Source organism: Clostridium sp. CTA-19 (genome assembly GCF_054767855.1).
Genome location: NZ_BAAABH010000004.1, coordinates 1 through 57,671, shown reverse-complemented (window position 1 = coordinate 57,671; position 57,671 = coordinate 1). Strand labels below are relative to the sequence as shown.

The 57,671-nt window shown below is 26.7% G+C and carries 69 protein-coding genes (1 of these 69 running past the window's edge); 4 read left to right on the top strand and 65 right to left on the bottom strand.

Features of this window, described 5'->3' with window-relative positions:
* The 22 genes from ACYUE0_RS03530 to ACYUE0_RS03425 form a co-directional block, all read right to left on the bottom strand.
* Positions 1 to 80: the start of a hypothetical protein gene (locus ACYUE0_RS03530; protein WP_460269509.1), read on the bottom strand. It extends 724 nt beyond the left edge of the window; only the first 80 of its 804 coding nucleotides appear in the window; the start codon lies at positions 78 to 80; the stop codon falls past the left edge of the window.
* A 101-nt stretch (positions 81 to 181) separates the two neighbouring features.
* A complete protein-coding gene (locus tag ACYUE0_RS03525; RefSeq protein WP_460269508.1) occupies positions 182 to 487 on the bottom strand; it encodes a hypothetical protein in 306 nt (101 codons plus the stop codon).
* 12 nt (positions 488 to 499) lie between these two features.
* Positions 500 to 664, bottom strand: a complete 165-nt coding sequence (locus ACYUE0_RS03520; protein WP_460269507.1) for a hypothetical protein — start codon at positions 662 to 664, stop codon at positions 500 to 502.
* A gap of 283 nt (positions 665 to 947) precedes the next feature.
* Complete coding sequence (locus tag ACYUE0_RS03515; RefSeq protein ID WP_460269506.1) at positions 948 to 1,145, bottom strand: hypothetical protein; 198 nt, start codon at positions 1,143 to 1,145, stop codon at positions 948 to 950.
* 13 nt (positions 1,146 to 1,158) lie between these two features.
* Positions 1,159 to 1,359, bottom strand: a complete 201-nt coding sequence (locus tag ACYUE0_RS03510) for a BhlA/UviB family holin-like peptide (protein WP_010292172.1) — start codon at positions 1,357 to 1,359, stop codon at positions 1,159 to 1,161.
* Between the two features lie 101 nt (positions 1,360 to 1,460).
* Positions 1,461 to 1,634, bottom strand: coding sequence for a hypothetical protein (locus tag ACYUE0_RS03505; RefSeq protein ID WP_460269505.1), 174 nt, complete (start codon positions 1,632 to 1,634; stop codon positions 1,461 to 1,463).
* Complete coding sequence (locus tag ACYUE0_RS03500) at positions 1,634 to 1,990, bottom strand: hypothetical protein (RefSeq protein WP_460269504.1); 357 nt, start codon at positions 1,988 to 1,990, stop codon at positions 1,634 to 1,636. Before ACYUE0_RS03500 ends, ACYUE0_RS03505 begins: the two co-directional genes overlap by 1 nt.
* 12 nt (positions 1,991 to 2,002) lie before the next feature.
* Positions 2,003 to 3,160 carry a phage tail protein gene (locus tag ACYUE0_RS03495; protein ID WP_460269503.1) on the bottom strand — a complete coding sequence of 386 codons (1,158 nt, stop codon included), beginning with the start codon at positions 3,158 to 3,160 and terminating at the stop codon, positions 2,003 to 2,005.
* A gap of 3 nt (positions 3,161 to 3,163) precedes the next feature.
* A complete protein-coding gene (locus ACYUE0_RS03490; protein WP_460269502.1) occupies positions 3,164 to 3,787 on the bottom strand; it encodes a putative phage tail protein in 624 nt (207 codons plus the stop codon).
* A complete protein-coding gene (locus ACYUE0_RS03485; protein ID WP_460269501.1) occupies positions 3,768 to 4,862 on the bottom strand; it encodes a baseplate J/gp47 family protein in 1,095 nt (364 codons plus the stop codon). Before ACYUE0_RS03485 ends, ACYUE0_RS03490 begins: the two co-directional genes overlap by 20 nt.
* On the bottom strand, positions 4,855 to 5,277 hold the full coding sequence (locus ACYUE0_RS03480) for a DUF2634 domain-containing protein (protein ID WP_460269500.1): 423 nt from the start codon (positions 5,275 to 5,277) through the stop codon (positions 4,855 to 4,857). Before ACYUE0_RS03480 ends, ACYUE0_RS03485 begins: the two co-directional genes overlap by 8 nt.
* Before the next feature lies 1 nt (position 5,278).
* Positions 5,279 to 5,611: a DUF2577 domain-containing protein gene (locus ACYUE0_RS03475; RefSeq protein ID WP_460269499.1), complete on the bottom strand. Its 333-nt coding sequence runs from the start codon at positions 5,609 to 5,611 to the stop codon at positions 5,279 to 5,281.
* 2 nt (positions 5,612 to 5,613) lie between these two features.
* A complete protein-coding gene (locus tag ACYUE0_RS03470) occupies positions 5,614 to 6,585 on the bottom strand; it encodes an XkdQ/YqbQ family protein (RefSeq protein WP_460269498.1) in 972 nt (323 codons plus the stop codon).
* 14 nt (positions 6,586 to 6,599) lie between these two features.
* Positions 6,600 to 7,259: a LysM peptidoglycan-binding domain-containing protein gene (locus ACYUE0_RS03465; RefSeq protein WP_460269497.1), complete on the bottom strand. Its 660-nt coding sequence runs from the start codon at positions 7,257 to 7,259 to the stop codon at positions 6,600 to 6,602.
* Positions 7,259 to 9,316 (bottom strand): tape measure protein, encoded by a 2,058-nt coding sequence (locus tag ACYUE0_RS03460; RefSeq protein WP_460269496.1) that lies wholly within the window; start codon positions 9,314 to 9,316, stop codon positions 7,259 to 7,261. Before ACYUE0_RS03460 ends, ACYUE0_RS03465 begins: the two co-directional genes overlap by 1 nt.
* Positions 9,317 to 9,575: 259 nt before the next feature.
* Entirely contained in the window at positions 9,576 to 9,989 is a 414-nt protein-coding gene (locus tag ACYUE0_RS03455) for a phage tail assembly chaperone (protein WP_010292203.1), read from the bottom strand.
* A gap of 17 nt (positions 9,990 to 10,006) precedes the next feature.
* On the bottom strand, positions 10,007 to 10,468 hold the full coding sequence (locus ACYUE0_RS03450; RefSeq protein ID WP_010292204.1) for a phage tail tube protein: 462 nt from the start codon (positions 10,466 to 10,468) through the stop codon (positions 10,007 to 10,009).
* Positions 10,469 to 10,474: 6 nt separating this feature from the next.
* Entirely contained in the window at positions 10,475 to 11,782 is a 1,308-nt protein-coding gene (locus ACYUE0_RS03445; RefSeq protein WP_460269495.1) for a phage tail sheath family protein, read from the bottom strand.
* A complete protein-coding gene (locus tag ACYUE0_RS03440) occupies positions 11,783 to 11,947 on the bottom strand; it encodes a hypothetical protein (RefSeq protein WP_010292206.1) in 165 nt (54 codons plus the stop codon).
* Positions 11,922 to 12,368 (bottom strand): phage tail terminator family protein, encoded by a 447-nt coding sequence (locus tag ACYUE0_RS03435; protein ID WP_460269494.1) that lies wholly within the window; start codon positions 12,366 to 12,368, stop codon positions 11,922 to 11,924. The genes ACYUE0_RS03440 and ACYUE0_RS03435 overlap by 26 nt, the downstream gene beginning before the upstream one ends.
* Before the next feature lie 284 nt (positions 12,369 to 12,652).
* A complete protein-coding gene (locus ACYUE0_RS03430) occupies positions 12,653 to 13,108 on the bottom strand; it encodes a siderophore-interacting protein (protein WP_460269493.1) in 456 nt (151 codons plus the stop codon).
* A gap of 73 nt (positions 13,109 to 13,181) precedes the next feature.
* A complete protein-coding gene (locus ACYUE0_RS03425; RefSeq protein ID WP_460269492.1) occupies positions 13,182 to 14,039 on the bottom strand; it encodes a hypothetical protein in 858 nt (285 codons plus the stop codon).
* 224 nt (positions 14,040 to 14,263) lie between these two features.
* Here ACYUE0_RS03425 and ACYUE0_RS03420 point away from each other — a divergent pair, with 224 nt between their 5' ends.
* Both ACYUE0_RS03420 and ACYUE0_RS03415 read left to right on the top strand, forming a co-directional pair.
* Positions 14,264 to 14,704, top strand: coding sequence for a helix-turn-helix domain-containing protein (locus ACYUE0_RS03420; RefSeq protein WP_010292214.1), 441 nt, complete (start codon positions 14,264 to 14,266; stop codon positions 14,702 to 14,704).
* A gap of 23 nt (positions 14,705 to 14,727) precedes the next feature.
* Complete coding sequence (locus ACYUE0_RS03415; protein ID WP_460269491.1) at positions 14,728 to 15,165, top strand: ImmA/IrrE family metallo-endopeptidase; 438 nt, start codon at positions 14,728 to 14,730, stop codon at positions 15,163 to 15,165.
* Positions 15,166 to 15,259: 94 nt separating this feature from the next.
* Here the strand turns inward: ACYUE0_RS03415 and ACYUE0_RS03410 are convergent, their stop codons facing one another.
* The 10 genes from ACYUE0_RS03410 to ACYUE0_RS03365 all read right to left on the bottom strand — a co-directional run bounded on the left by ACYUE0_RS03410 (position 15,260) and on the right by ACYUE0_RS03365 (position 23,362).
* A complete protein-coding gene (locus tag ACYUE0_RS03410; RefSeq protein ID WP_460269490.1) occupies positions 15,260 to 15,850 on the bottom strand; it encodes a GNAT family N-acetyltransferase in 591 nt (196 codons plus the stop codon).
* Between the two features lie 255 nt (positions 15,851 to 16,105).
* Positions 16,106 to 16,732 carry a hypothetical protein gene (locus ACYUE0_RS03405; RefSeq protein ID WP_460269489.1) on the bottom strand — a complete coding sequence of 209 codons (627 nt, stop codon included), beginning with the start codon at positions 16,730 to 16,732 and terminating at the stop codon, positions 16,106 to 16,108.
* A 243-nt stretch (positions 16,733 to 16,975) separates the two neighbouring features.
* Positions 16,976 to 17,278 (bottom strand): hypothetical protein, encoded by a 303-nt coding sequence (locus ACYUE0_RS03400; protein ID WP_460269488.1) that lies wholly within the window; start codon positions 17,276 to 17,278, stop codon positions 16,976 to 16,978.
* A gap of 163 nt (positions 17,279 to 17,441) precedes the next feature.
* Positions 17,442 to 17,957, bottom strand: a complete 516-nt coding sequence (locus ACYUE0_RS03395) for a DUF1643 domain-containing protein (protein ID WP_460269487.1) — start codon at positions 17,955 to 17,957, stop codon at positions 17,442 to 17,444.
* Between the two features lie 70 nt (positions 17,958 to 18,027).
* Positions 18,028 to 18,513, bottom strand: a complete 486-nt coding sequence (locus ACYUE0_RS03390) for a GNAT family N-acetyltransferase (RefSeq protein WP_460269486.1) — start codon at positions 18,511 to 18,513, stop codon at positions 18,028 to 18,030.
* Positions 18,514 to 18,554: 41 nt separating this feature from the next.
* A complete protein-coding gene (locus tag ACYUE0_RS03385; protein WP_460269485.1) occupies positions 18,555 to 19,184 on the bottom strand; it encodes a GNAT family N-acetyltransferase in 630 nt (209 codons plus the stop codon).
* A gap of 110 nt (positions 19,185 to 19,294) precedes the next feature.
* Positions 19,295 to 19,669 carry a hypothetical protein gene (locus ACYUE0_RS03380; RefSeq protein WP_460269484.1) on the bottom strand — a complete coding sequence of 125 codons (375 nt, stop codon included), beginning with the start codon at positions 19,667 to 19,669 and terminating at the stop codon, positions 19,295 to 19,297.
* Between the two features lie 188 nt (positions 19,670 to 19,857).
* Positions 19,858 to 21,135, bottom strand: coding sequence for an FAD-dependent oxidoreductase (locus ACYUE0_RS03375; protein WP_061994803.1), 1,278 nt, complete (start codon positions 21,133 to 21,135; stop codon positions 19,858 to 19,860).
* Positions 21,132 to 22,127, bottom strand: coding sequence for a sulfide/dihydroorotate dehydrogenase-like FAD/NAD-binding protein (locus ACYUE0_RS03370; RefSeq protein ID WP_061994804.1), 996 nt, complete (start codon positions 22,125 to 22,127; stop codon positions 21,132 to 21,134). The genes ACYUE0_RS03375 and ACYUE0_RS03370 overlap by 4 nt, the downstream gene beginning before the upstream one ends.
* A gap of 119 nt (positions 22,128 to 22,246) precedes the next feature.
* Positions 22,247 to 23,362: a D-alanyl-D-alanine carboxypeptidase family protein gene (locus tag ACYUE0_RS03365; RefSeq protein WP_061994805.1), complete on the bottom strand. Its 1,116-nt coding sequence runs from the start codon at positions 23,360 to 23,362 to the stop codon at positions 22,247 to 22,249.
* 129 nt (positions 23,363 to 23,491) lie between these two features.
* Here ACYUE0_RS03365 and ACYUE0_RS03360 point away from each other — a divergent pair, with 129 nt between their 5' ends.
* Together ACYUE0_RS03360 and ytfJ are read left to right on the top strand one after the other, a co-directional pair.
* A complete protein-coding gene (locus tag ACYUE0_RS03360; protein ID WP_199868910.1) occupies positions 23,492 to 24,064 on the top strand; it encodes a DUF2953 domain-containing protein in 573 nt (190 codons plus the stop codon).
* A 58-nt stretch (positions 24,065 to 24,122) separates the two neighbouring features.
* Entirely contained in the window at positions 24,123 to 24,581 is a 459-nt protein-coding gene (gene ytfJ / locus ACYUE0_RS03355) for a GerW family sporulation protein (protein WP_061994807.1), read from the top strand.
* Positions 24,582 to 24,646: 65 nt separating this feature from the next.
* Here the strand turns inward: ytfJ and scpB are convergent, their stop codons facing one another.
* From scpB to spoIIIAA, 33 genes are all read right to left on the bottom strand, one after another.
* Positions 24,647 to 25,246 carry an SMC-Scp complex subunit ScpB gene (gene scpB / locus ACYUE0_RS03350; protein WP_199868909.1) on the bottom strand — a complete coding sequence of 200 codons (600 nt, stop codon included), beginning with the start codon at positions 25,244 to 25,246 and terminating at the stop codon, positions 24,647 to 24,649.
* Positions 25,239 to 26,009 (bottom strand): segregation/condensation protein A, encoded by a 771-nt coding sequence (locus ACYUE0_RS03345; RefSeq protein ID WP_061994809.1) that lies wholly within the window; start codon positions 26,007 to 26,009, stop codon positions 25,239 to 25,241. Before ACYUE0_RS03345 ends, scpB begins: the two co-directional genes overlap by 8 nt.
* Positions 26,010 to 26,236: 227 nt before the next feature.
* Complete coding sequence (locus ACYUE0_RS03340; RefSeq protein WP_460269483.1) at positions 26,237 to 27,478, bottom strand: S8 family serine peptidase; 1,242 nt, start codon at positions 27,476 to 27,478, stop codon at positions 26,237 to 26,239.
* A 237-nt stretch (positions 27,479 to 27,715) separates the two neighbouring features.
* A complete protein-coding gene (locus tag ACYUE0_RS03335) occupies positions 27,716 to 28,927 on the bottom strand; it encodes a D-alanyl-D-alanine carboxypeptidase family protein (protein WP_460269482.1) in 1,212 nt (403 codons plus the stop codon).
* A 131-nt stretch (positions 28,928 to 29,058) separates the two neighbouring features.
* Complete coding sequence (locus tag ACYUE0_RS03330; protein WP_061994812.1) at positions 29,059 to 30,363, bottom strand: pyrimidine-nucleoside phosphorylase; 1,305 nt, start codon at positions 30,361 to 30,363, stop codon at positions 29,059 to 29,061.
* A 268-nt stretch (positions 30,364 to 30,631) separates the two neighbouring features.
* Positions 30,632 to 31,447 carry a purine-nucleoside phosphorylase gene (locus ACYUE0_RS03325; protein WP_460269481.1) on the bottom strand — a complete coding sequence of 272 codons (816 nt, stop codon included), beginning with the start codon at positions 31,445 to 31,447 and terminating at the stop codon, positions 30,632 to 30,634.
* A gap of 107 nt (positions 31,448 to 31,554) precedes the next feature.
* Entirely contained in the window at positions 31,555 to 32,730 is a 1,176-nt protein-coding gene (locus ACYUE0_RS03320) for a phosphopentomutase (protein ID WP_460269480.1), read from the bottom strand.
* Between the two features lie 440 nt (positions 32,731 to 33,170).
* Positions 33,171 to 34,049, bottom strand: a complete 879-nt coding sequence (gene xerD / locus ACYUE0_RS03315; RefSeq protein WP_061994815.1) for a site-specific tyrosine recombinase XerD — start codon at positions 34,047 to 34,049, stop codon at positions 33,171 to 33,173.
* Positions 34,050 to 34,279: 230 nt separating this feature from the next.
* A complete protein-coding gene (locus ACYUE0_RS03310; protein WP_061994816.1) occupies positions 34,280 to 34,504 on the bottom strand; it encodes a hypothetical protein in 225 nt (74 codons plus the stop codon).
* Between the two features lie 13 nt (positions 34,505 to 34,517).
* Positions 34,518 to 35,132, bottom strand: coding sequence for a stage II sporulation protein M (gene spoIIM, locus ACYUE0_RS03305; protein WP_061994817.1), 615 nt, complete (start codon positions 35,130 to 35,132; stop codon positions 34,518 to 34,520).
* Positions 35,133 to 35,331: 199 nt separating this feature from the next.
* Positions 35,332 to 35,850, bottom strand: a complete 519-nt coding sequence (locus ACYUE0_RS03300) for an NUDIX hydrolase (RefSeq protein ID WP_460269479.1) — start codon at positions 35,848 to 35,850, stop codon at positions 35,332 to 35,334.
* A gap of 195 nt (positions 35,851 to 36,045) precedes the next feature.
* A complete protein-coding gene (locus ACYUE0_RS03295; protein WP_460269478.1) occupies positions 36,046 to 36,447 on the bottom strand; it encodes a DUF3139 domain-containing protein in 402 nt (133 codons plus the stop codon).
* Between the two features lie 689 nt (positions 36,448 to 37,136).
* Positions 37,137 to 37,952, bottom strand: a complete 816-nt coding sequence (gene spo0A, locus ACYUE0_RS03290; protein ID WP_061994820.1) for a sporulation transcription factor Spo0A — start codon at positions 37,950 to 37,952, stop codon at positions 37,137 to 37,139.
* Between the two features lie 201 nt (positions 37,953 to 38,153).
* The gene (spoIVB, locus tag ACYUE0_RS03285) at positions 38,154 to 39,341 is read right to left on the bottom strand and encodes a SpoIVB peptidase (RefSeq protein ID WP_199868899.1); all 1,188 of its coding nucleotides are present in this window, start codon (positions 39,339 to 39,341) and stop codon (positions 38,154 to 38,156) included.
* Positions 39,342 to 39,966: 625 nt separating this feature from the next.
* Positions 39,967 to 41,661, bottom strand: coding sequence for a DNA repair protein RecN (gene recN, locus ACYUE0_RS03280; protein ID WP_061994822.1), 1,695 nt, complete (start codon positions 41,659 to 41,661; stop codon positions 39,967 to 39,969).
* A gap of 12 nt (positions 41,662 to 41,673) precedes the next feature.
* On the bottom strand, positions 41,674 to 42,126 hold the full coding sequence (locus ACYUE0_RS03275) for an arginine repressor (RefSeq protein WP_061994823.1): 453 nt from the start codon (positions 42,124 to 42,126) through the stop codon (positions 41,674 to 41,676).
* Positions 42,126 to 42,977, bottom strand: a complete 852-nt coding sequence (locus ACYUE0_RS03270; protein WP_460269477.1) for an NAD(+)/NADH kinase — start codon at positions 42,975 to 42,977, stop codon at positions 42,126 to 42,128. Before ACYUE0_RS03270 ends, ACYUE0_RS03275 begins: the two co-directional genes overlap by 1 nt.
* Positions 42,974 to 43,798, bottom strand: a complete 825-nt coding sequence (locus tag ACYUE0_RS03265) for a TlyA family RNA methyltransferase (RefSeq protein ID WP_460269476.1) — start codon at positions 43,796 to 43,798, stop codon at positions 42,974 to 42,976. The genes ACYUE0_RS03270 and ACYUE0_RS03265 overlap by 4 nt, the downstream gene beginning before the upstream one ends.
* A gap of 10 nt (positions 43,799 to 43,808) precedes the next feature.
* Positions 43,809 to 45,680: a 1-deoxy-D-xylulose-5-phosphate synthase gene (gene dxs / locus ACYUE0_RS03260; RefSeq protein ID WP_061994826.1), complete on the bottom strand. Its 1,872-nt coding sequence runs from the start codon at positions 45,678 to 45,680 to the stop codon at positions 43,809 to 43,811.
* A 1,090-nt stretch (positions 45,681 to 46,770) separates the two neighbouring features.
* Entirely contained in the window at positions 46,771 to 47,637 is an 867-nt protein-coding gene (locus ACYUE0_RS03255; RefSeq protein ID WP_061994827.1) for a polyprenyl synthetase family protein, read from the bottom strand.
* Positions 47,638 to 47,664: 27 nt separating this feature from the next.
* Entirely contained in the window at positions 47,665 to 47,880 is a 216-nt protein-coding gene (locus ACYUE0_RS03250) for an exodeoxyribonuclease VII small subunit (protein ID WP_061994828.1), read from the bottom strand.
* A complete protein-coding gene (xseA, locus tag ACYUE0_RS03245) occupies positions 47,880 to 49,085 on the bottom strand; it encodes an exodeoxyribonuclease VII large subunit (protein ID WP_061994829.1) in 1,206 nt (401 codons plus the stop codon). The genes ACYUE0_RS03250 and xseA overlap by 1 nt, the downstream gene beginning before the upstream one ends.
* The gene (locus tag ACYUE0_RS03240; RefSeq protein WP_061994830.1) at positions 49,075 to 49,923 is read right to left on the bottom strand and encodes a bifunctional 5,10-methylenetetrahydrofolate dehydrogenase/5,10-methenyltetrahydrofolate cyclohydrolase; all 849 of its coding nucleotides are present in this window, start codon (positions 49,921 to 49,923) and stop codon (positions 49,075 to 49,077) included. Before ACYUE0_RS03240 ends, xseA begins: the two co-directional genes overlap by 11 nt.
* Before the next feature lie 1,051 nt (positions 49,924 to 50,974).
* Positions 50,975 to 51,376, bottom strand: a complete 402-nt coding sequence (gene nusB / locus ACYUE0_RS03235) for a transcription antitermination factor NusB (protein WP_061994831.1) — start codon at positions 51,374 to 51,376, stop codon at positions 50,975 to 50,977.
* 140 nt (positions 51,377 to 51,516) lie between these two features.
* On the bottom strand, positions 51,517 to 51,909 hold the full coding sequence (locus tag ACYUE0_RS03230) for an Asp23/Gls24 family envelope stress response protein (protein WP_010292270.1): 393 nt from the start codon (positions 51,907 to 51,909) through the stop codon (positions 51,517 to 51,519).
* 75 nt (positions 51,910 to 51,984) lie between these two features.
* Positions 51,985 to 52,506 carry a SpoIIIAH-like family protein gene (locus ACYUE0_RS03225; protein WP_199868892.1) on the bottom strand — a complete coding sequence of 174 codons (522 nt, stop codon included), beginning with the start codon at positions 52,504 to 52,506 and terminating at the stop codon, positions 51,985 to 51,987.
* A 41-nt stretch (positions 52,507 to 52,547) separates the two neighbouring features.
* Positions 52,548 to 53,243: a stage III sporulation protein AG gene (gene spoIIIAG / locus ACYUE0_RS03220; protein ID WP_082761147.1), complete on the bottom strand. Its 696-nt coding sequence runs from the start codon at positions 53,241 to 53,243 to the stop codon at positions 52,548 to 52,550.
* 56 nt (positions 53,244 to 53,299) lie between these two features.
* A complete protein-coding gene (gene spoIIIAF / locus ACYUE0_RS03215; RefSeq protein WP_061994833.1) occupies positions 53,300 to 53,890 on the bottom strand; it encodes a stage III sporulation protein AF in 591 nt (196 codons plus the stop codon).
* Positions 53,891 to 53,961: 71 nt separating this feature from the next.
* Complete coding sequence (spoIIIAE, locus tag ACYUE0_RS03210; protein ID WP_061994834.1) at positions 53,962 to 55,131, bottom strand: stage III sporulation protein AE; 1,170 nt, start codon at positions 55,129 to 55,131, stop codon at positions 53,962 to 53,964.
* Positions 55,132 to 55,143: 12 nt separating this feature from the next.
* On the bottom strand, positions 55,144 to 55,527 hold the full coding sequence (gene spoIIIAD / locus ACYUE0_RS03205; protein ID WP_010292278.1) for a stage III sporulation protein AD: 384 nt from the start codon (positions 55,525 to 55,527) through the stop codon (positions 55,144 to 55,146).
* Between the two features lie 19 nt (positions 55,528 to 55,546).
* The gene (gene spoIIIAC, locus ACYUE0_RS03200; RefSeq protein ID WP_010292279.1) at positions 55,547 to 55,744 is read right to left on the bottom strand and encodes a stage III sporulation protein AC; all 198 of its coding nucleotides are present in this window, start codon (positions 55,742 to 55,744) and stop codon (positions 55,547 to 55,549) included.
* Positions 55,745 to 55,755: 11 nt separating this feature from the next.
* Positions 55,756 to 56,274 carry a stage III sporulation protein SpoIIIAB gene (gene spoIIIAB, locus ACYUE0_RS03195; protein WP_061994835.1) on the bottom strand — a complete coding sequence of 173 codons (519 nt, stop codon included), beginning with the start codon at positions 56,272 to 56,274 and terminating at the stop codon, positions 55,756 to 55,758.
* Positions 56,267 to 57,190, bottom strand: coding sequence for a stage III sporulation protein AA (gene spoIIIAA, locus ACYUE0_RS03190; protein WP_061994836.1), 924 nt, complete (start codon positions 57,188 to 57,190; stop codon positions 56,267 to 56,269). Before spoIIIAA ends, spoIIIAB begins: the two co-directional genes overlap by 8 nt.
* Positions 57,191 to 57,671: the final 481 nt, after the last annotated feature.

Here is a 57,671-nt window from a genome sequence, read left to right as displayed (position 1 = left end):
TCTTCTTTTACTTCATCATATACTCTTCTAACAAAAAGCTCTTTTAATATTCTTTCTTCAATTTTTAATTTATTTTCCATTTAAACACCCTCCATGTAATATTTTACACTACTTGATGTTATTTTCATATTACTCATATAATTTGATTTTAATACATTATTTAATTTATTATTATATTTTTCTAAACTAAACTATCTGCATCATGCAAACTAGTGTATCTATCACTACCATCTGTACCACCTATTTGAATTATCTTTTCTGCTTTCAATCTACTAATATCAAAATCACATTTTTTCATCATAGGACATTGATGTTTTTGAGATACATATATAGCTGCATTTGAATCCATATCTCCAAAATAAAGTACAATTATTTTCATATCATACATTTCCTTTTTATTTATAACTTCTTTTTTTACTCTACTATCAATTCTATTTGCTATTGCAAAACCAATTGAATCTTCTCTTAATTTTTTATATAAATTCACATCACCTTTTGCTTAACAAAAGAAACATTCAATTATCATTGCTTCCATATTTGTTGAATTAAGTTCTGCTAATTCGTTATAGTATTTAATTCCACAATTAGTAAATCCTAACTGTTCAAGATTTTTAAGAATTGAATTAGCTTTATCTTTAGTCAATATACTTGCTAATGGATGCAATCATATTTCACCCCTATGGCACCATCATAACTTTTATAGGCTTTATTTAGATGCACTAAATAAAATAGCTCTACATTATTTGAATTTGCTTTATTTATACCCCACATTAATTCAGTGTTTGAATTATTCATATTACCAGGATAACAAACTATAAACTGATTTAATTTTTATAAATATTTTTTACTACCTAGAAATATTTTTCTATCCTCTATTGTTTCATCTACAATTCCACATGCTCCTGGAGCTAATGGATTATGACCACCATCAATTCCTATTTTCATATTTATTCACCGTCCCTATTATTTTCTTTTATAGCTTGTCTAGTGGAACTTTGTCCAAAATAAAATGCTATTATCATTGAAAATATAGTTAAAAATTCATTGTTACTTATTCCACCTTTAAGTGCCAATATACAAAATACTACAGTAGTTAATAATGCTCTTATCTTCTTAATCTGCAACATATTTTTTAATTGCTCCATCTGCACCACTTTCCTATTTAAATATTTTATTTTTTATATCCTCAACATCCTGTTTTATGTCTTCAACCACTCCAAATTTATCTGCAAGTTTATCAATTGTATTTTGATAGTTTTTTTCTCTATCACCTGTTGTTTTAAGTACATACAATAGTAGAAAAACAAATAGCCCATATCCCAATCCCTGACTTAATGCTGCTTTAATTAATTCATCCATATTACACAACCTTTTATATAAGAAAAAATAGGCAATAAAAAAGAACCTTTTTGGTTCCAATCTATTGCCTTAACTACTTATTTTTACTTCGTATTAATTATCTAAGCTGTAGTTTCTTCTATTACACCACTATGCACCAATATATAATCTTCTACTGCTTTTCTATACTCTACATTGGTCACATCATCTAACTGAAACTCCATATTCCTTAAAGGATTTATCCCCTTATTTATTATCCTTTCCGCTATTATTCTTACTATTATCTCATTCACCATTATAAAATGCCTCCTAAATCCTTATTTTCTTTTAATAATAATTGATTCTCTAATTCTTCTTTTTCTCTTCTTAATTTTTCTTTTTCTGTTTCTTGTCTTTTTATATATTTATCTATAATTATTAAATCTTTTAATTCTGTTTTATTTTTGTCCTTTGTTACATCTATATGATACTTTATAGCATCTCTAAAGTTATTTTCATTATAATCATAAGGTAAATCAACGAAATCTATTTCTCTAGGTCTTAGATCCCCAATCATCTCATCTGTTAATCCAGAATCGAATCTTTCTGAAAAAGTGCCATTTAATATAGTTCCAGTATTTTTATTATAAATTAATCTAAAATTTAAAAACATTTTAATCCTCCTTTAATTCCAAGCAACCCAATACATTTCCTTATTCCCCCAACCATAATCTGCAAATGTTGCAAACCTACTCCCCTCTATTGCTATAGTTGGAGAAATAACTGATTTAGAAATACCTTCTTCTTTTTTAATAAATGTACTTGCTGCAAACCATCCACTACTACAGCCACAAACAGCAATTATATTAGTTGGCTCAAAAGATAATGAAACTTCAAATTGATATATTTTATAACTAGATGAATATCCAGTTGCAAAACTTTTCATTTCTATATTAAATACTTTACTTATTAAATCATGTAATGATTCTGTACTACTTGCACTAACTTTTTTAATATTTAAATTACTTGCAAGATTACTTTTTAATGTCTGTATTTTACTTTGCATACTAGGAAAAGTATCTGTAGCCGATAATGGAGTTCCAATTATATTACTTATAGATTTTTTACCATTATCGGCATATTGAAAAAGTTCTTGCATGCCAGATTGTACATCTGTTGCATTCATTCCTGTGATTTTATTTAATTTAACTTTATTAGCTGATAAATCTATATTTTCTATTTCCTTCGTCATTTCATCCAAATGCGACTCAACTGACTTATCATCCTCACAATTTATATCCTCTGCTTTTAGAACTATATCTCCAGTTTTAGTGTTTACACTAGTAACTGGAACTTTAATATTTTTAATTTTTTGTTCTAATACTTCTATATCTTTTTTAGTAGCTAATATAACAGTAGGATCTACCCTAAGTGTTATAGAGTTAGCATTGCTTACTTCTAATATTGTTCTTATAAGTATGTCTTTGCTACTTCCATCCTTTGTTTGTGGTTTATATGTTTCTGGATATTTTGCCACAGCTATTACGTTATCTTCATCATCAAGTATTGCTGCTTCTCTTATCGTAAAACCACCAATTTCACTAGGAAGTATTACCTCTATAATTACCCAATTCGGATTTTTATCATCTATCCTAATATTATTTATATTTCCTTGCCATACCTTATGCTTAAGTTCTGTTTGCTCCTCTGTTGGATTATAGTATGCTCCATTACTATCCCCTACTTGAAATTTACAAAAGTTAACCTTTGTTCCAAGTGCAGTTGCATTTGCTATTTTAGCTTTTCCCACTTTTGTGAGTATTGTATAAAACTGTTCTGACATTAATTATCCCTCCTTTGGATATATAGTTATATTCTCTACACCAGTGTTACTTCCAAGTGCAAATTTAACAGTTCCCTTGCTTTCAATACTTTTAGGACTCCAAGGATAAACCGTTAATTCTTCACCTATAGTTGTACAAGCTCCAAAATATATATTTGATTTAATTTTTTGTACTAATGATGATTTTAATATCATATTACAAGGAATTATATTTCTAAAGTTATCAGTTATTTCATTAAAGGCATTCCAGTCGAAAGTATTTATAAACACTTTAACAAGATAATCATCATTTTGTACTTCAACTTTATAATTATCTTCACCAAATAAAGTCTCCAACTTTTGTTCGAGAGCTCTGTGGGTTATAGGCATTTTATCCATTTTTCTATTTTTAAGTCTAAGCTTTCTAAAATCTAAACTTTCATTTTTCTTGTCTGGTTTTATTTTATATAAGCTTTCTCTTTTACTGATTCCATAATCAGTAGCTGTATCTATAAAGTTTTCTTTTAAAATCTTAAGATGCATACTTTCTATTGAATCAAACTCTATATCTTCAGCATTCATAATTTCTTTAAACTCTGCTATATTTGCTATTTTTGATGGTAAAAAATCAATTAATTTCTTTTTCACTTAGTACCACCTCTTTAAATTTAGGAATAGATTCTTCATCTAAAGTTAAGTTCTCTTCTTTTCCATTTATTTTTGTATTAAATAAATCTGCAACACCATCTATATTTAATATTTTAGCTTCTATTTGATTGATTCTAATTATTATATTTTCTTCATCTTCCCATTGTTTCTTTAATTGTAGAAAGTAATCTTTTATAGTAGTCTTTATTTCTTCCTCTACTTGTCCTATATTAACATCCCTTTTAAGTAATAATTTTGTTTCAATCGTTATCTCTACATCTTTGCTGCCTAAAACTTTTACTACATGTCCAACTGGGGCAATTCCTAATCCTTTTCCCTGATTTTCTGTTGGATCTAAAGTAGTTTGAACTGTATCTATTAATTCAACAGTTGGTGTATTATAAGCACTATCTAAAAACACTATTTTTACAGTACCCCCACCATTCCAGACTGGAAAAACTTTAACTGGTCCAACACCTTCAATTGATTTAACTTTAACCTTATAATCTGCTATATTTCCACCAAAAGCTTTTTCATTTAAATGTGTAATATATCTTTTAAATAATTTTTCATTTGTTTCAACATTCTCTCCTGGAATGATTAATTCACCTAAACTACATATAGCTAGATTTTCTATATATTCTATTGGTAACATTGTTCCACATATAGAATTGCTATCTTCCCCTGTACTTTCGCATTTCATTTTATAAGTTCCAGTAGATATTTTTTCTGTAGCAATAAAAATAAAATCATCTATAAAAAACCTACTATTTAAAGGTATATCTATTAAAATATTTTCATCATTATAAAAATACCCCTTCTTTATAGAGCATGTTGCTACTTCTCTTTTCATTCCCTCTTCTGCAACCCTTAAATCTAAAAACTCTATTGGCATATCTACACTTGCAAATGTATAGTCTAAAAATCTATCCATATCTGAATACATTCTTCCTAATTCTTGAGCTGCAGGAGCTAATGCATTATATATTATTGAGCCTTCTCTCTTATCAAAATCGTCTGGTATTTTATTTAACATATTGTTTAATATAATCTCTTCTGTATTCTCTTCAAACAATTGGTTTTTTCACCACACTTTCTATAAACTCTCCATAAATAGAAAAGACAGTGAACTTTATTAAAGCACTGTCTTTGTCATAGTTAAATTTAAAATTATCTACATTTTTTATTCTATCGTCTTCAAGTAAAGCTTCTTTTATTCTACGTTTAAATTCGCTTTCTATTATTAATTTATCCTGTCCAATAATTTCTTTAAGCTCACTTCCATAATTCCAACTATAGATTGTGTATTCATACCTCTCAGTATTTAATATTAATTCTATAGCTTGTTTCAATGCCTCTATTCCATCACAAAAACCAACTATTCTTTCATCTTTTATTTTATATGTTTTTGTTGATATACTATTTTCATCTTCTATATTAATAAAATCATATATAATTGATTCCTGTGGTAATATACTTACTTCACTCATATTACACCACCTTATCTAATATTAAATATTGAGTTCCCTGCTTTATTCTAAGTAATATAACTTTATCTCCATTTTTTAATCCTTCTCTTATTACTACTTTCTCTAGACTATTAGATGTTGTACCATTACTATATGTGTGGTTATGATTTAAATTTATCTCATATCTTTGTAAGTTTTCTGGAACTATAAAAAATTCTTTAGATAAAGTCTTTTTCTGTTCTACTTTTATGATTAAATTATCAGAATCTAGTATTACGCCAAACTCAATATTAAGAGGATTACTTGCATTTATTGCATCTACTCCAGCTTTTTTTATGGTTTGTATCATTCCCATAATTACACCACCTTTAAATCAAAATCCATTATATGACCATCCTTTGAAAATTTATGAGTTGCTTCTTCAATTAAGTAGTATTGTTTTATATCTCTTTTTTTAATATCTACATATACACCTGATCCTCCTCTAAGTTTCAAATCTAAAGTTGTATCAGTACCTATTACATCTTTAAGGCTTAATTTTTTAGTTTCTTTATTTTTAAGCTTTAAATTTCCATTAACCATTTCTTCTATTTGTGCTTTATTTAACTTATCATCAACTTTTTTAAATAATTGTAATCTTCCCCATTTAGCTATATTATTGCTATCTTGCGCAATGTAAACATCTCTTCCACCTTTTTTTTCATTATCTTTTACAAACTTTATTCTGTTGTAGCTCTCTTCAATAGAACTCTCCCAATCGTAATCTCCAAGATTACTATCATCACTAATAACAAGCTTTTGTTTCACATTATTTATATCCTTTAAGTTTAAGGTTCCAAATTCATCATATAATACAAATGTCTTAGTATTAGCTGTAACCGTCTTATCCAATGCACTATAAATAACATCTAAATATTTTTTATCATCTTCTTGAATAGTTGGTATTATATATCCTGTATCCTCAATAGTCCCAACCTTTAGGTTAAGATTTTTAAATATTTCTTTTGCTATATCACTAGCTTTTTTATTTACTCCAACATATATATCATTGTACATTAAATATTTAATTTGATCATAAGCTGTTATTTTTATTTCAGGGCTACTATTTCCTTTACTTTTAAATATATAACCATAAAATACATTGTTATTATCTACTTTAAATCTTACAACATCACCATTGGATATTTTAAACAAACTATCTTCTATAAATTCTATGTCTAAACTTGATGGCCCGTCTTTTCGCTTAGTCTTCCATATAACTTCTTTAACAAGTTCAGATATATCAAATATATTTCCTTTTTTATCATCAATTAATAGTTGTATTTGCATATCAATTTTGCCTCCTATGGAAGTTTTAAAACTTGTCCAACATATATTAAATTAGGGTTGGAGATGTTATTTAATTTTGCTATTTCTTTATATCTATTACCATCACCTAAAAATTTTTTAGATATATGCCATAGTGTATCTCCATTAACTACTGTGTATGTTTTTACTTTTTTATTATCTGTATTTCTAATAGACTTTGTTTTAACTTTATTTGATTTAGCTTTAGATAAATTATTATTTACTATTACTACTTTTCTAGCTACATGATTTTTATATCTTTTAAGCTCTATTGAATAATAAATATCTCCAATTTCTCCACCATGTTCTTCATATTTAAAATTTTCTATTGTAAATAAATCATTTATTTCTAACTGTCCACCAACTAAAATAAATCTTAACTTTTGTTTTTTCTCTCTCCAATCTTTAATTTTGGTAATATAAAAACTCGGTTCAAATACTTGTTCCGAGCTTACATATGGTCCATTATTTAATGGAAAATAACTTTCAAAATTTATTTCTGTCAATTTAGGACTATTAACTTTACTTACTTCTCCTAGGTTTATCACATCATATGTTTTGTTGTCACCATCTTCATTTATTTCTATTTTTTCTGGGAGCACTGGAATTATAAAGCCTTCTTCTCCATTTTGAATTCCAATATACATTTTATACATTATGCATACAACCCTTCTGCACTATTTTCTAATTCTTGTTCCATATAATTTTCTATTGCTGAAATTATTTTATTTATATCAGCTTGCTCTTTTACATCCCCAGTAGTTACTTGAACTGTAGGTGTTAATGTAACAAAATTAGAAATACTTTTTTCTTCTGCTAAATCTCTCATCATTTCTAAATACTCATTAGAAATATCTATTTTATCATCAATATTCTTAAGATGATCATTTGCTTGATTTATACCTTTTCCTGCATTATCATTTAATCCACTAACTGGTGATTGGGCTATTGGGGAAATTTGTGGCATAGTTGCACCGTCTAAAAAATCTTTTCCTAAAACATTTGGCATCTTTCCTATTTCTCCTAATCCATTAAATTTATCAGAAATACTAGATTCAAATTTTTCTCCTGCATTATATCCAGCATTAAAAAACTGTTTATATTCAAATCTATCTAAATGCATTGATTGTGAATCCATTCTAGAAACTTTAACCTTAGGATCTCCTACAAATTTATTAACTACATTACTAAGTCCACTTCTCCAACCATTTACAGCACTAGCAAGATTAGACCCAAATATTGTATCAATTGCCGATGCAATTCCGCTAAGTATACCTAGCACAGTATCTGCCATTCCTGCAAATAGTCTAATTATGGAACCTATTGGATCATTAAATACATTAGCAAAGAACTCTGCAAATACCGCTAATTGGTTACAGATTAAAACTATTATATCTATAACTAAATTATAAAATGTTACAAATAAGTTTCCTATAAATGCGATTGCAACCATAAATGCTCCTGCAATCAAACCTGTAGCACTTATTGAAGTACCTGCAAAATGATTAATAGCTGCTATTGCTACATAAAAAAGGGTTATTAATATTATTATACATATAATAATCCATGTGATAGGACATGCTGCTATTGCTGCATTTAAACCATCTTGTGCAATTATAAGTGCGATTATAGCTGCTGTTTCTATCCCAGAGGCTATTGCTCTCATAATTTTTACAGCCACATCTTTTAGTGTTGTTAACCAGGCAATACCCATAGTTGCATTATAAACAAGTAGAGCTGCTATTACACCTAAAATAATAGGTACTATCATGCTCCAATTTTCTATAAAAAATGTTGCAAATGCAATAACCAAATCAATTGCTCCACTAAGTATGACGGATAATATACCTATTGCATTGACTATTCCATCAACTATCCCTATTCCAACATCACTGTTAATAAATTGACTAACTTTATTCATTATGTCTCCAAATTGTGTTATAGCTTTGTTTTTTATACTATTCCATATATCATCAAATGTCTGTGGCATAGTTTGAAACTTAGCATTAATATCATCTGATGCATTAAATAATGCATTTTTTATAATGTCTGCTGTTAAAGTTCCACTTGATGCCATCTTGCTTAATTCAGTTATAGATGTACCTGTATACTCTTCAATTGCTTTAGCTGCTATGGGATTATTTTGAGCTATTGCATCAAAATCACTTCCTTGTAAATTTCCTTTAGCCATTATCTCTGTAATTTTATCCATGCTACTATTAGATTCTGATGAAGTTGCACCACTCATTCTTAATGATTTATTCATTAGTTCTGCAAAAGTTATTGCTTCTGTATTATTTGAAAATGTATCTTTTGGTAATGAATCCAACTTTGAAACTGAAGATGCCATTTCACCATAAGATACCCTAGAACGTTGAGCTGCTTGATATACATTATCTTGAAGTTTAGCTTGACTTTGCAGTCCATCATTAGCAAATCCTAATTTTGAATTTTCATTTATATAATCATCAGTAATTCGCATTCCTTGTTTAACAGTTTCAAAGCTAAAGAAACTTTTAATAAGTCCTTTAACTTTTTCAGTTAATGCAGTAATTATATTTGAACTTTTCTTAAAAGAAATAGTTAAACTAGTTCCTATAATATTAGATAAATTATCCATCACTAATATAGTTAAATTTAATTCTTCTATTATAGATTGAATTGGTTGGCTCATCTGATCAAAGATTTTCAAAGTAACTGCTATTGTTTCCATTAAATCACCTCTTTTCACCAATAATAAAAGCACCTACATTAAAGTAAGTGCTTTTAATTATTTAATATATTTATCTAATATTACTTTTATTTTTTCTTAATTTTCTTGGCTTCCTTTGCTTCTTTCTCAACAACTATATCTATTGAAGCATAAATGAAAGCTTTTTCTTGTCTTGGTAAACTCATTAATTTATGAGGAAGAATTTTTAGTTTATGGAGAGCATAATGAGCATAATTTGCTTCACCGTCACCCTCCTTAATTAGTTTTTTGCTTCTTCTACTAATTCTTGTAAGCCTTTATTGTATCCATTTATTTCACTCACAATGGTAGACCATTCAGCATACTCACCATCAGTCATTTTTAATTTCATAGCTTTAAGTAACTCTTCTGCACCAACTACTCCCCAAGATGATTGTAATTCAGCATTTTTTAAATCTGGATAAGTTGTAGTTTCAATTATCAAATTTGATATAAACTTATCTTGATCTGTTTCAAATATTTTTTGACCCTTAATAAAAGTAATTTTTCTACATTTCCTTCTAATCTCATCTCCCAATGGTGCAGTTATTGGTTTAAATTTCATTTTTCTTAGTCTACCACCCATTGTTATTTCCTTTTCAACCTCTAATGTCTCCTCAAAACTTTCCATTAAAAAGTCTTCAAAATTTTTCATGTTTTATATTCCTCCTCTTATTTTAATACTGGCTTATTAAATTTGCTTAATAAATCTACATCATCAAAAGTAAATGCAACTTCTTCCTCTAAGGAATCTGAGTCTACATCTAATAATGCCATAGGACATTCATCTAAATTGCAGTTTTTTAGCACAACTGTTTGTTTTCCAACAGAACTTGTTGGATCTTCATTAATAACTGTTATATCAAAATAAGTATCTATACCCTCTTTCATGTATTTAAGCATAAGTTCCCTAAATAAAGAAGTTACATAATAAATTGTTAATGTACCTGTACCTTTGTACCCCTTAGCCTTAGTTTGAGTTCCTCTCTTACCTAATGTCTTCCCTTCACTTTTTTCTTTTTCAATTTTAGAGTCAAGCTTTTTTATATAAAATAAATCTTCATTTCTTCCATCTATAGTTGCATATGCCCTTGCTTCTTGTCCACTTATTGTATCTTTAAAATCTAAAAACATATTTTATTACACCTCCACGTCCATATATAATTTCTCCATAGCATCTATCGGTTGTACTTTAACCTTTGCTATTATAGAATCCTTATCTTCTCCTCTTTTAATCTCTACATCTTCTGATTCTACATTTTCTATAGCATTAATTTTTTCCAATTGTTCTAATGTTTTAATTACATCTTTTTTAAATAATGACCTACCATCCTCATTGTTATTGCCTTTTCCTATATAGTTTTTATCCCATAACACTTTAATTCCATTATTTACTTCAAACAATGTTCTTATAACTCTATTTTTTCTATAATCTTTTTTCTTATCTTCAGTAAATGTTTTTAATGTATTTATATCTTGTTCTATAACAACAGTACCATTATTAATAGTAAAAACTATTTCACCATTTAATAAAGCTGCTTCTATTTCTCTGTCAGTATACTTAATATCTACATCAATAGCATCACTGTATTTAAGATAAGTGTTTGATTGATTTACATTTGCTCCTGCAGTAGCACCTGTAATAAAAGCTACTGCTTTTTCTGAATGGACTTCTCTCCCATCATTTAGAATTACTCCATTTTTTACACTAAGTACATTTTCACAATCTGCTTCTGGATAATTCTCTAATACTAATTGCACTTGTCTACCTTCACTTTTTAATCGTTTAATAAATGTTGTAGCTACTGCCTTTATAGTAGAATCTTTAGTACTTATTCCCATAGCATGAAAATCATATGGCTCTACAGAAGATAGATAACCTACATAATCTTCATTAGTAACAGTACCATCAGTACCACCTTTTAATGATAATCCTGCTGTAGTTTTTAACTTACCAGTTCCTTTAAAACATATATAATCATTTGATTTTAACTCACTAATGTCTGTTACTATTTGTCTATCAACTTTATTTCCTTCAAATATAGTTATTAACTCAAATTTAGATACGTTATCTATATTATTTTGAATTACTATATTAATATCATTTCCTTTAGTTCCACTATATTTAGCTGTAACTGTTAATTCTTCTAATGTCGCAGTAGCTTTTTCACCTTCATTAAGCCTATATAATAAAAGTATTTTAGCTCTTTTAAATATTTCTCTAATAAGTAATGCATTTTCATCATTTATATTGATTCCTATTTTTTTATATAAATCATCATCACTATGAATTTCAAGCACTTGTCTTTCCATCCCCCAAGGCAATGTTAGAGGCATTGTTGCTACCCCTCTTTCACCAATTGAATTTACATCATTTTTTTTAGATTTAAAATTAATATATGCTCCTGGTCTAATTTTGTTTTGTTTTGTCCATGTTCCTCCTGCCATTTATCTCACCTCTTCATTTCTAAATTTATTTAAAATTTTATTTGCTTCCTCTAAACTATATTGTTTATCTTCTAATACAACTTTCAATATATCTTTTTCTATAGTTTTAAATTTGTTTGACCCTATTATTTGATCTTTATTAAATTTCATTGTGACTTTTTCCATTTAAATATATCTCCTTTTTTAAATTATTCATTTTAGAAACTTCTTCGATTTCTTTTATAATGTGATAATTAATTTTAAAATAAAAATGCAATTGTCCATCTATAAATTCATGTTTCATATCAGTTGCCCTATACAAACTCTCATCAACCTTTAAGTAATGAAATATTTCATATAGTTTATCAACTATATATGCGTAATCTAAATTTACATTTCCTTCATCATTAAAATAATTAATATCAAAGGAAATACTTTTTTTATATCGTCTGTTAATTTCTTTAACCTGTGATGAACTTAAAACTTTAATAAAAAAACAAGGTTTATCAAAACCTTGCTTTAAATCTTTATCATATATATTTATATTAGGAAATTCTTTTTTTAACATTTGATTTATTGCAACCTTAAATTCATTTATACCGGTCATATTATCACCTCCTTTAACATTTATTTAAGGTTTCATTATAAATAAAATTACTTATTTTATTACTTTTTTAATTATGATTACAATGAAAACTTATATTATTAATATTGAACATAAAAAAAGCACTTAAATTCTAAATAAGTGCTTTTACTAAAGTTATGTTTTTATTAATTATTGTTTATTTTTTCTATGATACTATCATAACACATGGATATATAACTTTTCACGTCACCTTTATGACTTTAATAAGTTATTTTTCCGTTATTTTTATTTTTAAAATTTTGTTATTAAATATATTGTTCTTTTACCCATATTTTATTTGAAATTTTATTTATTGCTTTTTTCTTGATTTTACCACAATAATCATTATTAATATTTAATAATGTACTAACTTTTATCCAACTATATCCTTTTATAAGCCTGTATTCTATTACCTTTCTTTCAGTTTCATCTAAAACCTCTAATGAATTATCTATTTTAGTTATTAACCTTATTTTACTTGCCTTTTCTCTTTTAAGCTTATTTATCAATTTTTCTTTTTTTAATATTTCATTTTCCACATTAGAATTGAATTTATTTGTTTTTCCTGTCTTTTCCTCAAAAGAAACTGCTGATACACCTTCATACTCTGACTCAATTTCTTCTATATCTAATTCAATATTTTTTATTTCAGCTTTTATGGAATTGTAGTTAGCTAACACTTCTTCAGTTAATTTACATATATTATTTTTACTTATACTCATCTTTTATACCCCACCTTAAATCCATTTATATAAAAAATTTAAAATTACATATTCATTTTATTTTTTAATTACATTAATTATTATCTATATTTCCAAATGATAAGCCCAATAATTCTTTTTCTAATTGTTCAAAGTCATATTTTCTTTGTTCAAAGTTATTAAATGCATCTGCCTTTACATCTTTTTTGACAAAACCACTTTTATTTTTAACATTGCTATATTTTTCTTTTATGAACTTCTCAACTTGATTTAAAAATTCTGGTCCTGTAGTTATTCCCATATCTATATACTTATCTATCGTTTTTTTAAAGTACGCAAAACTTTTACCTTTACATCTTACACAATAAAGAATTACTGCTTTCACAAAATTATAATCATATTCAAATAAATATCTGTTAAATTGAATTTCTGTAGTCTTTTTTAACAAGCATATATTACTTTCAAAAATACTTTTTAAATCATTACTATTAGTAGTACTAATTTTAGTATTTATATTAAAATCAGTATTTATATTTGTATTAGTATTTAATAGTTTCTGATTTTTCTTATTAGGTAAGTTCCCTATTAAGTACTTTTCCACTTTCGGGTTTTCTCCATTTGGAATTTCTTTTATTTCGGATTTTTTCCCTTTAATATTCGGAGCTTCTTCTATTACATAATCATATCCACCCAATAATTTTCCTAGAGAATCTCTTCTAAGTTTTCTTGTAATATATCCCCACTTTTCTAATTCTTTAAGTGCACTTCCCATACTGTCTTTTCCATCCTTACAACACTCAATTAGCTCTGATAAATAAAAAATCCAATTATCTGGTCTTCTTAAAAACATAACCATTAACCCCTTTGCTTTAAGACTTAGTCTTGAATCATCTATAAAGCAGTTATCAACAACTGTATAATTACTTTTTTTATTAACTCTAAATGTTGTCACATCACATCCCCCTTAGTATTTAATAATCTCACCTATGCACTTATAGTACCTTTTTATCGGACATTTTTCAATACAGAATATAGTTGTTTTCCGGACAAATACAGTGCTTATTCTCCGTTTAATCGGACTTTCTTTTATTTTCTTTAATTTATGTTTACTTTACCGTACAAAATGTTATAATATATGTACGGTATATCGTACACTGCAAAATGAGGTGATTAATTTTGAGTATTGGCAAAAATCTTAAATTCATTAGAAAAGAACAAAACTTAACTATTCGTGATTTAGTTCAACTAAGTGATGTTGGCAAATCCACAATAAGCGACATTGAAAACGACAATGTAAACCCTACAACAGCTACATTAGAGAAATTAGCTAAAGCTTTAAATGTATCAGTAAATGATTTTTTTCATTCTTCAATTGATGAAAAAAATAAACTAAAATCTGATACTGAAGTTGAATTAACAAATAAGGATAAAAAGGATATTGAAAAAAATTTAGAAAAAACTTTAGCTCAATTAGAAAAAGAAGATGGCCTTATGCTTTCTGGGAATCCAGTTGACGCAGATGATTGGGAGTTTATCAAGACTGCTATAAAAACTGGTCTTGAATATGCTAAAAAGGTAAATAAGGAAAAATATACTCCTAAAAAGTATAAGAAGTAATACGTCTGAAGGGATGAGGGGTTTTGAATAGAATTATTGAGAAAAAAGTTTTGTATTTAAAAAATAAGTATAAAACAAATAATCCATTTGAATTATGTGATTATTTAAATATAAAGGTTATTTTTGGAGACTTAGGTTCAAACATTAATGGTTTTTTTCAATATGCTCCACGAAATAAAATCATTCATATTAATTCTAGGTTAGATAGTAAATCACAATTATTAACTTGTGCTCATGAACTAGGCCATGCAATCTTTCATTATAAATTAAATGTCTTATTTTTAGAAAGAAATACTTTTTTTCATCAAAATAAATTTGAAAGTGAGGCAGATAAATTTGCTGCTGAATTATTAATAGATGATAATTTATTAAATAACTATGAAGGTTTTTGCATTGAAACTATAGCTGATTGTGAAGGTATCAATCGTAAATATATAAATCTTAAATTTAATTTATTATAAGTTAAATTTATTTCTATGATAAATAATAAAGGATGCTAAACAGCATCCTTTAAAATATATTTAACTTTATATTCTAGTCTTAAAGCAAATAACCTTATTTTAAATATTTGAACCTATTCCAAAATAATTCTTTATTTAATTTGAAGGTTAATCCATCATAAAGGTTTCCTCTAACTTTCCTAATATTAATTTCTCTATTTACTTCTTTAAATCCACATTTTTTAGCAAGTCCTATCATTCTCTCATTTCCTGACCATGTTTGTGTGTATATATCTAATGATTGTTTTGATTTTAATACATAAGAAATAAATAATGAAAATGCAGCTTCACCCAACTTTTTATTTCTAAATTCATTATTTACAATATCAATTCCTATTGCAAACTTTGTTTTATTTCCATCAATAAAATATGATGAAACCCAACCAATGTGTTCCCCATTAACATAACATACCTCTAATCTACTACGTATTTTGGGTAAATCTTTGTTTAGTTTTTTTAATAGTTCAATCTTTAATTCGCCTATATTTACATTTTCTTCTTTTTCCCAAGGAGCATCCCAATCTTGCCATTCAACTTCTTTTGTGTTCCAAATTATATAATCATCTATATCTTCAACACATGCATCCCTTAAAAATATATCTTGATTATAGACTTTAAATACATTTTTATTAATTAAACTTGACATATTTATAGGGTTCCAAGTTGACTTTTAAAATTATCCATTTCAAAACTTGGATACCTAAAATAGTGAGACATGCTCTGAATCACTTAGAATTCAACACTACATTTTGTATGAAAATATTTTAAAGTTATTGAATAAATTTAAATTCGAGCTTGTTTCCCTATATATCTCCTATTTCAAAAATAACATTATGAACATTCTGTAAACAACTAATTCAGATTTGCTTTTATGTACTTGGAATATCTACTAAAAGATTATTCAACAAAAATCAGGTGTTTGTTCATATATATAATTTAAAATTCCTTGACCTTTACCTTCTTTATAATATTCTGTTGACTTAACTTCATTTAAAAATTGTATAGCTAAATCCTCAACACTTCTTGATGTTGTAATTTTCTTATCTTTCTTTGCAATCTCCACTATAATTTCTGAGTTACTTCTCATATAGTTTGAAAATGAATTTAATATAGCACTCTCAATTTCAATATCTGATGGAAAATATGGCTTAGGATTAAATTTGCTATCTGCCTGTTGATTTGATACTTCCTGCTGCTCTAACTCTTGAGACTCCTCTACCTGTTGTTGTTCCTCTTGCTGTCTTGCTTGTTCTTCTTCTATTTGTTTCACATTTTCTATCTCTTGTTCTTTTTTAGCCTCTTCGTCCTTCTTTTTCTGTTCTTCTTCTTTTTGCTTCTTTTCCTTTTCGACTTTCTCTTTTTCAACCTTTTCTTTCTCTTCTTGTTCTTTCTGCATTACTATTTTAGTTTTTTCAATAGCTTCTCGCTCTATCTTCTTAATATGTTTGCTGATACCATAACCTATTCCTCCACTTATAATCATGATAGCAATTATGCAAATTATTAATATTTTTTTATTCCTATTCACTTCTTTAATTTCCCTTATTTTGTATTTTTTACATTTTCTATTATATCATTTCTATGTAAAATTTAGTATTAATTTATATATTTATACACAAAAAGACCTGTATTAAACAAGTCTTTAAATTATATACTAATATTTATCTAATTATAATCTCTATAAAACAATTAGAATCATTATCTTATTATACAAAATGGTAAAGGTAACTCCCTTAAGAGCTACCCTAAATACATAAAATTGTCTTATATACTATTTTTTAATATCTTTATTACTTAATATTAATATAAAGATATATATTATATTGCAAATATATTTAAAATTTATAATAAGTAATATTGGTATTAGTAAATTTGTTAAATTATAGACTATTCCTAATATATTTTCTATTATAGGAATACTATCCATCAAAGATTTTCCAAATATTAAATTGATATCTCTAATATATAAAATATTTAATGCATACGTTATTATAAGACAAACACCATAGCAAAAAAATTTATCAATTAACTTTTTATAGTCCATATCGTTATAGTCTTTAAACTCATTTTTCAATTTATAAGCACATCCTTATTAATTATATTCTTTATAAATTGGAAACATCAATTCCTGCTGATATATCATTGCTCACTTTATACTTTTTACTCTACCATATTATATATTAAGTAATGTTTTCAAATTTTCACTCAAAAAAATCTGTATTAAACAATTCTTTATATTAGCTACTAAAAGTAAATTCATAATTTTCTAATGTCCATTTTTCTGTTAAATCTCTAGGATGTCTAGATTTTTTGCCTTTATCATCCTTAAAACATTTTATTTTATTTATATGTGGTTTTAATAATTCTTCAACTTGCCTCTTTCTACTAATATATTTTTTATTATCAGATCCCCATCCAACTATTACTATATCTGATTTTTCTAAGGATTCTATTATATACTTATCATTATACTTCTCAAATTCATTACTTCTTTGTGAAAGTTCTTTAGGTTCTGTAGACATATACGCAAATAAATTTACTATATTTATACTTCCATAGTTATTATCTATCAAAAAATTAGTTACATTTATAACAGTCCTATCACTTTTTAATTCACTTGCTTTGCTTGGGTTTAGCATTATAATTGTAGCTTTCTTTTTATCCTTTTCCCAAGTTCTAGTTAATTTATATCTATATTTTTTATCATCTGAAAAAATAGCTTCACTATTAATTACAGAACTTGTTATTTTCATTATTATAACCTCCTTATTTAATTATACTAATATTTTTATCATATTAAGTTTTCCTGTATGTCATTTAATTTTAAATATTTTTTAACATAGATATATTCTCTCCTACTTCATCTATTATTTTGTATTCTAAGCTTTTATATAATGAAAAAGCAGGTTTATTATATTTAAAAACGTTAAATAATACTTTTTTAAGTCCCTTTTCTTTTGCTTCTTCTTCAACTAAAAGTAAAGTCTGCTTTCCATATCCTTGTCTACGAAAACTTTCATATATTAAAAAATCACATATAAATGCTATATCTTCCTGATACTTTTGGTACCAGATAATTCCCACATCTTCATTATTACTATTCACAACCATATAAATAAAATTATCTTTTGTATATTTTCCTTCTGGTAAAAATCCATGGAAACTTTTTTTAGCACTTTCAAGTGCATCTTCCTTACTGCATAGACCTGATTTTATCAGATCTTTTGAATAATCTAAAATGTCCCATTCAGCGAATTTATCAAATTCATCATCACTTAATTCTCTAAACTTTATACCAAATTTTTCCATTTTATTTCTCCTTAACATTTAAAATTTCATAACAAACCTATTTATTTTAGACCATATTTACTAAAAACTAATGAACTAATTTTTTCTTCATAACCTTCATTTATAAATCCCAACTTTAACATGAGATTTTTACTTGCAATATTTTCTTTTTCAACACAAGCCACAAATTCATATTTATCATAATGCTTATATAATTCTTTAATTAACGCTGAAAGTAATTCATAAGCAAAACCTTGCCTATGGTATTTATATGAAATTGTATAGCCTAGTGAAATAGTTTGGTTTTCTATAGAAATAAAAATATCTCCAACAATTTCATTTGTTTTTTTGAAAATAATAGCCAAACGTTTTTTGCCTATAGAAAACAAATCTTCATTTTTACTCTTTTCAATAAGCTTTGTTAAATTTTTATTATCTTTAAATTGACCTCGTTGAAATTTTGAGCATAAATCGTTACTTCTATAGTCTACTAATTCTTCTAAATCCCTAATTTCAAAATTTCTTAAAGCCAATCTTTTAGTTTCAAAATACATAACTCTCACCACATTTACACTTTTTAAATTTTTGTTTGATTCTTTTGACCTAATCCAAGGACGTCGCTTCTCCGGGTAGGCATAAGAATCAGATGAAAATATATTTAGAGTTTCTTTAAAGATTTCACAGATTAGCATTTTAAGTTTCTTCATTATTACTTTTTAATACTATAAATTTGAAATTTTTAGACTTAGCTTTATGTCTATACTTGGAACTCTATATAATATTTACAAATAATATATTAAATTTACTTTTTATACTTTATTTTATATTTATAAAATATATATTGTAACAAATTAATGGTAGTACATATCCAGGCAACAAAGCTAACTAAAATAACATTTATATTATCTCTAAAATACCTTAACGCATTAAAAAAATCGAATGACCAAATTATAAAAAATACTACTGAAGTTCCACCTATGTAATCAATACTCCAATTGATTTTTTTATTTTTCTTTAAAGCTATTCTTACATATAAACAACTAATAATTAATATTCCTAAAGACCATAAACTGAAATTTATTAAATCCTTTGTTATAATAACTACTGGTATTTCACTACCTAAAAGTATTCTATGAATAAATTCAAAAATTTTAGCTATTAAAAATACAACACCCATATTATAATCTCCTTATGATAATACTTATTTCCATAAAAATTTTAAAATTCCTTTATAATGTCATGTATATTATTGTTAAACTATAATATATAATTTTAAAAACAAAAATTATTTTCATAAAAATAAGCTATCACACAACTAATTTTAGTTAATTATGCAATAGCTCATTATTACTTTTTATTTAAAATTTATATCAACTTTTCATTAAATATTCCATCTAAATTAAGTTTATTTACTCTATTATATATTTCATCTTTATCTATAGTATATAACCCTAGCTCTTTCATTCTATTAAAGTACTCTGCACCTGCAAAGGTATATCTATTTCTTCGTCCTTCTTTTGTTTTCACTTTTTCATTAGCATAGGCTATTAAGTCTCCTATTGCTAATGCTCTTGGAAGTATTAACAGTGGCATTCCTAGGTAATTTCTTACTGCATTGTGTCCTGCGAGACTTCCTGTACATATGGCTTCTGTGTGACCTACAAATAACCCACTTTTTTCTCCGCCACAGAATAAATTTGAAAGTCCATCAACTTTCATATCATCACTTCTAGGTGCTACTGATAGATATCTTATAGAATTTCCTTTTCCTCCTGCATATGGATCTACAAATTTGGCATTTTCTAATCCATGTATTTTTCTTAATTTTTCTAATGGATAATAAGAAGTCATAAGTTTTGCATGTCCTGTATCTAGTAGTACTATATTTTCCGCAAACTCTTTTAGTGCATATTGTTGGCATACCTTTTGTTTTAATTTGTCTAAATTTATATCTTCTTTCGGTACTGTTAATACTACAACACCAGTTTCATCTAATTGTTTTACTATTTCATCTGAAAGAGTTTCTTTAGCTAATTTGCAAGAACCACTAAATGCTCCATAAACATCTTCATCTCTTTCACCTTTTATATCTTCAATACCTGCTCTATAACTTATACTTATTCTTGGTCCAAAAGATGGACACCTTAAAACACACATAGAACATCCATTTCCATATCTTAAACAATTACCCATTGGACCTGTAGAACCTGTGGTTTCAATAAAAACATCGCCTTCTATAAAGGAGCCATCATTAATATAAACACCTTTTAATTTATCTCCATCTTTTTCTACATCTACTACTCTAGTTACAACTTTAATCTCTATATCAAGCCCTTCAACATATCTTCTTACATCTGGCTCAATTTTATTTACATCATAAAGCCAAGCATGCTTATGCCCTGGAAAATCTATATCTTTATGCCTTGTATTTCTATCTGTTATATTTATTAAATCCCCAGCACCTAACGCTAATAATTCTTCTGCTGCTGTATATCTTCCGTTGTTTCTCATTATTCCTCCTACGTTTCCTAGTCCTAGTAATAAGTCTGTTTTTTCAATTAATGTAACATCTGCACCTGCTTTTTTTGCTGTTATTGCAGCAGCTACTCCAGACCATCCACCACCAATTACAACGACTTTCACAGTGTTCTCCTCCCCTCTAAAATGTATTTAGGTTCAGTTTGTATTTTGCACAATCTTCTTAGTTTGTCATCATTATTTATTCTTGTGCAACAACCACAAACTCCTTCACCACAACACATTTTTTCATTATTACTGCAAGAAAACTTAATATCCTTGTCATGGGCCTCTACAATTCTCATAATCTGGTAATTTAAAATATCTGCTGCATCGCAATGTACTATTGAAATATCATTTTCATTTAGTATATCTTCTAAAACTCTTTTAAATTTCCCACTTAATAATCCACCAGGTATTATACTGGTACATTCTATAACTTTATCTGAATACTTTATAAGTTTATCTTTTATAAATATATTTTCAAATGGACTTTTATCTATTATAGTTATAATTTTGTTTTCATTATGATGCAACCACTCTATAACTGGAATCATAGGCGCCTGTCCTATGCCTCTTGCAATAAGTAAACATTGCTTTTTCTTAGTTTCTAAAATTGATTTTACACCTAAAATACCATTCCAAAATGGTCCTTTAACCAATAAATAATCATCTTTATTAGCTTTTGCTAGTTCTTTTGTCTTTAATCCCTTTAATTCAACTGCAAAAGTTAAAGTACTATTTTCCCCATCATTTTCCATGATAGAAATAGGGGTGTCGTAATTGCTTTCTGTATCTTCTCTTCGTAAAAATACAAAACTTCCTGGACTAGCAAGTTCACTAACAAGTTTATCACTAGCAGATATTTTTAATATTAATATTTTATCTTCTAATATTTCTTTATATAAAACTTTGCATCTTTGATGTTTTCTTCCCGGTTTGCTTTTAAAATTATTTGTAACAAATTCTTGGTAGATGCAAACCCCATTCCAATTGCAACAGTCACAAAAATCTTTACCATCTAAATGTGAACATAGTATACAATTACCAGACTCCGCCAAATGACAGGGACAAAATTCACTTCCGCAGTCTATGCAAGTATAAGGTTCATAACTCATTTCAAAACCTCCTATAATACTCTACTATTAGAATATTTACATCATAAGCATTTTGTTACATTTTATAACTAAAACTACAAAACAAAAAATTGCCTTAAATATAAGGCAATTTAATAATTTTAGTTTAATAATTTTTCTTTTATTATTTTATATATAGGTTTTTTCTCTATTTCATTTTGAGATAGCATGTATTCATAAACTATTTTTCCATTTTCATCACTTACTCTAACAGTTCCTATTTTTTCTTCTTCGCTTATTGGTGCTTTTAAATTTTCTGGTACATCTACTTCTATATTTAATTTTTCATCTTCTTTAACTGGAAGAATTACGTCTTTTCTACTTATCAAGTTTAGCTTTCCATCACCATTTTCTATTTCTATGTTCTTTAGCACTTCGCCCTTTGAAATTACTTTTTTATAATCATAAACTTCATCTACATAATTAAAGATTTTTTTTGTTTCTTCCCATCTAGGAGTACAATTTAAAGTTACCATTATTATATCTCCCTCTCCCATGTTTACTGATGAAACAAGACATTTTCCAGCGCCTCCAGTATATCCTGTTTTTACACCATTAGCGTTAGGCATTTGATATAAAAGTTTATTTATATTTTGATAATCTCTTGTAAATCCATGTTTTGATTTATCTATTGATTTTGAAGATACAATTTCATGAAAAATGGGATTTTCTTTAGCTTTTTTAGTTGCTATAGCTAAATCATATGCTGTTGAATAATGATTTTGACTATCAAGACCATGTGGCGACTCAAAATGAGAATCTAACATTCCTATTTGAATACAATATTCATTCATAATACTACAGAAACCTTCTACAGATCCTCCAATACCTTCTGCTATTGCTATTGCTGCATCATTTCCTGATTTAAACATAAGTCCATATAACAATTCATATAATGTAATCTTTTCCCCAGCTTTATATCCAACTGTAGACCCTCTTATTGCTGCTGAATTTTTTGAAATAGTAAATTCCTCTTCTAAATCGCCATAACTTAATGCTACTAAAGCAGTTACTATTTTAGTAGTGCTCGCTACTGGTACTAAAGAACGAGAATTTTGTTCAAATAATACCCTTCCACTTAAACTATCTACTGCAATTGCACTTCCTGCATTTACTCTTAATTTTTTAGGACTTGCATAACATACAGTACTAAATATTTTAATAATAAGAATTGCTACAAGTATTACTGAAAGAGATTTTATATGTGTTTTTTTCATTTTTCTCACCTCTATATATTACTTTGAAAATTATGCTAAATGTGAATATTATTTCCCAATATGGTTAGGATAACTTATAGCTATTTAATTATAAATTTAAAATCCTATTTTATTTATTGGAGGATAACTATGAATTATTTTTTATTTATTTTAACAATAATATTAGCAATATTATTTTGTCCTATTCCTCTAAAATTAAAACTGAAATATATAAATAAAAAACTAGAAATTTTTATTTATAAAAAAAATTTAAATTTAGATAAAAAAACTAAATCTAATAAGATAAATATAGAAAAAAAAGAAGAACCTTCTAAAGAAGGTGGTATTAAAAGAAAATTTTCAAAAGATAAACTTTCTTCAATAGATATAAAAAGTTTATTAAATGATTTAATTTATAATAAATTCAAAGTAAAGATGAAAATTAAATCGAAAGTTGATTATTCGCTTTCAGATGCAGCACATACTGCTATTGTCTATGGATATGCTCATCAAGGTTTTGTACTTTTGCAATTAATTTTAAAACTTTTTTTTAAAGTTAATGATTTTAAATATGATTTAAATTTTGAGTTTAATAAAAGTTACATTAATGTGGAAACAGAGTGTATATTTTTTATAAGTTTAGCAAAAATTATATATGTATGCTTTTTAGTCTTTAAAAACATAAAAAGAAAAGATAAAGTTAAAATTTCACAGCCAGTATAAGCTGTTAAGTAATAAATTTATGTATTACTTAAATTGCTGTTAAGGAGGAGTTTATAAAATGGATAATCATCCAATAGAAAATCTTATGAAAGCAACCATGGAAAATATAAAAGATATGATCGATGTTGACACAATTGTTGGTAAACCCGTTACCGCTTATGATGGTACAGTTATAATACCTATATCTAAAGTTTCCTTTGGATTTGGATCTGGTGGATCAGAATTCGAAAGTGACAAAAATAAAAATTCTATAAATAATCCTTTTGGTGGTGGTTCTGGTGCAGGAATAAGCATCAAGCCAGTAGGTTTTTTAGTAGTTAAAGGTGATTCTGTAAGATTGCTTTCAGTAGATCACAATAATAGTTATGATAAATTAATAGATAGTATACCTCAAGTTTTTGATATGGTAAAAGACCTTTTCAAAAAAGATGATGATTATAAAGAAGATACTAAGAATAATAAAAAATGTTGTTGTGACAACGATGAGTTTGGTACTATAGATGACTTAGATATATAAATATATCTCCTTTCGTAAAATAAAGCAGTAAATTAATTACTGCTTTATTTTAATCATTAATTATATTAAACTGTTTCAATTTCTTCTTTGCTTTCAATTTCTTCTACATTAAAAGTTTCTAAAGAAGGAAGTTCATCTATATTTCCAAAATCAAAATATTTTAGGAATTCATCTGTTGTACCATATAAATTAGGTCGTCCAACAACATCTTTTTTTCCACTTTCCTTTATAAGATTTTTATCTATAAGGGTATATATAGCTCTATCACTTTTAACCCCTCTTATTTCTTCAATTTCTACTCTCGTTATAGGTTGTCTATATGCTATTATAGATAAAGTCTCTAAGGCTGCTTGTGACAAAGATTGTCTTACATTAGTTTTTAATAACTTTTGTATGTAACTAGAGTTTTTGGGTTTTGTTACAAATTGATATTCTTTGTGATTTTTTATTATTTTAATGCCTCTACTTTCGTCTTCCTTATATATCTTCATAATATCTTTCATAAGTTTCTCTGTATATTCTACAGAACATTCTATTATTGAAGCTATAGATGATAAACTTATAGGGTCTCCACTAGCATAAAGCAGTGACTCTATTATTGAAAAATATACCTTCTTATGTGAAACTTCTTCGATTTCTAATTGCTCTTTATGCAAATTATTCATCTTCATCTGTCCTTTCTATATCATCTACTCTTTCTACATATATATCTGAGAAACTTTTTTCCTGTATAACATTTACCGTTTTTATTTTAATAAGTTCTAACAGTGCTAAAAAAGTTACTATTGCTTCACTTTTACTTTTATATCCTTCTATAAGCCTTGAAAAATGTATCTTAGGATAAGTTTTCATAAGAGTTGTAATTTCTGTCATCTTATCCTCTATTTTAAAGGTTTCAATTTTTATTTTGTCTTCAAAAAAATCTCCCTTTTCATTCATTTTATTAAGGTAATTATTCATCAACTCATTATATAAATTATATAAATCAAGCATTGTTCTATTTTTTAATAAATCTGCAATAGTTTCTTTTTTAGGATTTTTCTCTTCTATTATTTCTGGTTTTTTACTAAATACAGCTCCAGTTTCTAACTGTCTTTCACCTAAAAACTCAGCTACCATTTTGTATTTTTTGTATTGAATTAGTTTTTCCACAAGCTCCTTTGCTGCATCTTCTTCATTTTCATACTCTTCCACTTTAGGTTTAGGCAACAACAGCTTGGACTTTATTTCTATTAAAGTTGCTGCAATAACAATAAACTCAGAAGTTATTTCTAAGTCCATTTCTTGCATAGTTTTTAAATAACCTAAGTACTGATTAGTTATTTCTAATATTTTTATATCATATATACTCATTTCATTTTTTTTAATTAAATGGAGTAATAAATCAAAGGGGCCTTCAAAATTTGTTATTTTTATACTTAACGACATATAAAACTCATCCTTTATAAGAGTATAAAACCAAATTATTAAATAAAATTAAAACATCAATTTTAATCTTATATTAAATATTATGACTTTATAAATTTCTTTTTTCATATTTTCTAATTATACCACATGAAATTATTTAGTAAAAGAATAGACTTTATTGTGTCTTTATGTAGTTAAAAAAGTTATAGATATTAACTTTTTATAATATCCATAACCTTATATATAATTTAACTTTCTTTTTTTAATTTATCAATCAATTTTTTAGGATTTACAATTTTTTTAATCTCATATTCTTTATCATTCTTTTTAATTTTTAAAACATCGCCAGTTTCCAACGCAGTATTCCAAAATACCTCTGGTGTAATATCGGGTTTAACCTGACAAGCCAATGCATATAGCCCTGCAATATATGGTGAACACCAACTCCAACCACCTTGAGAATAAAAAGCATACTCTTCTTTTCCTGTTTCACTTGCAAGTGTTCTTGAATCCATTGGAATAAATAATACTTCACTATCTTTTAAACCTTTAATTCTAATATTATAAAATTTATCATTATCATCAAAAAAAAGCTTTTCGCTATAACAATTAGGTTTATAAGATGAAATTTCATCTGGATTACTCAATATATCTCTTCCAAGTCCATCATAAGCAAATCCATAGGTGTTTTTTAAAGATGATGAAACCACAAATATATTTTTATCTTTTGCTCTTTTTACAGCATCCATAAATTCTTCGTATCCTTTTTCTTTAGGATTAACTCCTATAGAAAGAGAAATAACTCTAATTTTTTTATTTTCTTCTAAAGTTTCATTTACCTTTAAAATTTTATCAATAGCCTTTACTAACCATACGAAATTCATCTCAACACTTCCAGACCTACTATCTCTATCTTCCCAACTTGTTGAAATATAGTATAAATCTGAATTTGGTGCTACTCCTACAGTTTCTCCTACAGCAATAGATGCCACTCCCGCTCCATGCATAGTAGGTGAATTTTCAAAACTATGAAATTCTTCATAGTACTTAAGATTATCCTTATATTCCACATGATCCTTTAATAACATCCCATCAATTATTGCAATTCCAACATTCTCTCCTTTAATTCCACTTTTGTGAATGGTTTTTACTCCTAAGCCGGGATTCTTTCCATATTTAATTATTTTCTTAGGTTTACATTCTTTAGGAAGTTTTTTAGGCCACTTTGTAATAGTATCAAATGATGCATGAACTAAATTATTAGTTTCATCACTTAAATCTAACTGTGATAAATCCTTTCCCCTTACATCAACCTGAAATGATCCATAATTATTAGGATCATATTGTGGTAACTCTGTTAATTTGGGTATAGAATTTGTGTAACTAGTTTCATTTTTATTTAAAAAAGTCTGAACACTATTCAAATCTCTATTACATCCACCAGTAAATATAATTGTAGATATCAATAATATAATAAAACTTTTTCTCATAGTTCCCCCTCATACTTATATAGTTTTTATATTTTAAAGTTATTAAATAAATTTGAATTGGAGCTTATTTCCCTATATAACTCTTTACTACAATAATTTTATAGTATCATATATAAGCTAACTAACTAATTTTAAATCCAAATATTAACATTTTGTTTAGAATATTTATTTTTAAAATCTCTCATTATAAAAAGGGATACCAAAAGTATCCCTAATTTAATATTATAAACTTATGCTTTAAAATTCAACTAAGTTTACAACTCCAAATATATTACTTATATTATCTTTTAAATTTCTTAAAAATTGAGATTGTTTTACTTCTCTATCAGTATACATTTGAACAGTTCCTATTAATTCATCACCCATGTAGTATTCACAAGTTCCTATTATGTCCCCTTCTTTATAATGTTTTTTCTCCATATCAATATTGATTTTTTTAGTTATTTCTGCATCTTTACCTTTTTCTAAAGTTATATTTAAGCCTTCATTTGCTTTTGCAATAAAGAACTTATCTCCTTTTTTGTTTAATGGAATAGTTTCTATTTCCTCATCTTTAGCTACTACTTTTTTACTTTCAAATTTTGCAAATCCATAATTCATCAATTTGCTTGCTTCTGCGTTTCTTATTTTATATGTAGGTGAACCCATAACAACAGCTAACATTCTTACATTATTTCTTACTGCAGTTGCTGATATACAATATTTTGCTTCTTCAGTATATCCAGTTTTTAATCCATCACAGCCTTCGTAAAATCTTACAAGTTTATTATGATTAACAAGTTCTATAGGTGTTTTACGTCCTTCTGATATTGTCTCCATATAAATTGATGAATATTTTAATATTGTAGGGTGTTTTAAAAGTTCTATAGACATTGTAGCTATATCTCTAGCTGTACTTAAATGTCCTTCTATTGGAAGCCCAGTACAGTTTTTAAAAGTTGTATTAGTCATACCAAGTTCTTGAGCTCTTTTATTCATCATATCAACAAAAGATTCTTCACTTCCACCTAAATGTTCTGCCATAGCTACAGCTGCATCATTACCTGATGCTATAGCTATCCCTTTTAGTATTTCCTCAACAGTTCTTACTTCACCTTCATCAAGAATCATACTACTTCCACCCATGCTCTTAACTTTAGCACTACATACTATTTTATCATCTAGTTTTAAATCTCCATTATCTATTGCTTCCATAGCAAGAAGCATTGTCATTACTTTGGTTACAGATGCTGGAGCAAATTTTTCATCTAGATTTTTTTCATATATAACCTTTCCAGTAGTAGGTTCTATAAGTAATGCTGATTTTGCATCAACATCTAATGGTGCTGATGATTTTGTTTCCTCTTTTTTATTGATTTCTTTTCCATCTTCAACTGCCATTGCTGGAACCGTTATTTGAAATAATAATAATAAGCTTAAAATAACACTTATAATACTTTTCTTTTTCATTTTTATCCTCCTTATGAAATTAAACTATTTAAGCTTATTTTTACCTAAAAAGAAAAATTTATTAATATAATGATAAATAATATTATTTTTTTCGAACAAAAAAAAACTGGCTAAATAAGCCAGTTTAATTTTTATCTTATTATGTCGTGTACTAGTGGTATGTTATCTGTATAATTTTCAGATATTACATAGTTATCTAGTATACCTTTTTTAGCCTTTTCTATGTTATTTTCATCATTTGAATGGATATATGCTAAAACATCTCCTTTAGAAACTTTTTCTCCTCTTTTCTTATTTAACACTATTCCTACTGCTAAATCTATTTCAGATTCTTTAGTTGCTCTACCTGCTCCAAGTTCCATTGCAACTATTCCCATTTTATCTGAATGTATTTTTTCAACTACTCCATCTTCTTCACTTAAAACTTCTACAACATATTTTGCCTTTGGAAGTTTTGATGTATCATCAATAACTGAAGTGTCTCCACCTTGAGAAGCAACAAATTCTTTAAGTTTTTCTAATGCTTTTCCATTTTCTATTACTTCTTTTAACATTTTTCTAGCTTCATCTCTATCTTTAGCTTTTTCAGCTAATATAATCATTTCACTTCCTAATGTTAAGCATAATTCTTCTAAATCTTTTGGTCCATTTCCTTTTAATGTTTCTATAGCTTCTTCAACTTCTAATGCATTACCTATAGCTAATCCTAAAGGTTGATCCATATCTGATAAAACAGCTATTGTATTTCTATTAACATTTTTACCGATGCTAACCATTTCTCTTCCTAATATACGAGCATCATCTACGGTTTTCATGAATGCTCCATCTCCAACTTTAACATCTAAAACTATTGCATCAGCACCAGAAGCTATTTTCTTACTCATGATACTTGATGCTATTAAAGAAACATTATCTACAGTTGCTGTAACATCTCTTAATGCATATATCTTTTTATCAGCTGGAACTAATTGAGCTGTTTGTCCTGATACAGCTATTTTTAATCTATTTACATTATCTATGAATTTTTCTTCGCTCATTGCAACTGAAAAATTCTCAAAAGTTTCTAATTTATCAACAGTTCCACCAGTGTGGCCAAGACCTCTACCTGACATTTTAGCAACAGGTACTCCTAAAGCTGCTACCATTGGAGTTAATATTAATGTTGTAGTATCTCCAACCCCACCTGTACTATGCTTATCTACCTTTATTCCTTCTATTTTTCTTAAATCTATAACATCTCCAGAATTCACCATTGCCATAGTTAAATCTGCAGTTTCTCTATCATTCATTTTTTGAAAGTATATAGCCATTAATAATGCAGACATTTGATAATCTGGAATTGTTCCATTAGTATAGTTTTCTATTATAAAATTTATTTCTTCCGTTGAAAGTTCTTCCCCATTTTTCTTCTTTAATATTAAATCGTACATTCTCATATTTTGTTACCTCCTATTCTGCATAGTTGTGCAGAATTATTTTAACTTATTATTTTAACTTATTGTTTAAAATTAAAAATTTAATTTTAAAGGTATATTTTAATATAAATTCTACATTAAATCAATATTAATTGTATATTACATTAACAAAAAGTACATATTGTATTAATTAAATGTACATATATACTGTACAAATTACATATTTACTGTATAAAATATTATAGATGTATCACAAATAATGATACATCTATAATTTATTTTATTTATATTATAATTTTTCTATTATTGTTTTAACTAATGCAGTAAAATCTTTTTTTACTTTTGCAGAAGTTTCCATTACTTCTTCATGATTTAATGGTTGATCAAGTATTCCTGCTGCCATATTTGTTATACAAGAAATTCCTAAAACCTTTATTCCACAATGTCTAGCTGCTATAACTTCTGGAACTGTAGACATACCTACAGCGTCAGCTCCTAATATTCTAGCCATTCTAACTTCTGATGGTGTTTCATATGTTGGACCTGAGAACATCATATAAACGCCTTCTTTAAGTTTTAATCCTAAATCATTTCCAACTTTTTTAGCTATTGCTACATATTCTTTTGAATAAGCTTCAGACATATCTGGGAATCTTACACCTATTTCTTCATCATTTTCTCCTATTAGTGGGTTATTACCACAGAAGTTTATATGATCTTTTATTATCATTAAGTCTCCTGGTATAAACTCAGTATTTACTCCACCAGCTGCATTTGTAACCATAAGAGTCTTTACACCTAAACTTTTCATAACATATATTGGTAATGATAATAATTGTATATCATACCCTTCGTAAAAATGGAATCTTCCTTGCATCATTATTACATTTTTTCCATTAAGCTTTCCAACTACAAATTGACCCTTATGACCTTGAACAGTTGATACTGGAAAGTTTGGTATTTCATTATATTTTATTACTACTTTTTCTTCTATATTATCAGCCATATCCCCTAAACCAGATCCTAATATTACACCTATTTCTGGTTTAAAGTTTAGTTTACTTTCTATGTATTTAACACTTTCTGTAACTATTTTCATATTCATAGCAGGTTCCTCCTAAATGACGTATTTATCTTAAAAAATTTTCTATTTTAATATCTAGTTATTACTTCTTCTTTTTTACTAACTCTATTTTTAATTTACACTTGAATTTATTTTATTATTTGATTTTTGAAACTTTCTCCATTTAAAGAGTTTTCTATATCTAATAAATCTAATATTGTCTTTCCTATATCACAAAAACTATTTCTTATTTGTAAATTAATATTATTTTTTAGATTTTTTCCATAAACTAATAATGGAGTGTATTCTCTAGAGTGATCTGTACTTTCATCTGTTGGATCACATCCATGATCTGCCGTTAATATAAGCACATCATCTTCTCCTAAAGCTTCCATTATTTCTGGTAGTCTTTTATCAAATTCCATTAAAGCATCTGCATATCCTTTTGGATCACTTCTATGACCATATTTCATATCAAAATCAACTAGATTTGTAAAAATTAATCCTTCTTTATCAGTTTTTAAGTATTCTAAAGTTTTATCTACTCCATCCATATTATCTTTTGTATGAATAGCATCTGTAATACCTTTTTTATTAAATATATCTTCTATTTTTCCAACAGCCATTACAGATTTATTGTTTTCTTTAATATAATCTAACATAGTTTTTCCAAATGGATCAACTGCATAGTCATGTCTATTTGAAGTTCTTTTAAAGTCACCTTTTTTACTTCCTAAAAATGGTCTTGCTATAACTCTACCTACCATCTTGTCACCAACTAGCATTTCTCTTGCTATTTCACACATTTTATAAAGTTCTTCTAGTGGTATTATTTCTTCATGTGCAGCAATTTGGAAAACACTATCTGCTGAAGTATAAACTATTGGGTAGCCAGTTCTCATATGTTCCTCACCTAATTCATCTATGATAACTGTACCTGAAGCTACTGTATTTCCTAATATTTTCCTTCCGATTTTGCTCTCAAATTCATCTATAATTTCTTTTGGAAATCCTTGTGGATAAGTTTTTAATGGTTGAGTTAATACCAAACCACTAAGTTCCCAATGACCTGTTACAGTATCTTTTCCTTTTGAAAGCTCCATAGCTTTTCCATAGTTTGCCATAGGGTTTTCTAATGAATCAACATTTTTAATTTCTATTATATTACCTATTCCTAATTTTTGAAGATTAGGTAATGAAAATCCTTCTACTACTTTTGATATATTTCCTAGTGTATTAGTTCCAACATCTCCATATTCTTTAGCATCTGGAAGTTCTCCTACTCCTACACTATCCAATACAATTAGTGTAACTTTTTTTGTCATTTTTTTAGCTCCTTTCTAGATTTCTAGTTTTTATTTTTATCCTGTTTTTAAATTATTGTATTTCAATTCTATATAAATATTATAATCGAAAAATTTTAATTAGAATAGATTCTATAGTAATTAGAACAAGATATTACTATTTTAATATAAATATCATAAAATTTAAATAAAAAATCTTAACAACTTAGTAAATTTAAAGGTTTATTATAATTTTTAATAAAATTATAGGTTCTATATTAAATTATTTTTACCTATTATAAGTTTTATATAATACTTTTCAATTTAAAAAACTACAACTTTTATTTATTTTTTACAAATATCATATTATGTTAATTATTAATATAACGTTTTAATTAAGGTTTTTCAAGTAAAATTCATTAACAGTTGGTTATATATTTAAATTTTAATATATACGCTAAATTCAAACCTTATTTTATATATCAAGCTCTTGGATGTGCCTTTTTGTAGATTTCTTCTATTTTATTTTTTTGAGATATGAATGTATATATTTGTGTAGCACCAATACTGCTATGTCCAAGTAATTCTTGAACAGATTTTATATCTGCTCCATTTTGTATAAGATGAACTGCAAAAGAATGTCTTAAGGTATTAGCATTTATATACTTATTTATGTTTGCTTCTTTAGCATAAATTTTTATTATTTTCCAAAATCCTTGACGTGTCATCTTTGTACCTTTTGTATTTAAAAATAGGGTTTCCAGATGGTCTATATTAAAATTATCTCTTACTTTTAAATATTCTTTTAATGCTTTAACTGCAGCTCTACCTAATGGAATTATTCTTTCATTTCCATTCTTTCTTTTAACTTTAATATATTCCATTTCTAAATTTTTATCAAAAACAGTTAGATTTAAAATTTCACTTACTTTCATGCCAGTTGCATACATTATTTCCAACATAGCTTTGTCTCTAATTCCCTTATCAGTAGTTGTATCTGGTTGTTCCAAAAAACTATCTACTTCTTCAACTGTTAAAATTTTAGGAATCTCTTTAACTTTTTTGGGAATATCATAAGCTAAAGTTGGATCCTCTTCAACAAATTTATTTATAATAAGATATTTATAAAAATTTCTTATTGAAATTATATTTCTTATTACTGAAGTGTTAGCTTTACCTTCCCTTTGCAATTTTTCAGCATAAATCATTATAGTATCTGTATGTATTGAATTTAAATTTTCCTCTCTACTTTTTAAAAATTTAATAAAATTAGAAATATCTCTAGTATATGCCTCTATTGTGTTCTGTGATAAATTTTTTGAGTGTAAATTTTGAATATATTTTTTTAATAATTTTTCCATAATAATACCTCACTGTACACAAAAATGCCCTAATGGGCATTTAAAATAATCATATTTATATAATGAAACTTCAACTTATTACAACTCATAAAAACATTTTAATATAAATGTAGCTTTTTGAGCATGCACTCACTCTTATATTATTTAAAGTTTACGATATATAAATTAAAGAATAATTTTGAAATCCTATAGGGAAATAAGTTCCAATTTTAATTTAGACATTTATACATTTAAAAGCCTACAAAGTTCTTAAATATATAAATGTAATTATATAGTACTTCCAATGGTTTATCAACATTTCTACCAACTAAAATACTATTCTCATATACTCTCGTATTTTTAGTAAAAAAATATATAGTTGTTTCTAATACATTTGGTAATATTATTCCCATAAAAATTAAAATCCCTAAAGTTTTTAGATATAATAGTAAAAATTTTTTAACTTCGCAACTCATAACTGCTCCTTTATTATACTATAAATCTTATTATAATTGGATTAAGTACACTTTCAACTCCTGAACCTATTATAATTACAATAGTTAACATAATAAAATTTTTTATATATTCTTTAGTTGCAAATGGATTAGTTGAATTTCTTTTTAATTTTATTAAATTTACCGAATATTTTATAGCTAAAACAGAGGCTATTACTATGCATGGTATATATATTAAGTTTTGTGGCAATACAGAAAATATTCCTAACAAAGCACCTTTATTCGCAAATTTTGAAATAAAAAAGCTAAAAGAAAACCCTAAAGTAAATCCCTTTATTATGTTTAAAATTAAAATTACAGGTACACCTACAATAGTAATTCCTAAAATACCATAAGCTAAAATAAATAATCCATTATTTTTAATAGCTTGTACAAATATAGCTTTGCTATTTATGCCTTCTCCTGCTACAGATTGTAATATAATGTTAATATAATTGACCATAGTGTCGTTTTCAGCTGGTGTTAAATACTTTACACAACATATCCCCAAAATTATTCCTACACAAATACAAACTGTAGCAATAAAATAAATTAGTGCATTATCATTTATATTTTTTAAAATTTTTTCTGATATTATATTTTTACTCATTTTTACCTCCTAAGTTTTTTTATTTATTGTATAATTTATGTTTTCTAATTCTTTATATCTATAAATATGAATTAATCTTTTATTATATGATTATTTTCTAAATGTGTTACTAATTTAATATACTAAAAAAAGATTGAATTATGATAAAAATCATATTTCAATCTTTTTAAATTATTTATAAGCATTTAAATTTTATTTATTATAAAAAGCCTAATGCAGCTATGGTTTTTCCATCTATCACTTCACCATTTTTTATTTTTTCCTTTAATTTATCTATAGTTATTTCTTTTACATCTATAAACTCATCCTCATCCCCACCTATAGTTCCATCGTATAAATCTGTTGCTTTATATATATAAATAATCTCATCACTAAATCCAGGAGTAGTTGCTATTTTCCCTAAGAACTTTAAATTTTCAGCTTTATATCCTGTTTCTTCTTCTAACTCTCTTTGAGCACATATGACAGGCTCTTCTCCAATTTCTAACTTCCCTGCTGGAATTTCTAATATAGTTTCATTTAAAGGTTTTCTAAATTGACTAACTAAAAGGATAGTATTTTCATCCTTAAATGCTAAAATAGCCACAGCCCCTCTATGTTCAACTATTTCCCTTTTACTTGTCTTTCCATTTGGAAGTTTTACTTCTTCTATTTTTAAATTTAATATTTTTCCTTTGTGTATATAATTAGTACTTATTGTCTCTTCATAAAATTTCATAATATCCTCCAAAATATTTTATTTTAAATATTAAACAAAAAATTTTTTTAAATTAATATTCTATTATTTTATTATTAAACATTTACTATTTCAATATCCTTTATCTTAATACTTAAAACAATATATAATGACTTATATCTCTATATCATTCATTATATATTGTTTTTTATCCACGTTAATTTATAATCTTTAATATTAATCTTTTAATGGTGGATATTTTAAACTTTCTAAATCTGAACTGTCTAAATAATTTCCACCCCACGTTTTTTCTTTTATCCACTGTGCATTCATTCTTGAAGCTGCGAATCTAATACTTTTATCATTATAATAATGATATTCATAATATATATCTGGATCTTCACCCTTAACAGCTACATCATAAATGTATCCACCACATTTCCAATCTCTAATAAAATCTTCAACCACAATATCATTTCTTGATATACCCTGTCTATCCATATAATCAAAAATGGTTTTCTTAGCAATATATCTGCTTGTAAATATCCATATTGCAATAAAAATTATTATTAATAAGAATATAATAATCTTCTTTTTTCTAAAACTGAGTTTATTATAAGATTCAAACCCATCTTGCATAATACTTCCTAAATTACCCCTTCGTTGTGTAATATACTAATACTCCCTTATATTGTTTTATTAATATTAAATATAATCATTAGTCTTCATATGTTTATAATCATATAATAGCTATATTAATCAAAATACATCAATTTCAGACTCTTTACAACTTTATTGAAGTCTACATCCTTAATTTCGTTTTTAAGCTTCCTGACGCATTTAAACTACTTTAATAGCTTACTAGAATTTATTTTAATTATAACTTTATTATATAATTATTAAAATATACTTTTATGTTATTTAAATATCTACTTAAAATTAAAACTAATATATATTTTATAACTTTTTTATTTTCAACTCTCAAATAGACATTAATATAGGGAAACAAGCTCCAATTTAAATTTATTCAACAACCTTAAAATATTTTTACACAAGATGTAGTGTTGAATTCTAAGTGATTCGGAGCATGTCTCACTATTTTAAGTATCCAAGTTTTGGAATGAACAACTTTAAGAGTCAACTTAGAAGCCTATATAATCACTCTTGTACTACTTAATTCATTTTTCCCAAATTATAATATTTCTTTTAATTTTTTACATGAAAAAGGCACACATTTAATCAAATATAATATAAATATTTAATAAAACATATACCTTTTCTTAACTTACACTTATTATTTTAAAATTATAAATTTCTCAAAATATCTGTTAGCTAACTCTATTTTTTAATCTTAATTTATCTGCAACCATAGCTATGAATTCACTATTAGTTGGCTTACCTTTATCATTATGAATAGTATACCCAAATAATTTATTAATTGTGTCTACTTGTCCTCTGCTCCAAGCTACTTCTATAGCATGTCTTATAGCTCTCTCAACCCTACTTGCAGTAGTATTGTACTTTTTAGCTATAGTTGGATATAATTCTTTTGTTACTGCTGATAAAAATTCTATGTCATTTACAACTAATGTTATAGCTTCTCTTAAATACATATACCCTTTAATATGTGCTGGTACACCTATTTCATGAATTATATTAGTTATTTCTGTCTCTAAATTTATTGGTCCACTTTCAGCTGTTTTTGATATTGTTGGTACTTCTGATACAACTATTGGTTTCTTATTTTCATCACCTGTTATTGTGTTATTAAACATTTGTCTAATTCTTTTTGTAAATACATCCATATCAAATGGCTTAACCACATAATAATCTGCACCTAAAGTTATTGCTCTTTGAGTTATTTTATCTTGACCTACTGCAGATAAAACAATTATTCTTGGCATAGGATCTAAGTTCATACTGTTTAATTTTTCAAGTACACCTAATCCATCTAAATGTGGCATTATTATATCTAAAACTACTAAATCTGGTTTTTTCTCTTCTATGAATTTTAATGCCTCTATACCATCTTTCGCTATAGCAACCACATTAATATCTTTTTGACTTAGTAAGTAGTCATTAAGAATATTACAAAATTCCTTATTATCATCTGCGATAAGTACACTGATACTATTTTGTTCCATATTATATACTCCCCTTTTCCTACTAATTACCATTTTCTAACAATCTATATTTTCGACAAAAGAAATATAATTCCTTCTTTTAAATTAAAAAAAAATGAATTTTGTAATTATTTTACACTTTTTCAAATTTAAAATTAAAATAATAAAATGCATAAGAACCCTCTCTTATACATTTTATTATTTTTCTTTGAAAAAATCTATCTATTTTGATAAAATATCTGAATCCTTTAGCATCCAGTCAATATATATACCATAACCAGTGTCTGGCTTGTTAATTAAAACATGTGTTACAGCACCAATTATTTTACCATTTTGTATAATTGGGCTACCACTCATACCCTGAACTATACCACCAACTTTGCTTAAAAATTCTTCATCAGTGATTTTAATTACCATACTTTTAGATCCTGGTTCATTCTGTGGTAGTAATTTTTCAATTTCTATATCATAAAATTTAGGTTCATTTCCTTCAATTGTAGTTAATATTTGTGCTTTTCCAAGCTTTATCTCATCTCTTGAAGCTATTGGTAGTGGATTATTATAAACTCCATTTAATAATGAATTATTACCTTTACCAAATATTCCACATTCTGTATTATATTCTATATTACCTAAACTACTATTTTCATCTGTAAAAATTCCTCTTAATTCTCCTGGATTTCCTCTTTCTCCTTTTCTTACTGAAACTATGTTAGATGAAATTATTTCTCCATTTGATATAGACATAATATTTCCTGTGTCTACATCTGTTATTGGGTGTCCTAATGCTCCAAATCTTTTGCTTTTTTCATCATAAAAAGTTAATGTTCCAACACCAGCTGTGGAATCTCTTACCCAAAGTCCTATTTTATATTTGTCATCATCTAAGCATTTAACTGGTTTTAACTTAACATCCATAGTACTTTTTTCTCTTTTAATAGTAATTAAAATTTCTTCGCCATTACATCTATTTACAAAAGTTGCTACATCTTCTGAGCTATTTATTTCTTCATTATTAATTTTCAATATACTATCGCCAATTTCTATTCCAGCTTTAGCTCCTGGACTAATTAAGCCATTATTGGTTTGTATATCAGATAATGCTATTACTAAAGCTCCTTTAGTATTTAACTTTATTCCTAAAGGTTGCCCACCTGGATATAATTTAACTTCGGAAGCTTTAGCATATAAACTTTTATTTAATTGTATCGAATCTTTATTTATATTACTTACGCTAACATCTAAATTTTCAGTTTTAAGTATTCCTTCATTATAGCTATACGAATTATCTTTATTTAATTTAAAAGCCAATTCAATGTTTTTACCTAAATTTCCCGAACTAAAAATTATAGTAAAAAATATTATACTTGATATAAATAAAGATAATATATTATTTCTATTTTTTTTCATAATGCTATGCCTCCTTTTAACTTTGTATTTTTAAATTTCCCAAGTTCTAAATTTATTATGTTGATATTATATTTCTTTAAAAGTTAAAATCATAAGATGTTACTATTATTTAGATAAATTTTTAGTATAAGTTTGGAACATAAAAACCTTGTAACAATAAATATATTTAGGTTTTAAACTGTACTAACTATTAATACCTTTTTTATTGTATTAAAATTTCCTTGTATACAACTTTTATTTATATAATTTTTTATATTACAAATGATATAAAATTTCAATTTATTTATAATATATCTCCTAATATATATTGTATGCTTAATTTATAAATAACTATTGTTATTTTTGTAAATTAATTTTATTTTTTAACATTTATGTATGTTATTATAGTAATACAAATTTAAATTTAAATTATACATAAAAACTTTAATTTAAAATGAGAACAAAAACTTATTATATAATGATGTAAACTAAACTTCACTTAATAACTTAATTTTTTATATATATGAATAGATAAAATTTTTTTACTTTTTTAAAATTACATTTTATAGATAATTTTTAATTTATATAATAAAAAAACCATATGAAAATAAAATTTCAATCTTATTTTCATACAGTTTTTTTGTTTTTATACTATATTACGTTTTAATATATTAGCCATTTCTATCATTTCCTCTGAGTTATCTAGTGTTAACTTAGTTACTTCACTTCCACCTATCATTCTAGCTATCTCATATTTCTTCTCATTCTTATCCATTTTTCTTACTTTTGTAAAAGTTTTATCATTTGTGGATTCTTTTGCTATTAAGTAATTATAATCTGCCATGCTAGCTATTTGTGGTAAATGAGTTACACATAACACTTGGTGATTTTTTGATATTAAATACATTTTTTCACCAACTCTTTGAGCTATTCTTCCACTTATTCCAGTATCAATTTCATCAAATATAACAGTTGGAATTTCATCTTTGTCCACAAATACCGTTTTAAGTGCTAGCATTATTCTTGAAAGCTCCCCACCTGAAACTATCTCTTCTAACGGTTGAAGTGGTTGTCCAGGGTTTGTTGATATATTAAATTGAACTTTATCCATACCATTAGAATAAATATTTTCTGTAAGCTCTATATTTATTTTAAACGTACTCTTATTAAGTCCTATGTAGTCCAATTCATTCTTTACTTTTTTTTCAAGTTCTTCCCCTATTAAAACTCTAATATTATGAATTTCCACTGCTTTTTCGCCCATTTTTTTTTCCAATTCAGTTTTTTCTTTTTCAAGCTTTTTTATTATTTCACCAAAATTTAAAAGTTCATCATAACGAATTTCTAAATTTTTTTTATAATTTAATATTTCTTCTATTGTTTCCCCATACTTTTTTTTAGCTATACTTAATTGATACATTCTTCCATTAACAAATTCTAATTCTTTTTCATCATAATATATATTATCTTTTATAGTTCTTATATCATCGATATTTTCTTCTATGATATAATAACAACTTTCTAGTGCAGATACTATTTTTTTTATTTCAGATTTATTATTTTCTATAGTTTTTAATTCCCTAATAACATATGATAATCCATCTACAGTAGAATAACCTTCTTCTCCACTGTTTCTTAACATACTATATGAAAGTAATAAACTTTTTTCTATTTTTTCTGCATTAGATAACATTGAAAAACTTTCTTCTAATTCTTTATCTTCACCTATTTTAGGATTTATATTTGATATTTCATCAATTTGAAATTTTATAAAATCCATATTCTTTTCTCTATCGTTGTTATTTCCTTTTAATTCTTTTATTTTTGATTCTATTAAAGATAATCTTTCATACAATTTTCTATATTCGTCCAATAGAATTGTTATATTTTCACTTCCAAAAGCATCTACATAAATTATATGGTTAGAATTATCTAAAAGATTTTGATTTTCATGTTGACCATGTATATCTAATATCGATTCACTAATAAGCTTAATTTTTGATAAAATTAAAGTTTTGCCATTAGCTTTAGCTATAGTTTTACCAGTGTTAAAACTTTCTCTTGTTAGCACTATTACATCATCATAATCTACTTCTAACATATTTAGTGTAGATTTTATTTTTTCATTGTCTATTGTAAATATTGCTTCAACTACAGTTTTTTCTTCCCCAACTCTTATAAGATTTTTATTAAATTTCCCACCTAAAACAAAATTAATAGCATCTATCAATATAGATTTTCCAGCTCCTGTCTCACCTGACAAGACGTTGAATCCATTTTCAAAATCAATAGAAAGCTCTTCTATTAATGCAAAGTTCTTAATATTTAATTGTAACAACATAATACATCAACCCTATCTATGAATCAATTTCTGTATTCTATCAAATATTTCATGTGATTTTTCATCACTTCTAGTTATAACAAGGACTGTATCATCTCCTGCTATTGTACCTGCAACACCATCAAATGCAAAAGAATCCAAAGCATCTGCTACTAACCCCGCTGATGCGGTTATTGTCCTTACAACTAAAAACTTATCTATCTTTTCAACTGAAGTTGCAGTTTTAGAAAACATATTAGCCATTGCATTAGGGTTATATCCTGTCACTTTACTAGACGCTGCATATTTATATTTTCCATCATGTGATAAGATTTTTATAAGATTTAATTCTTTTATATCTCTTGAAACTGTAGCTTGAGTTACATTGATACCATCATTTCTCAGTTCTTCTGCCAATTCTTCCTGTGTTTCAATATCTTTACTTTTTATTATTTCATAAATTTTATTATGCCTTAAACTCTTCACTAATTATCACCTTCACATTGTATTGATCTTGAAATTATTTTTGTTCTTAATAAGTCAAAATAATTATAGTCATCAAAATTTATTAAGTTGCATTTTCTTGCCATTTTTTCTATATGAATTTCTTCTTTGTCTTTTAATTCTATTACTGATTGACCATCTATACATAAGTATGAACCACAGTCCTGGGAATTAATAGTTATTGATATTTTATTATTAGAATCTAATATTATAGTTTTGCTTCCTATAGAAATGGGGCATATAGGCGTAACTCCTATAACCTCTAATGTTGGATATATAATTGGTCCACCTGCTGACAATGCATATGCTGTGGATCCTGTTGGAGTAGAAATTATAAGCCCATCAGCCTTATAATTTATATAAAAGCTTCCATCTATATATATATCATAATTTATAACACGAGAAAAGCTTCCTTTAGAAATAACTATTTCATTTAGAGCCGAATAATAATATTTCTCATTTCTTTCTGGTAATGAACACTTTATCATCATACGTTTGTTTATTGTATATTCATTAGACTTTATACGCTTAATTCCACTTTCTAATCGAGAAAGCTCTATACTTGTTAAAAATCCTAAATGACCTATATTAACAGCTAATATTGGCGTTTCAAATTTTTCTACTGCTCTTGCTGCTCTTAAAATAGTGCCATCTCCACCTAAAGCTATCAGAAAATCTAATTTTTCACCTTTTTCACTGTCCAAGTTTAAGGAATCATAAAATTTATATATGTTACACTGTTTAAAATATTTTTTTACTATTTTTTCTACTTCTATTACTATTGTGCCTTTACTATCCTTTTTAGAATTAATATTTATCCCTATATTCTTCATACTTCCTCCATTGATAAACTGGAATGAGATATTTTAGCTATTTTTTCTATTTCATCCACTGAGAATATATTATTTGTATTTATAGACTTGGAAAAATACACTAAATATTCTATATTACCGTTAGGTCCCTTAATAGGAGAATAATCTAAACCTATTACAGTTAGTCCAATTGATTCTATAAATTTAACAATTCTAAATATAACTTCTATATGATCTGTAACCTTTTTAACTACTCCTTTTTTATTAACTTTTCCTCTACCAACTTCAAATTGTGGTTTTATAAGCGCTATAATTTTACCATTATCATTTAAAAGATTTGCTACTGATGGAATTATTTTTTTCAATGATATAAATGAAACATCTATTGAAGCAAAATCAGAAAGCTCTTCAAAATCCTCTGAAGTCAAATATCTTGCATTTACACCTTCCATAGATATGACTCTATTATCTGCCTTTAATTCCTTTACAAGCTGATCATGCCCCACATCTATAGAATACACTTTAGTAGCGCCTTCTTCTAACATACAATGTGTAAAGCCCCCTGTAGATGCTCCAATATCTAAGCAAATTTTATCTTTTAAATCTATATTAAAATTTTTTATAGCTTTTTCTAATTTCAATCCACCCCTACTAACATAAGGTATTGTTTCACCTCTAAGTTCTATTTGTGAATCTTTATGAATTTTTTTACCACACTTAATTTCTTTTAATCCATTTACATAAATCTTGCCTTCATTTATATATTCTTTTGCTTTTTCTCTTGAAGATGCAATTTCTTTATTATGCACTAAAATATCTAGTCTAATTAAGTTCTCGTTCATGCCTACTCCTTTATAATGCACTAATAATACTGTTGTAAATTCCTTTTGGATCTAATCCATAAGTCTTATATAACATATCAACGGATCCATGAGGTATAAATTCGTCATCAAATCCTAAGTTAATAACTTTAGTGCTATTATAATTCTTTTTATTTATATATTGTAATACTAAATCTCCTAGACCACCATTTATTATATTATCCTCTACAGTAACTACCATATTGATTCCATCGTTTATAAGTTTATCAATTAAGTTAGTATCTATTGGTTTTATAAAACATGAATTAATTACAGTACAATCTATATTATTTTGAAGCAACTGCTCTTTAGCTATAATTGCATGTTGTACCATTTTTCCTGTGGCCAGAATCGCTATTTTACCTTTTATTCCCTGTAGTACTTCCCATTTACCTTTTTCCATATTTTTTATAGGTGACAGATGTACATTAGCCATATCTCCACCTCTCGGGTATCTTATAGCAACTGGATAATTTGCAGTAACAGCAAAGTTTAACATTACGTTCAATTCGTCTACACATTTAGGACTTACTATCGTCATATTAGGTATATGTGATAAATATGATAAATCAAATATTCCTTGATGTGTTTCACCATCTTGACCTACAATTCCTGCTCTGTCTATAGCAAAAACCACAGGTAAATTTTGTAGCGCTACATCATGTAATACTTGGTCATATCCTCTTTGTAAAAAAGTTGAATATACCGCAAAAACAGGTTTTAATCCTGAAACTGCCATTCCTGCTGCCATAGTTACAGCGTGTTGCTCTGCTATCCCTACATCAAAAAATCTTTGTGGAAATTGTTTAGCAAAACCACCAAGCCCTGTACCTTCAGGCATCGCTGCTGTTATAGCTACTACATCTGGATTATCCTTAGCTATATTTATCATTTCATCCCCAAAAGCTGCTGAATAACTCTTGCCACTGCTTCCATTAATTTTTCCATTACAAGAATTAAATGGTCCTACTCCATGAAATTTATGAGGTGCTTTTTCAGCAAAAGGATATCCTTTTCCTTTTTTAGTTATTGTATGTATAATTACTGGTCCATTAAAATTCTTAGCCATTTTTAGAACTTTACTCATTTCCTTTATATTATGGCCGTCTATAGGTCCTAAATATTTAATACCCATATCTTCAAAAAACATTCCTGGTACAAAGATTTGTTTTATACCACCTTTTATTTTATGTATTGAATTTACCATTCCTTTTCCCACAGTAGGTATTTTCTCTAACTTAGTTGTAACCCCAGTTTTTAATTTATTGTAACCACTATCTAATCTTATTTCACTTAAATATGATGAAACTCCCCCTACATTTTTTGAGATTGACATTTCATTATCATTTAATATTATTATTAATTTACTTTTATTATCACCAACATCATTTAATGCTTCCATAGCCATTCCACCAGTTAAAGCACCATCACCTATAACAGCTATTATGCTACTATCTTGTTTCTTCAAGTCTCTAGCTCTTGCCATTCCTAATGCTGCTGAAATTGATGTACTACTATGTCCTGTATTAAAAAAATCATATTGGCTTTCATCTCTTTTAGGAAATCCACTTAATCCATCAAATTGCCTTAAGGTACCAAACATTTCTTTTCTTCCAGTTAACACCTTATGTACATAACTTTGATGACCTACATCCCAAACTATTTTATCTTTATTAAAATCGAATACATTAAATAGGCTAATTGTTAATTCAACTATACCTAAATTTGAAGCTAAATGTCCGCCAGTTACTGAAACTTTTTCTATAAGAAATTGTCTTATTTCACTTGCAAATTCATTTAGCTCATTTAAATCCATATATCTTATACTATTAAAATCACTATAATTATCTAAGTACTTTGTCATTTTCATTATCCTCTTTTTACAAAATATATTATTTTCGTAACCGTAAAAATTATATCATATTTTACAAAATAGCAAAATTACTCTTCTATAAAATTACATCATAATATTATAAATAATTAAAGATTCAATACTTCTTTTAGTATATTGACTTTTCCCCTTAAAATTTATTTCTATCGTTTAATTTTTATAATTACTGTTCAATTTATTACAGAGTTCCAAGTTAAATTTAAAAATTATTAATTAGAAACCCTAGCTACTCAAAAGAGTGATGACAGGCTTATAATTCCTTTAATTAAGTAAATTCACAAATTAAAGTTTCAGCTTGTTTCACTATATTAATAAAAGGTGGTGATATACTAAGTAAAATTTGCGGCTTAGGTCTAGTAGGATTTCCCATAGAATAACTAAATTGTCGCCATTCTAGCAGTTTCCTTTTAATATTCTATCTATACTGTCGCCATATATAGGACTAGATTACCACTTAGTCCACACTACAATCCCTAACATATCTTAAAAATAAACAGTCTAGGAGATTTCCTCAACAGTTAGGTACCTTTTTATCCTCTTTTGCAACATAGGTTTCAGTAAGCAATAATCCTAATACCTTGGCCTAGATATTAGGATTTGATCCTACCTCCACCTATATCACTCAAGGCAAGCTACTCTGCACATAGCTCAGTTTACCACAATGCAGGTTTAATCCATTGCCGTACTTTGGATATCTCTCCCAAAGCACATACAATGGTCTCCACGAATGTAGGGTCAGTTACGCATGCCTTTGCGCTTGCCCCACATTCTTACTCCCAGCACCAACCCAAAACTGGGCGTTTTAAGCCAGCACAAGGAACTTCATCGATATGCTCTTCAACGGATTTTTAGCCCCGTCTTCAAAGATACTTACCCGACTAGAATACTGCACCACCTTTTTTATCACATTATATCATATGCATTTAAAATGTCAAAATCTCCATTTTACTGCTTTTTCCTTCATTTTTCTTTTCTTTCCCATTAAAAACAATTAAGTTTTTTCCATATTTATATACTACTTAAAATCATTTAATTTATATTTTAAACTAATAAAATATTACGATTAATAATTTCTTTTTAACAAGAATTCAGTAAGTTCTATTAATAAATCTACATTTTTATCTAATTGTCTTAGCAATTCAATACATTCATTTGTTAATTTTTCACAATATTCTTTACATTTTTCTAAACCATACATTGTAATAAAGTTGCTTTTTAAATTATCCTTATCACTTAGACTTTTTCCAGCTGCCTTTTCATCACCAATTACATCTAAAATATCATCCTTAACTTGAAATGCCAAACCAATTTTTTCTCCATAATCACTTAATGTTTCTAACTCTTTTTCAGTAGCTTCTCCTAATATGGCACCACTTAATATTGACGCTTTTATAAGCTGTCCTGTTTTGTTTTTGTGCATCTTTAAAAGCATTTCCTCAGATACCTGTTTATCTTCACTTTCAATATCTATGATTTGCCCTAATATCATACCTTCTGCACCAGCAGCTTCAGCTATCAATTTAGATGCCTTAACCTTTCTTTCTTCTAAACTCATACACTGATTAAACATTATAATCATTGATTCATTTAATAGTCCGTCACCTGCTAATATAGCTCTAGCTTCTCCAAATTTTTTATGATTAGTAGGCATTCCTCGTCTTAAATCGTCATCGTCCATACTTGGTAAATCGTCATGTATTAATGAGTACGTATGAATCATTTCCATTGATAAAGCAAAAGGTAGTGCTTCTTCATATTTTTCTTTATATAAATTATAAGTTAAAAGTAACAGTATTGGTCTTATTCTTTTGCCTCCAACCTTCATGCTATAAAGCATTGGCTCTAAATAATTTTTTAAATCTTCTGGCTTTGCATCAAAATATTCCAATATGTATTTTTCTATTAAATTTTTAAAGTCCTTAATATCCATTTTAAATACCTCACTAGTTATAACTTATTATTCTATATTAAATTCTTCTTCATTATCCCCTGATAATATCTTTATTTTCCCCTCATAATCATTTAAAATCTTATATAAATCATTACAAAGTTTAATTCCTTCTTCATATTTTTTCATAGATTCTTCTAGAGTCAATTGACTATTTTCCATTACATCTACTATATCTGTAAGTTTTGAAAATTTTTCTTCATAGCTTTCTTTTTTTCTTGCCATTAAAATTCCCCCTTCTCTTCTATGATGAAATTACTCTCTCCATTCTTTAGTTGAATTCTTACCTCTTTTACTTTTTTTAATTCACCAATATCTGGTATTATATTGTTTTTATTATCATATATAAGAGAATAACCTTTATTCAAAACATTTAATGGATTATGTGCAGTTAATAAGTTATATTTATTACTTATTTCACTTTTTTCTTTTTCAACTTTACTTTTTATTTTTGCTTCTAAAATATGTTTATATTTATCTACATTATTATATTGGTTAACCACAAAATTTTCTGGACTATTTAATTCTAATTTTTTTTCATATAAATCTATATTTCTTTTTTCTTGATGTACTCTTCGTTCCATACTGATATACATATTATTTTTCAACACTTGTATTTTTTCTTCTATTTGAGATAGAGTTGGAACAACTATTTCTGCCGCTTGTGATGGTGTAGATGCCCTTTTATCAGAAACAAAATCACTTATAGTGAAATCTGTTTCATGACCTATACCTGTTACTATAGGCTTTTTAGATTTTACAATAGCTCTTGCTACAATTTCTTCATTAAAAGCCCATAATTCTTCTATAGACCCGCCACCACGTGCAATTATAATAACATCTATATCATCTATGGAGTTTAATTTTTCTATAGATTTTACTATATCATCCTTTGCATTAATTCCTTGCACTAATGTTGGACATATTAGCATATTAACATTAGGATTTCTCATTTTTGCTACATTTATAATATCTCTAATTGCTGCTCCTGTATTAGAGGTTACAACACCTATCTTTTTAGGAACCAATGGTAATGATTTTTTTCTATTTTCATCAAATAAACCTTCTATCTCCAATTCTTTTTTTAGTTTTTCAAAAGCTACAAATAAATCACCAACACCATCAACCTCCATATGGTTACAATAGAGTTGGTACACTCCTTCTTTTTCATATACTGATATTCTTCCACTAACAACAACATTCATACCATTTTCTGGTATGAATGTTAATGAATAAGTATTGCTTTTAAACATAACGCAATTTATTTTAGAAGAATAATCTTTTAACGAAAAATATATATGTCCACTACTATGAATTTTTACATTAGATAACTCTCCTTTTATTTTTGAATTACTAAGAATAAAATCGTTATCCAATGTCTTTTTTATATAACTATTTAAAGTAGAAACTGTTATTATTTTATCGTACATTTTTCTCCCATGCCTCACATGTATTTTTTATAAGCATTGTTGTTGTCATAGCTCCAACACCACCTGGTACTGGTGTTAAATGTGATGCTATATCTATAACTTCATCGTAAACTACATCTCCCTTTATTTTACCTTCTACCATTGTAGTTCCAACGTCTATAACTACTGCACCCTCTTTTACAAAATCTTTAGTAACAAATCCTGGTCTACCCATAGCAGCCACTAATATATCCGCCTCTTTACATACATCTTTTAAATTTTTAGTTCTTGAGTGACATATTGTAACTGTTGCATTTTCATTTAACAATAATTGTGCTGCTGGTTTACCAACTATGTTACTTCTACCTATAACAACAGCTTTTTTTCCTTCTATGTTAGGTTCTACAAATTTTATAATTTCTATTACACTTTTAGCTGTACAAGGGATAAAACATTTATCACCTTTGTATAAAAGCCCTATATTAACATCTGTAAGCCCATCTATATCTTTTTTATAACTTATAGAAGATGTAACCTTCTTTTCATCAAATTGCTTAGGTAATGGCAATTGAAGTATAATTCCATCAACATTGGTATCTTCATTTAGTTCATTTATGTTTTTTATAAGTTCTTCTTCAGTAATAGATTCATCTAGAACTATAGATGTATATTTCACTCCTAATGACTCACTAAGCTTTTGCTGATTTTTCATATAAGAAATTGAACCCCCATCATTTCCTACTAAAACAGCAACCATTGAAGGTCTTCTAATACCTTTTGAAACCTTTTCCTCAATTAAACTCTTAATATTTTCCCTATAAGTTTTTGCAATTTCTTTTCCTTCAATTCTTTTACCCATTTGTATGCTCCCCCTTTTTAAATAAATAAATAGATTAATTCTAATCTATTTTAAACTTTTATATTAATTATTTTATAAAAGTAAATCAACTAACATTATAAAATATTTTACCATATATTATAATGTTAACTATTACATATATTATATTAATATATCATCAATTGTTCAACTTGTAAAAAAAACAATTTACTTCAATTATACCTATATAATATTAAGTATTATAGAGAAACAAGTTCTCGTTTAAATTTATTCAATAACTTTAAAATACTTTTATATAAAATGTAGTGTTGAATTCTAAGTTATTCGGAGTATGTATCACTATTTTGGATATCCAAGTTTTGGAATAAGTAGTTTTAAAAGTCAACTTGAAACCCTATAGTTCATTAATTACCTTAAATAACATTTATGAATTTATAAAACAAGCTGAAATTTTAATTTATATTTATCAGTTGATAAATGCTTAAATGACACATTGAAAAATAAATTTTTACAACTCAAAATCAATTGATAATATCATTTTACTATTAGTAAATTAAAACTTCAGCATATTTTTTATTAATTTATTTAAAAATTTCAAACTTAAATATATATTGATATTTTTCACTAGTAAAATTATAAATTATCTACTATTAAATATCTCTAATTATTATGGTAAATATAAACTTAATATAAGGTTCCAAACTAAAATCCAATTTATACCTTTATCAAGTGAGAATTTAGATATTACATTTAACTATCTAATTTAATAGATATTCGATTTATTCCATACCTCTTTTACTTGTAAAATCTGTTAATGTTTTTAATTAACGAAAATTCCTCATGAATAAGTAGATTACGGATACCCTCAACAGTGAATACATGCTCGAAAGTAGCTTAAATTCACGAACACATTTGAAATAAAAATTTTATATAATTCATGAATAAATTAAGATTCGAGCTTATTTCACTATCTCTATATAAAATTTAAAAGTAAACTTTGATAATTTTTTTAAAATTTACAAACTTAATTTTTATTTATATTACTCTAGTGCAAATTTTTATGTATAACTTACTATTTTTTTATTATGCTGTTTAATACACCATTAACAAAAGATGCTGAATTATCTTCACCATATTTTTTAGCAAGCTCTATAGCTTCATTTAGTGAAACCTTATTAGGAATATCTTCCTCAAATAATATTTCACAAACTGCTAACTTAAGAATTGATAAATTTATTTTAGATATTCTATCAATTTTCCATTTAACTAAATTATTTGATATTGTTTCATTTATCAAATCTAAGTTATCATTTACATTTTTTAATATTCTTATTATGTAAGAAAAATCAACATCCTCTAATTTCACCTCTGCATTTTCTTTAAAACTTTCTATAGTAGACATGTAATCTTCTTTATTAATTGACATTTCAAATAATAGCTTCATAGCTATATCTCTTGTTTTTCTTCTATTCATAAGTTCCTCCTATAAATTAAATGTTTTTCTTATAAACTCACTAAAAAAAATTATTTACTTATTTATTTTCAAACGAAGATAATTATATCATAAATATATGAAATTGAAAAACAAAACCCTCCACAAAGGGAGGGATATTTTTAAATTTCTTTTTCTTCTTTATCTGGTTTAGGGAGTATAACATTCTGAACATATATATTAACGGCAGAAACTGTTAACCCTGTCATTGTTTCAACGGTTCTTTTTACATTTTTCTGAACCTTTTCAGAAACTTCTGTTATGTTAATACCATACTCAACAACCACGTGTAAGTCTATTGTAGTACTATTTTCTTCTAGCGTTACTTTTACACCCTTAGATACATTTTTCTTCATTGGAAATAATTGACTTATTTCACCAGTTTTAGAACTCATTTCAACGATGCCTTTTATCTCAGATGCCGCTAACCCAGCAATAACACTTACAACTTCATCAGATATTTTTACAATTCCTATTTCTTCATTTAAATCTTCAAACTGTCTATTCTCTTCCATACTAGTACCCCCTTATTTATCGTAGGTAAAACTTGTTAAAAATATTATATCAGATAAAGATTTATATTACAAATACTATTCTATAACCTTTATTTGAACATTTTTTATGTTAGCCTTGCTTACTACTACATCTTTTATTTGTCTTAACTGTTGGTCACTTAGCTCTTTTTCATGTTTTACTACTATATTTGCCTTTTCATCTTCTAATTCACATACAACTTCTTCAAATCCTTGAGCTTTTAAAGCTAATTCTATATTTGTTTCTTTGTCTCCTCTTAAAGCTAGATTTTTATATTCTTCTGCTGCTTCTTTCTTTTGTTCTGCTGGAGTTTTATCGTTATCTAATAAACTCTTTAATGTTTGAGTTGCTTTATTCCTTGCTTGATCTCTACTTAATTTTGCTTCTGTAAAATAACTACTACTGCTTGTAGTTTTGCTTTTTTCCTTCTTTTTGTTATCTTTATCATTAGCTGCTGTTTCACCTATAAATTCTCCATCTGTAACATATAAAGGTGAGTTAACTTGAGTTGCTGCATATCCACATAACACTACAACTAATAGTAATGCTGAAATGATTAATGTTTGTTTTTTATTCATTTTTATATTCCCCCCAATTTTTATTTCTAACTAATTATATGCTAATTTTTCATAGGATATACCTGAACTTTTTCTTCTTCCAAATCAAATAAATTAGTAACAGCTTGGCGGACCCTAAGCTCTGTTATTTTATCTGAAGCACCTTCAGCAACAACACATATTCCTGTTATTTTAGGATTGTATGTTTTAACGATAAGAGGCTCAGTTTTAGACCCTTCATTGGACATTACAACTGTACTCCCACCATTTTCTTGATTTATGCTTCTTTCACCTCCAACAGTATCTTTTTCTGTCGTATTGCTCTTAGAGTCATTTATATTTAAAGCAGGCACTTGTTCTTCACCGCTCTCAAAATAAATCATAGCTTCAACTCTACCTACTCCATCTATTTTTTCTAATATAGATATGAGTTCACCTTGAACTTTTTCTTTATAATTTGAAGTTTCCATAGTTGCCTCTGTAATTTCTTCTTTATTTTCTTCTTGTACTGTTGCTGTAATATCTGAAGAATTTTTATCACCCATAATTTCACCTTGAGAATTTTGTTTAAAGAAGTTACCCATAAATAACAATGCTACTCCAATGAAAAACAAGATTAACAAATTATACATTTTACCTTTAGATTTGTTTCCATTTTTGTTTTCATCTTTATTATTATCTTTTCCTATACATTGCTGATTTATTCCATTTTCTTTAGATTCTGAAAAAAATTTAGCTTTTATTTTTTCAAAGTCCATATACACACCCCCTTATATTTTTAAATACAATTCTTTTCTTGAGTTTATAGTGAATTTTATCTTTTGCTAACGTATATTATGTCCTGTGAAATCTCATACTTTTCACTTAAATATTTTTTTATTTCCTTTGACTCTTCATCATCAGAATCTTCAAACTTATCCACTGTTACACTATTATCTCCCCCTATATCCACTTTTTTTATTTTGTCTATCATCCCATCCTTTAATGCAATTTGCATACTGTCTATTTTAAATGTTGTATTTTCTTCATCAAAAGAAGCTTGTACATCCGCACTAAACTTTTTATCTTTAAATTTATCTTCTAAATCACTTATACATTGACTTTCAAAATTTTTTTGAAAGTTTTCCAACGTATTTTCTATATTTATTTTTTTATATTTTTCATAATCTACTTCATATTCTTTATCAAATATATATGCCGTTGATTTATCTATTTCTTCATATATGTCAACTTGTGAATTTAAAAGTTTTACTATTGGATTTAACATAATTACCACTAATAATAAACCAAGTGCAAAGCTACAATATTTTTTTAATGAATTATCCGGAAGTATCATTTGTACAGCTGTTATAAAAAACATAGCAGTGCACAAAGTGATTATGAATCCTCTTAGTTCTTCAATCATTTTTACCACTCACCAACTTAAAATTTTATTTTTTAAGCTTTCTATATGTTATTAGCCACTGTTAAAAATATTTATATCATTATTATGCTTTTTCCCGTCCCTGCTACTATAGCAATCATTATAAAAAACATTATACTTACACTAATAACACAAGAACTTATTACTATTAATGATCCTCCAGCTGAATTTATAACAGATACTATTTTTTTATCACTAATTGGTTCTAATATAGCTGCTGTTAATTTATATATTAGTGCCATAATTAAAATTTTTATTATAGGCATCAATACTATCATTAAAACTATCAAAAGTCCTACAGTACTTATGGCATTTTTCAAAAGAACAGTATAACCAGCTACTGTAGATATAGCATCTGATAAAGTTTTTCCAATAACCGGTATAAAACTATCTACAGCAAATTTTGCAGTTTTCATAGTTACTGCATCTATACTTTTAGATGCAATACTCCTCACCGTAATCGTCGCTATAAAACCAGTTAAAAATATTCCTTGAACCCAAAGCGCTGATTTTTTTAGTAAATTAGTTAAATTACTTATCTTATAATCATCACAAATATTATTTACAAAATCGAGAACAAACCCCATAGATATAACTGGAATTAAAACAGTAGAATAAAATTTAGCACCTATACTGCTTATTGCCATAATCACCGGATCCATAAGGGTGGCTTCTGCAAATCCTCCAACACTTGCTAGAAGCATCATAAGTACTGGAAATAATGCGGTTATAAAATCACTCATTTCTTTTATCGCAGTTCTTGCAACATCTATTCCCATATAAAAACCTTTTGATACAAGTATTATCATCACTGAATAACAAGCAAAGTGAGCTATGTTAGATAAATTTTCATTGCTAAAAGCCTGTTGTAAATTATTTAAAAGTGCACTGACTATAGCTATTATAATAATTGATCCTACTAATTTAGATGATGCTAATATTTCTTTAACTGAATACATTAAAAGTGTTTTACTTAATCCTTGTATTGAAAATCCACCATCACCAGTTTTCATATAATTCTCAACAAATTCTTTTGGATTTAATCCTCTTAAAATCTCATAATCATTTTGCATATTTGATATATAATCATAGAGTTGATCCATTTTTTGTTTTTGTTCTTCTGTAATCTGAACCTCATCTATCTTTGTATCATTATTATCAATAGCTTGTACATTAAGAGGAATAAATAGTATTAAAGCTAATAAAAATAAAAACTTTTTCATAATATACCTCTTTTATAACATCTTTAATATAGTTTGCATTACGCCCATTAATATTGGCATTGCCAAAGTAAGTATTAAAATTTTACCTGCAAATTCAACTTTAGATGCTATACTCCCCTCCCCTGCATCTTTACAAACTTCGCTACAAAATGAAGCTAAATAAGCAATTGCCAAAATTTTAAATATTATATCTAAATATACGACATCTATATTTGCCTTATTAGCGATAGTCTGTAAGAAACTAATAACTATAGTAAGTTTACTTATTACGAACAAGAAAATTATAATTCCTGCAGCAGTACTAATTAAAAGGGCTATATCACTCCTATTATGCTTAAGGGTTTGTGCCATAAAGAGAGCTGCAAAAGCAAAGCCTACTACCTGTAATATCTCCATAATGCCCTCCTTTATATATCTAAAAATTTACTAAGGTTTGAATTGAAGAAAATAACTTTATTACTAATGTAGTTATCATCATTAATATAATTATTATTCCTGCAAAATTAACCATAGTTGCATAATCATCTCTACCTCCACTTTTTAAAACCTTATCCAATATTATTGTAACTATTCCTATTACTCCTATTTTTATTATCAAAGTAAAATCTAACATATATATCCCCCCTAGATAAGAATTATTACTATCATGGCACCTACAGTAAAACCTAAATATCTATACATTTTTAAGTTTTTCTTCAAATGTTCTTGTGCAGTTTTAATATTTTCTTTTAGATTAAATATTGATAGCTCAAACATGTCTTCTTGCCCTTCTAAACTCATCTCTCCCAAAGTTTTAGATAAGTTTAAAAATATAGAAATATCCTCTTTATTAAACCGTAAAGCATCTTTATTTTTTTCAAAAGCTTTGCTAAAAGCATCATATACACTGTCACATGAATTTTCACTTAACAAAACTGATATTTCATTCAAAGTTGTAGTTATAGGCTCTTTTGTATTTTCAGAGACTGTTATTAATGCACTGTGTAATAAAGAGTGACTATACGTAATTTCATTTTTTAAATGATACATAGCTCTTTGAAATTCTTTTAAATTAATTACTCTTATTTTTAAATTTTCACCATATATATAACCAGTCAATGACGAAGTGACTAAAACTATAAATGCCCCTAACAACCTAACCACTTAAAATTCCTCCTAATTCCTTTCCTTTTTTAAAATCATATACATATTCTATAGTTCCCACACCTTTTCTATTACTTAGCACAACCGCTCTATCAAATACATTGTTTTCCATAACTTCTCTAAATACTGGTCTTTTATATAAATCATCTATATCAAATCCATGTATAGTTGTAATAAGCTTTACCCCTGAATTTAAAGCTGCAATAATACTATCCATATCTTTATATGTTCCAATTTCATCACAAATTACAATTTCTGGTGACATACTCCTTATAGCCATTATTATTCCTTCACTTTTAGGACAACTATCTAGAACATCAGTTCTCTCACCTACATTCATTTGTGGTATTCCTTTAAAGCATGCAGCAATTTCGCTTCTTTCATCTATAACTGATACATTTTTACCTTTAAGATTTAATGTATAATTTCCATTTGATATAACCCGACAAACATCTCTTAATATGGTTGTTTTGCCACATTTAGGTGGTGATATTATTATGGTGTTTAATATTTCACCTTTATCTAAGATATAAGGAATAATAGTTTGTGAGCAATTTATTATCTCCTTTGCAACTCTTATATTTATAGATACTATATTTTTTATAGTTTTTACTTTATTGCCTTCCGTAACAACAGTTCCGCATATTCCTACTCTATGTCCACCTTTTATTGTTATATATCCCTGTTTAATTTCATCTTCAAATGCATATATTGAATAACTACTTATCTTTTGTAATATAAATTTCATTGTTTCAACAGATGGCTTATATTCATATTTTTTTTCTTTATTATTGGAATATATGAATAGTGGCTTGTTTACTTTTAATCTAATTTCTTGTAATTGATTTAATGGAATATCTTTTTCTATAAGTTCTCTTATATTTCTAGGTAAAACTTCAAGTATCTCTATAGCCATTTTTATCACCCTTTCATATTCCATTAATATTTACAAGTTGATAAAATTATTACTAAAACATTTAATTTTTCTTTCCCTGTTGTATACATATATAAGGAAACAAGCTCCAATTTAAATTTATTCAATAATATTAAAATATTTTTATACAAGATGCAGTGTTGAATTCTAAGTGATTCGGAGCATGTCTCACTATTTTGGATATCCATATTTGGGAATGAACAATTTTAAAAGTCAATTTGGAACCCTATATAGGGAAACAATTTCTAACTTAAATTTATACATGAAATTTTTGTTATCAGTTGAGAAAAATAAGTGCAAATATATTTAGTTAAGAATTATGAATTATGAATTTAGGATGAAAGTGGCAACCACTTTCTGAAAATGATTTTAAAAAATCTATCAATATAATTTGATTTGAAAGTTTATAAAAATATACGTTGAGAATTACTAGGAACGAAGTAAATAGTAATAACCACAACTG

Bases quoted from the DNA above. Each gene is read 5' to 3' on its own strand.
- ACYUE0_RS03250 (WP_061994828.1), bottom strand. From the start codon at position 47,880: ATGGCAAGAAAAAAAGAAAGCTATGAAGAAAAATTTTCAAAACTTACA.
- ACYUE0_RS03325 (WP_460269481.1), bottom strand. From the start codon at position 31,447: ATGAATATGAAAATAGTTACAGAAAGTGTTAAATACATAGAAAGTAAA.
- ACYUE0_RS03480 (WP_460269500.1), bottom strand. From the start codon at position 5,277: ATGAGTGAAGTAAGTATATTACCACAGGAATCAATTATATATGATTTT.
- spoIIIAA (WP_061994836.1), bottom strand. From the start codon at position 57,190: ATGGCTATAGAGATACTTGAAGTTTTACCTAGAAATATAAGAGAACTT.
- ACYUE0_RS03470 (WP_460269498.1), bottom strand. From the start codon at position 6,585: ATGCAAATACAACTATTAATTGATGATAAAAAAGGAAATATATTTGAT.
- ACYUE0_RS03240 (WP_061994830.1), bottom strand. From the start codon at position 49,923: ATGGGTAAAAGAATTGAAGGAAAAGAAATTGCAAAAACTTATAGGGAA.
- ACYUE0_RS03385 (WP_460269485.1), bottom strand. From the start codon at position 19,184: ATGCTAATCTGTGAAATCTTTAAAGAAACTCTAAATATATTTTCATCT.
- recN (WP_061994822.1), bottom strand. From the start codon at position 41,661: ATGTTGTTACAATTAAATATTAAGAACTTTGCATTAATAGAAGAGCTT.
- dxs (WP_061994826.1), bottom strand. From the start codon at position 45,680: ATGACAAAGTACTTAGATAATTATAGTGATTTTAATAGTATAAGATAT.
- scpB (WP_199868909.1), bottom strand. From the start codon at position 25,246: ATGAATAATTTGCATAAAGAGCAATTAGAAATCGAAGAAGTTTCACAT.
- spoIIIAG (WP_082761147.1), bottom strand. From the start codon at position 53,243: ATGGACTTTGAAAAAATAAAAGCTAAATTTTTTTCAGAATCTAAAGAA.
- spoIVB (WP_199868899.1), bottom strand. From the start codon at position 39,341: ATGAAAAAAAATAGAAATAATATATTATCTTTATTTATATCAAGTATA.
- ACYUE0_RS03430 (WP_460269493.1), bottom strand. From the start codon at position 13,108: ATGAGTATAAGTAAAAATAATATATGTAAATTAACTGAAGAAGTGTTA.
- ACYUE0_RS03435 (WP_460269494.1), bottom strand. From the start codon at position 12,368: ATGACCGGTATAAATGAATTTAAGGTTGCAATAAATCAAATGTTAAAA.
- ACYUE0_RS03265 (WP_460269476.1), bottom strand. From the start codon at position 43,798: ATGAACGAGAACTTAATTAGACTAGATATTTTAGTGCATAATAAAGAA.
- ACYUE0_RS03495 (WP_460269503.1), bottom strand. From the start codon at position 3,160: ATGTCAGAACAGTTTTATACAATACTCACAAAAGTGGGAAAAGCTAAA.
- spoIIIAE (WP_061994834.1), bottom strand. From the start codon at position 55,131: ATGAAAAAGTTTTTATTTTTATTAGCTTTAATACTATTTATTCCTCTT.
- ACYUE0_RS03380 (WP_460269484.1), bottom strand. From the start codon at position 19,669: ATGGGTGTTGTATTTTTAATAGCTAAAATTTTTGAATTTATTCATAGA.
- ACYUE0_RS03505 (WP_460269505.1), bottom strand. From the start codon at position 1,634: ATGGTGAATGAGATAATAGTAAGAATAATAGCGGAAAGGATAATAAAT.
- ACYUE0_RS03340 (WP_460269483.1), bottom strand. From the start codon at position 27,478: ATGAGAAAAAGTTTTATTATATTATTGATATCTACAATTATATTTACT.
- xseA (WP_061994829.1), bottom strand. From the start codon at position 49,085: ATGTACGATAAAATAATAACAGTTTCTACTTTAAATAGTTATATAAAA.
- ACYUE0_RS03440 (WP_010292206.1), bottom strand. From the start codon at position 11,947: ATGGAAAAAGTCACAATGAAATTTAATAAAGATCAAATAATAGGGTCA.
- spoIIM (WP_061994817.1), bottom strand. From the start codon at position 35,132: ATGAGTAAAAATATAATATCAGAAAAAATTTTAAAAAATATAAATGAT.
- ACYUE0_RS03500 (WP_460269504.1), bottom strand. From the start codon at position 1,990: ATGTTTTTAAATTTTAGATTAATTTATAATAAAAATACTGGAACTATA.
- ACYUE0_RS03345 (WP_061994809.1), bottom strand. From the start codon at position 26,009: ATGTCGTTAAGTATAAAAATAACAAATTTTGAAGGCCCCTTTGATTTA.
- ACYUE0_RS03360 (WP_199868910.1), top strand. From the start codon at position 23,492: ATGAATTATTTTTTATTTATTTTAACAATAATATTAGCAATATTATTT.
- ACYUE0_RS03450 (WP_010292204.1), bottom strand. From the start codon at position 10,468: ATGTTTTTAGATTTTAAAGATACAATAAGTGGACAAGAAGCAAGGGCA.
- ACYUE0_RS03330 (WP_061994812.1), bottom strand. From the start codon at position 30,363: ATGAGAATGTACGATTTAATATTAAAGAAGAAAAATGGGGAAGAACTT.
- ACYUE0_RS03510 (WP_010292172.1), bottom strand. From the start codon at position 1,359: ATGGATGAATTAATTAAAGCAGCATTAAGTCAGGGATTGGGATATGGG.
- ACYUE0_RS03370 (WP_061994804.1), bottom strand. From the start codon at position 22,127: ATGAGTTATGAACCTTATACTTGCATAGACTGCGGAAGTGAATTTTGT.
- ACYUE0_RS03365 (WP_061994805.1), bottom strand. From the start codon at position 23,362: ATGAAAAAAACACATATAAAATCTCTTTCAGTAATACTTGTAGCAATT.
- ACYUE0_RS03515 (WP_460269506.1), bottom strand. From the start codon at position 1,145: ATGGAGCAATTAAAAAATATGTTGCAGATTAAGAAGATAAGAGCATTA.
- ytfJ (WP_061994807.1), top strand. From the start codon at position 24,123: ATGGATAATCATCCAATAGAAAATCTTATGAAAGCAACCATGGAAAAT.
- ACYUE0_RS03465 (WP_460269497.1), bottom strand. From the start codon at position 7,259: ATGTATAAAATGTATATTGGAATTCAAAATGGAGAAGAAGGCTTTATA.
- ACYUE0_RS03295 (WP_460269478.1), bottom strand. From the start codon at position 36,447: ATGCAAGATGGGTTTGAATCTTATAATAAACTCAGTTTTAGAAAAAAG.
- ACYUE0_RS03390 (WP_460269486.1), bottom strand. From the start codon at position 18,513: ATGGAAAAATTTGGTATAAAGTTTAGAGAATTAAGTGATGATGAATTT.
- ACYUE0_RS03395 (WP_460269487.1), bottom strand. From the start codon at position 17,957: ATGAAAATAACAAGTTCTGTAATTAATAGTGAAGCTATTTTTTCAGAT.
- xerD (WP_061994815.1), bottom strand. From the start codon at position 34,049: ATGGAAAAATTATTAAAAAAATATATTCAAAATTTACACTCAAAAAAT.
- spoIIIAD (WP_010292278.1), bottom strand. From the start codon at position 55,527: ATGGAGATATTACAGGTAGTAGGCTTTGCTTTTGCAGCTCTCTTTATG.
- ACYUE0_RS03230 (WP_010292270.1), bottom strand. From the start codon at position 51,909: ATGGAAGAGAATAGACAGTTTGAAGATTTAAATGAAGAAATAGGAATT.
- ACYUE0_RS03310 (WP_061994816.1), bottom strand. From the start codon at position 34,504: ATGAGTTGCGAAGTTAAAAAATTTTTACTATTATATCTAAAAACTTTA.
- spoIIIAF (WP_061994833.1), bottom strand. From the start codon at position 53,890: ATGATTGAAGAACTAAGAGGATTCATAATCACTTTGTGCACTGCTATG.
- ACYUE0_RS03225 (WP_199868892.1), bottom strand. From the start codon at position 52,506: ATGAATAAAAAACAAACATTAATCATTTCAGCATTACTATTAGTTGTA.
- ACYUE0_RS03335 (WP_460269482.1), bottom strand. From the start codon at position 28,927: ATGAAAAAGAAAAGTATTATAAGTGTTATTTTAAGCTTATTATTATTA.
- spo0A (WP_061994820.1), bottom strand. From the start codon at position 37,952: ATGGAACAAAATAGTATCAGTGTACTTATCGCAGATGATAATAAGGAA.
- ACYUE0_RS03255 (WP_061994827.1), bottom strand. From the start codon at position 47,637: ATGGATATTAAGGACTTTAAAAATTTAATAGAAAAATACATATTGGAA.
- ACYUE0_RS03320 (WP_460269480.1), bottom strand. From the start codon at position 32,730: ATGACAAAAAAAGTTACACTAATTGTATTGGATAGTGTAGGAGTAGGA.
- ACYUE0_RS03455 (WP_010292203.1), bottom strand. From the start codon at position 9,989: ATGAAAAATTTTGAAGACTTTTTAATGGAAAGTTTTGAGGAGACATTA.
- ACYUE0_RS03270 (WP_460269477.1), bottom strand. From the start codon at position 42,977: ATGAAGAATATAGGGATAAATATTAATTCTAAAAAGGATAGTAAAGGC.
- ACYUE0_RS03410 (WP_460269490.1), bottom strand. From the start codon at position 15,850: ATGTCAAGTTTAATTAATAAAAATGTATTTAAAGTCTATAATCAAGAT.
- ACYUE0_RS03445 (WP_460269495.1), bottom strand. From the start codon at position 11,782: ATGGCAGGAGGAACATGGACAAAACAAAACAAAATTAGACCAGGAGCA.
- spoIIIAC (WP_010292279.1), bottom strand. From the start codon at position 55,744: ATGTTAGATTTTACTTTGATAATAAAAATAGGAGTAATAGGAATAGTT.
- ACYUE0_RS03475 (WP_460269499.1), bottom strand. From the start codon at position 5,611: ATGGGAATGATACAAACCATAAAAAAAGCTGGAGTAGATGCAATAAAT.
- nusB (WP_061994831.1), bottom strand. From the start codon at position 51,376: ATGAATAGAAGAAAAACAAGAGATATAGCTATGAAGCTATTATTTGAA.
- ACYUE0_RS03460 (WP_460269496.1), bottom strand. From the start codon at position 9,316: ATGGAAACAATAGCAGTTACTTTGAAAATCTTTGATCAGATGAGCCAA.
- ACYUE0_RS03300 (WP_460269479.1), bottom strand. From the start codon at position 35,850: ATGAAATTTTATGAAGAGACAATAAGTACTAATTATATACACAAAGGA.